Annotated in this window: 54 protein-coding genes and 1 riboswitch (2 of these 55 running past the window's edge); of the genes, 33 read left to right on the top strand and 21 right to left on the bottom strand. The window is 61.2% G+C overall.

Annotation, left to right across the window (positions count from 1 at the left end; translation table 11 throughout):
- Positions 1-281, top strand: the 3' end of a protein-coding gene (locus NT26_RS18140) for a heparinase II/III family protein (RefSeq protein WP_052642349.1). It extends 1,402 nt beyond the left edge of the window; the window shows 281 of its 1,683 coding nt (coding positions 1,403-1,683); its start codon lies beyond the left edge, outside the window; it ends in the stop codon at positions 279-281.
- A 79-nt stretch (positions 282-360) separates the two neighbouring features.
- Positions 361-1,977 (top strand): bifunctional phosphoribosylaminoimidazolecarboxamide formyltransferase/IMP cyclohydrolase, encoded by a 1,617-nt coding sequence (purH, locus tag NT26_RS18135; protein ID WP_052640771.1) that lies wholly within the window; start codon positions 361-363, stop codon positions 1,975-1,977.
- 3 nt (positions 1,978-1,980) lie between these two features.
- Here purH and NT26_RS18130 read toward each other — a convergent pair whose 3' ends face one another.
- Both NT26_RS18130 and NT26_RS18125 read right to left on the bottom strand, forming a co-directional pair.
- The gene (locus NT26_RS18130; RefSeq protein ID WP_052640769.1) at positions 1,981-3,375 is read right to left on the bottom strand and encodes an MFS transporter; all 1,395 of its coding nucleotides are present in this window, start codon (positions 3,373-3,375) and stop codon (positions 1,981-1,983) included.
- A gap of 28 nt (positions 3,376-3,403) precedes the next feature.
- A complete protein-coding gene (locus NT26_RS18125; protein WP_052640767.1) occupies positions 3,404-8,176 on the bottom strand; it encodes an NAD-glutamate dehydrogenase in 4,773 nt (1,590 codons plus the stop codon).
- Between the two features lie 173 nt (positions 8,177-8,349).
- Here NT26_RS18125 and pdxY point away from each other — a divergent pair, with 173 nt between their 5' ends.
- Entirely contained in the window at positions 8,350-9,219 is an 870-nt protein-coding gene (gene pdxY, locus NT26_RS18120; protein ID WP_052640765.1) for a pyridoxal kinase PdxY, read from the top strand.
- A gap of 47 nt (positions 9,220-9,266) precedes the next feature.
- A complete protein-coding gene (locus NT26_RS18115) occupies positions 9,267-9,947 on the top strand; it encodes a carbonic anhydrase (RefSeq protein WP_052640763.1) in 681 nt (226 codons plus the stop codon).
- Between the two features lie 10 nt (positions 9,948-9,957).
- Here NT26_RS18115 and NT26_RS18110 read toward each other — a convergent pair whose 3' ends face one another.
- The 6 genes from NT26_RS18110 to NT26_RS18080 form a co-directional block, all read right to left on the bottom strand.
- Positions 9,958-10,728: a lytic murein transglycosylase gene (locus tag NT26_RS18110; protein ID WP_425287741.1), complete on the bottom strand. Its 771-nt coding sequence runs from the start codon at positions 10,726-10,728 to the stop codon at positions 9,958-9,960.
- A 198-nt stretch (positions 10,729-10,926) separates the two neighbouring features.
- Positions 10,927-11,961 carry an aspartate-semialdehyde dehydrogenase gene (locus NT26_RS18105; RefSeq protein ID WP_052640759.1) on the bottom strand — a complete coding sequence of 345 codons (1,035 nt, stop codon included), beginning with the start codon at positions 11,959-11,961 and terminating at the stop codon, positions 10,927-10,929.
- 371 nt (positions 11,962-12,332) lie between these two features.
- Positions 12,333-13,442 (bottom strand): 3-isopropylmalate dehydrogenase, encoded by a 1,110-nt coding sequence (gene leuB / locus NT26_RS18095; RefSeq protein WP_052640755.1) that lies wholly within the window; start codon positions 13,440-13,442, stop codon positions 12,333-12,335.
- Positions 13,443-13,538: 96 nt separating this feature from the next.
- The gene (locus NT26_RS18090) at positions 13,539-13,928 is read right to left on the bottom strand and encodes a RidA family protein (protein ID WP_052640753.1); all 390 of its coding nucleotides are present in this window, start codon (positions 13,926-13,928) and stop codon (positions 13,539-13,541) included.
- Between the two features lie 15 nt (positions 13,929-13,943).
- A complete protein-coding gene (leuD, locus tag NT26_RS18085) occupies positions 13,944-14,549 on the bottom strand; it encodes a 3-isopropylmalate dehydratase small subunit (protein ID WP_052640751.1) in 606 nt (201 codons plus the stop codon).
- A gap of 131 nt (positions 14,550-14,680) precedes the next feature.
- Positions 14,681-14,908: a hypothetical protein gene (locus tag NT26_RS18080; protein WP_052640749.1), complete on the bottom strand. Its 228-nt coding sequence runs from the start codon at positions 14,906-14,908 to the stop codon at positions 14,681-14,683.
- Positions 14,909-15,016: 108 nt separating this feature from the next.
- Here NT26_RS18080 and NT26_RS18075 point away from each other — a divergent pair, with 108 nt between their 5' ends.
- A complete protein-coding gene (locus tag NT26_RS18075) occupies positions 15,017-15,901 on the top strand; it encodes an HpcH/HpaI aldolase/citrate lyase family protein (protein WP_152338640.1) in 885 nt (294 codons plus the stop codon).
- On the top strand, positions 15,898-16,104 hold the full coding sequence (locus NT26_RS18070) for a DUF1737 domain-containing protein (protein ID WP_052640746.1): 207 nt from the start codon (positions 15,898-15,900) through the stop codon (positions 16,102-16,104). The genes NT26_RS18075 and NT26_RS18070 overlap by 4 nt, the downstream gene beginning before the upstream one ends.
- 23 nt (positions 16,105-16,127) lie before the next feature.
- On the opposite strand, the gene NT26_RS18065 is transcribed toward NT26_RS18070, so the two are convergent.
- Complete coding sequence (locus NT26_RS18065) at positions 16,128-16,565, bottom strand: metallopeptidase family protein (RefSeq protein WP_052640745.1); 438 nt, start codon at positions 16,563-16,565, stop codon at positions 16,128-16,130.
- Between the two features lie 165 nt (positions 16,566-16,730).
- Here NT26_RS18065 and NT26_RS18060 point away from each other — a divergent pair, with 165 nt between their 5' ends.
- The 5 genes from NT26_RS18060 (at position 16,731) to bfr (ending at position 23,454) form a co-directional block, all read left to right on the top strand.
- The gene (locus tag NT26_RS18060) at positions 16,731-17,654 is read left to right on the top strand and encodes an ImuA family protein (RefSeq protein ID WP_052640743.1); all 924 of its coding nucleotides are present in this window, start codon (positions 16,731-16,733) and stop codon (positions 17,652-17,654) included.
- 40 nt (positions 17,655-17,694) lie between these two features.
- A complete protein-coding gene (locus NT26_RS18055; RefSeq protein WP_052642347.1) occupies positions 17,695-19,110 on the top strand; it encodes a Y-family DNA polymerase in 1,416 nt (471 codons plus the stop codon).
- Positions 19,110-22,541 (top strand): error-prone DNA polymerase, encoded by a 3,432-nt coding sequence (locus NT26_RS18050; protein WP_244467640.1) that lies wholly within the window; start codon positions 19,110-19,112, stop codon positions 22,539-22,541. Before NT26_RS18055 ends, NT26_RS18050 begins: the two co-directional genes overlap by 1 nt.
- Before the next feature lie 150 nt (positions 22,542-22,691).
- Positions 22,692-23,003 carry a (2Fe-2S)-binding protein gene (locus tag NT26_RS22480; RefSeq protein WP_082077764.1) on the top strand — a complete coding sequence of 104 codons (312 nt, stop codon included), beginning with the start codon at positions 22,692-22,694 and terminating at the stop codon, positions 23,001-23,003.
- Entirely contained in the window at positions 22,969-23,454 is a 486-nt protein-coding gene (bfr, locus tag NT26_RS18040; protein ID WP_052640738.1) for a bacterioferritin, read from the top strand. Before NT26_RS22480 ends, bfr begins: the two co-directional genes overlap by 35 nt.
- A 99-nt stretch (positions 23,455-23,553) precedes the next feature.
- Here bfr and NT26_RS18035 read toward each other — a convergent pair whose 3' ends face one another.
- The gene (locus NT26_RS18035; RefSeq protein ID WP_052640737.1) at positions 23,554-24,219 is read right to left on the bottom strand and encodes a GntR family transcriptional regulator; all 666 of its coding nucleotides are present in this window, start codon (positions 24,217-24,219) and stop codon (positions 23,554-23,556) included.
- Positions 24,220-24,334: 115 nt separating this feature from the next.
- Between NT26_RS18035 and NT26_RS18030 the strand changes: the two genes are divergently transcribed.
- From NT26_RS18030 to NT26_RS17975, 12 genes are all read left to right on the top strand, one after another.
- On the top strand, positions 24,335-25,339 hold the full coding sequence (locus NT26_RS18030) for a TRAP transporter substrate-binding protein (protein WP_052640735.1): 1,005 nt from the start codon (positions 24,335-24,337) through the stop codon (positions 25,337-25,339).
- 52 nt (positions 25,340-25,391) lie between these two features.
- Positions 25,392-25,967, top strand: a complete 576-nt coding sequence (locus tag NT26_RS18025; protein WP_082077763.1) for a TRAP transporter small permease subunit — start codon at positions 25,392-25,394, stop codon at positions 25,965-25,967.
- Positions 25,964-27,280 (top strand): TRAP transporter large permease, encoded by a 1,317-nt coding sequence (locus NT26_RS18020; protein ID WP_052640734.1) that lies wholly within the window; start codon positions 25,964-25,966, stop codon positions 27,278-27,280. Before NT26_RS18025 ends, NT26_RS18020 begins: the two co-directional genes overlap by 4 nt.
- Complete coding sequence (locus tag NT26_RS18015) at positions 27,277-28,704, top strand: malonyl-CoA decarboxylase (protein WP_052640732.1); 1,428 nt, start codon at positions 27,277-27,279, stop codon at positions 28,702-28,704. The genes NT26_RS18020 and NT26_RS18015 overlap by 4 nt, the downstream gene beginning before the upstream one ends.
- Positions 28,701-30,218, top strand: a complete 1,518-nt coding sequence (locus NT26_RS18010; protein WP_052640730.1) for a malonate--CoA ligase — start codon at positions 28,701-28,703, stop codon at positions 30,216-30,218. The genes NT26_RS18015 and NT26_RS18010 overlap by 4 nt, the downstream gene beginning before the upstream one ends.
- 534 nt (positions 30,219-30,752) lie before the next feature.
- Positions 30,753-31,925: an ABC transporter substrate-binding protein gene (locus tag NT26_RS18005; RefSeq protein ID WP_052640728.1), complete on the top strand. Its 1,173-nt coding sequence runs from the start codon at positions 30,753-30,755 to the stop codon at positions 31,923-31,925.
- Between the two features lie 49 nt (positions 31,926-31,974).
- Entirely contained in the window at positions 31,975-32,835 is an 861-nt protein-coding gene (locus tag NT26_RS18000) for a branched-chain amino acid ABC transporter permease (RefSeq protein WP_052640726.1), read from the top strand.
- Positions 32,836-32,906: 71 nt separating this feature from the next.
- Positions 32,907-33,872, top strand: a complete 966-nt coding sequence (locus NT26_RS17995; protein ID WP_244467710.1) for a branched-chain amino acid ABC transporter permease — start codon at positions 32,907-32,909, stop codon at positions 33,870-33,872.
- Positions 33,869-34,615: an ABC transporter ATP-binding protein gene (locus NT26_RS17990; protein WP_052640724.1), complete on the top strand. Its 747-nt coding sequence runs from the start codon at positions 33,869-33,871 to the stop codon at positions 34,613-34,615. The genes NT26_RS17995 and NT26_RS17990 overlap by 4 nt, the downstream gene beginning before the upstream one ends.
- The gene (locus NT26_RS17985) at positions 34,612-35,334 is read left to right on the top strand and encodes an ABC transporter ATP-binding protein (RefSeq protein ID WP_052640722.1); all 723 of its coding nucleotides are present in this window, start codon (positions 34,612-34,614) and stop codon (positions 35,332-35,334) included. Before NT26_RS17990 ends, NT26_RS17985 begins: the two co-directional genes overlap by 4 nt.
- Before the next feature lie 224 nt (positions 35,335-35,558).
- Positions 35,559-37,829 carry an FdhF/YdeP family oxidoreductase gene (locus NT26_RS17980; protein WP_052640720.1) on the top strand — a complete coding sequence of 757 codons (2,271 nt, stop codon included), beginning with the start codon at positions 35,559-35,561 and terminating at the stop codon, positions 37,827-37,829.
- Between the two features lie 221 nt (positions 37,830-38,050).
- The gene (locus NT26_RS17975) at positions 38,051-39,544 is read left to right on the top strand and encodes a succinyl-CoA:acetate CoA-transferase ScpC (RefSeq protein WP_052640719.1); all 1,494 of its coding nucleotides are present in this window, start codon (positions 38,051-38,053) and stop codon (positions 39,542-39,544) included.
- 57 nt (positions 39,545-39,601) lie between these two features.
- On the opposite strand, the gene thiD is transcribed toward NT26_RS17975, so the two are convergent.
- The 4 genes from thiD to NT26_RS17955 all read right to left on the bottom strand — a co-directional run bounded on the left by thiD (position 39,602) and on the right by NT26_RS17955 (position 43,761).
- The gene (thiD, locus tag NT26_RS17970; RefSeq protein ID WP_052640718.1) at positions 39,602-40,399 is read right to left on the bottom strand and encodes a bifunctional hydroxymethylpyrimidine kinase/phosphomethylpyrimidine kinase; all 798 of its coding nucleotides are present in this window, start codon (positions 40,397-40,399) and stop codon (positions 39,602-39,604) included.
- Positions 40,396-41,031: a thiamine phosphate synthase gene (thiE, locus tag NT26_RS17965; RefSeq protein ID WP_052640717.1), complete on the bottom strand. Its 636-nt coding sequence runs from the start codon at positions 41,029-41,031 to the stop codon at positions 40,396-40,398. The genes thiD and thiE overlap by 4 nt, the downstream gene beginning before the upstream one ends.
- Positions 41,028-41,834 carry a hydroxyethylthiazole kinase gene (gene thiM, locus NT26_RS17960; protein ID WP_052640716.1) on the bottom strand — a complete coding sequence of 269 codons (807 nt, stop codon included), beginning with the start codon at positions 41,832-41,834 and terminating at the stop codon, positions 41,028-41,030. The genes thiE and thiM overlap by 4 nt, the downstream gene beginning before the upstream one ends.
- 38 nt (positions 41,835-41,872) lie before the next feature.
- A riboswitch (TPP riboswitch) is annotated at positions 41,873-41,967 on the bottom strand.
- Between the two features lie 108 nt (positions 41,968-42,075).
- Positions 42,076-43,761, bottom strand: coding sequence for a glycoside hydrolase family 13 protein (locus NT26_RS17955; protein WP_052640715.1), 1,686 nt, complete (start codon positions 43,759-43,761; stop codon positions 42,076-42,078).
- Positions 43,762-43,882: 121 nt separating this feature from the next.
- Here NT26_RS17955 and NT26_RS17950 point away from each other — a divergent pair, with 121 nt between their 5' ends.
- Positions 43,883-44,068: a hypothetical protein gene (locus tag NT26_RS17950; RefSeq protein ID WP_052640714.1), complete on the top strand. Its 186-nt coding sequence runs from the start codon at positions 43,883-43,885 to the stop codon at positions 44,066-44,068.
- 9 nt (positions 44,069-44,077) lie between these two features.
- Positions 44,078-44,281 carry a hypothetical protein gene (locus NT26_RS22475; protein ID WP_082077760.1) on the top strand — a complete coding sequence of 68 codons (204 nt, stop codon included), beginning with the start codon at positions 44,078-44,080 and terminating at the stop codon, positions 44,279-44,281.
- Between the two features lie 81 nt (positions 44,282-44,362).
- Here NT26_RS22475 and NT26_RS17945 read toward each other — a convergent pair whose 3' ends face one another.
- From NT26_RS17945 to NT26_RS17935, 3 genes are read right to left on the bottom strand one after another with little or no spacing between them, the layout of a single operon-like run.
- Positions 44,363-45,145 carry an SDR family oxidoreductase gene (locus NT26_RS17945; RefSeq protein ID WP_052640713.1) on the bottom strand — a complete coding sequence of 261 codons (783 nt, stop codon included), beginning with the start codon at positions 45,143-45,145 and terminating at the stop codon, positions 44,363-44,365.
- Positions 45,146-45,191: 46 nt separating this feature from the next.
- A complete protein-coding gene (locus tag NT26_RS17940) occupies positions 45,192-45,599 on the bottom strand; it encodes an HD domain-containing protein (RefSeq protein WP_052640711.1) in 408 nt (135 codons plus the stop codon).
- Entirely contained in the window at positions 45,596-45,970 is a 375-nt protein-coding gene (locus NT26_RS17935) for a GFA family protein (protein ID WP_052642343.1), read from the bottom strand. The genes NT26_RS17940 and NT26_RS17935 overlap by 4 nt, the downstream gene beginning before the upstream one ends.
- Before the next feature lie 207 nt (positions 45,971-46,177).
- Here NT26_RS17935 and NT26_RS17930 point away from each other — a divergent pair, with 207 nt between their 5' ends.
- From NT26_RS17930 to NT26_RS17925, 3 genes are all read left to right on the top strand, one after another.
- On the top strand, positions 46,178-47,158 hold the full coding sequence (locus NT26_RS17930; RefSeq protein ID WP_052640710.1) for a 1-phosphofructokinase family hexose kinase: 981 nt from the start codon (positions 46,178-46,180) through the stop codon (positions 47,156-47,158).
- Between the two features lie 65 nt (positions 47,159-47,223).
- Entirely contained in the window at positions 47,224-47,382 is a 159-nt protein-coding gene (locus tag NT26_RS22210) for a YqaE/Pmp3 family membrane protein (protein WP_065814556.1), read from the top strand.
- A 106-nt stretch (positions 47,383-47,488) separates the two neighbouring features.
- On the top strand, positions 47,489-48,262 hold the full coding sequence (locus tag NT26_RS17925) for a DUF1194 domain-containing protein (RefSeq protein ID WP_052640709.1): 774 nt from the start codon (positions 47,489-47,491) through the stop codon (positions 48,260-48,262).
- 36 nt (positions 48,263-48,298) lie between these two features.
- Here NT26_RS17925 and NT26_RS17920 read toward each other — a convergent pair whose 3' ends face one another.
- Entirely contained in the window at positions 48,299-49,987 is a 1,689-nt protein-coding gene (locus NT26_RS17920) for a sensor histidine kinase (RefSeq protein ID WP_052640708.1), read from the bottom strand.
- 304 nt (positions 49,988-50,291) lie between these two features.
- Here NT26_RS17920 and NT26_RS17915 point away from each other — a divergent pair, with 304 nt between their 5' ends.
- Together NT26_RS17915 and NT26_RS17910 are read left to right on the top strand one after the other, a co-directional pair.
- Positions 50,292-51,107: a TIGR02587 family membrane protein gene (locus tag NT26_RS17915; RefSeq protein WP_082077828.1), complete on the top strand. Its 816-nt coding sequence runs from the start codon at positions 50,292-50,294 to the stop codon at positions 51,105-51,107.
- A 7-nt stretch (positions 51,108-51,114) separates the two neighbouring features.
- Positions 51,115-51,525, top strand: a complete 411-nt coding sequence (locus tag NT26_RS17910; RefSeq protein WP_052640706.1) for a TIGR02588 family protein — start codon at positions 51,115-51,117, stop codon at positions 51,523-51,525.
- 6 nt (positions 51,526-51,531) lie between these two features.
- Here NT26_RS17910 and pobA read toward each other — a convergent pair whose 3' ends face one another.
- Positions 51,532-52,701, bottom strand: a complete 1,170-nt coding sequence (pobA, locus tag NT26_RS17905) for a 4-hydroxybenzoate 3-monooxygenase (RefSeq protein WP_052640705.1) — start codon at positions 52,699-52,701, stop codon at positions 51,532-51,534.
- A gap of 120 nt (positions 52,702-52,821) precedes the next feature.
- Here pobA and NT26_RS17900 point away from each other — a divergent pair, with 120 nt between their 5' ends.
- A complete protein-coding gene (locus NT26_RS17900; RefSeq protein ID WP_052640704.1) occupies positions 52,822-53,694 on the top strand; it encodes a helix-turn-helix domain-containing protein in 873 nt (290 codons plus the stop codon).
- Here NT26_RS17900 and NT26_RS17895 read toward each other — a convergent pair.
- Positions 53,691-54,947: a glycerate kinase type-2 family protein gene (locus NT26_RS17895; RefSeq protein WP_052640703.1), complete on the bottom strand. Its 1,257-nt coding sequence runs from the start codon at positions 54,945-54,947 to the stop codon at positions 53,691-53,693. The genes NT26_RS17900 and NT26_RS17895 overlap by 4 nt on opposite strands.
- A 130-nt stretch (positions 54,948-55,077) precedes the next feature.
- Here NT26_RS17895 and NT26_RS17890 point away from each other — a divergent pair, with 130 nt between their 5' ends.
- Positions 55,078-55,416 carry a hypothetical protein gene (locus NT26_RS17890; protein ID WP_052640702.1) on the top strand — a complete coding sequence of 113 codons (339 nt, stop codon included), beginning with the start codon at positions 55,078-55,080 and terminating at the stop codon, positions 55,414-55,416.
- A 5-nt stretch (positions 55,417-55,421) separates the two neighbouring features.
- Here NT26_RS17890 and NT26_RS17885 read toward each other — a convergent pair whose 3' ends face one another.
- Positions 55,422-55,859 carry an Lrp/AsnC family transcriptional regulator gene (locus NT26_RS17885; protein ID WP_052640701.1) on the bottom strand — a complete coding sequence of 146 codons (438 nt, stop codon included), beginning with the start codon at positions 55,857-55,859 and terminating at the stop codon, positions 55,422-55,424.
- 113 nt (positions 55,860-55,972) lie between these two features.
- Here NT26_RS17885 and rocF point away from each other — a divergent pair, with 113 nt between their 5' ends.
- Positions 55,973-56,418: the 5' portion of an arginase gene (gene rocF, locus NT26_RS17880; protein ID WP_052640700.1), read on the top strand. The gene runs 475 nt beyond the window's last position; only the first 446 of its 921 coding nucleotides appear in the window; it begins with the start codon at positions 55,973-55,975; its stop codon lies beyond the right edge, outside the window.

Below are 56,418 nucleotides of genomic sequence, written 5' to 3'. Positions count from 1 at the left end.
CGCCGGAGGACGCGAAGCCGCCTCGCGCACCCGTATCGGCCGCCGCCCGGTTCCACATTCACCCGGCCATCACTATGTCCAGGGAAGACCGAGAAAGGGTGCTGTTGGTAGCACCGGATGGCGAGGCGTGGGAGTTCAATGCGCCGGGTCATGCGGTGGAGATCGAGGACGACCTCTTCTTTGCCGATGTCTCAGGCATGCGTGCCAGCCGGCAGCTCGTTATCCACTTCGCGTTGCCCGAAACTTCAGAAGTCCGATGGATGCTGAAGCGGGTCGAATAGGCGTTTCCTCTCTGGCGAAGCTGTGCTAACGGGCCGCATCCGCCCCAGCGCCTGAAGCGCGCGTTCGCAGGAGAGCCCGATGGCCGTCGTTTCCAAGAAGATTCCCGCTCCCGACAACGTCAAGATCCGCACGGCGCTTCTCTCGGTCTCAGACAAGACCGGCATCGTCGAACTCGCAGGCGCTCTTGCGTCGCAGGGCGTCCGGCTCCTTTCGACCGGTGGCACGCACAAGGCGCTCTCCGCCGCCGGGCTCAAGGTGACGGATGTTTCCGACATCACGGGGTTTCCGGAGATCATGGACGGACGGGTCAAGACCCTGCATCCGAACGTCCACGGCGGTCTCCTGGCCATTCGCGACGATCAGGAGCATGTTGAGGCGATGAAGGCGCATGGGATCGAGGCGATCGACCTGGCGGTTATCAACCTCTACCCGTTCGAGGAGGTAAGGTCTGCCGGCGGAGATTATCCCACGACCGTCGAGAACATTGATATCGGCGGACCGGCGATGATACGCGCCTCGGCCAAGAACCATGCTTACGTCACCATCGTCGTCGACCCGTCCGACTACCCTGCCCTGATAGAGGCCTTGCGCACCAATAATGGCCAGACCAGCTATTCCTTCCGCCAGAAACTGGCAGCCAAGGCCTATGCACGGACCGCCGCATATGATGCAGCAATCTCCAATTGGTTCGCCGAAGCGCTCGATATCGAGATCCCGCGCTACCGGACGATCGGCGGCGTCCTGAGGGAAGAGATGCGATATGGCGAGAACCCGCACCAAAGTGCGGGATTCTACGTGGCCGGCGAGAGCCGCCCGGGTGTTGCCACCGCAAGGCTCCTGCAGGGCAAGCAGCTCTCCTACAACAACATCAATGACACGGACGGCGCGTTCGAACTCATCGGCGAGTTTGCACCGGAGCAGGGTCCTGCCTGTGCGATCATCAAGCATGCCAATCCCTGCGGCGTCGCCACAGGAGCCTCGCTAAAGGAAGCATATCTTCGCGCGCTTGCCTGCGATTCCACCTCCGCCTTCGGCGGGATCATAGCCCTCAACCAGTTGCTGGACGGTGAGACGGCCGAGGAAATCGTGAAGCTGTTCACGGAAGTGATCATTGCACCTGAAGTCTCCGAAGAGGCGAAGGCGGTGATCGCCAAGAAGCCGAACCTGCGGCTTCTCGAAACCGGCGGTCTGCCCGATCCCCGCTCCCGCGGCATCACGGCGAAGACCGTGGCCGGCGGCCTGCTGGTCCAGACACGCGACAACGGGATGATCGAGGACATCGATCTTCGCGTCGTCACGACCCGGGCTCCTACCGACCGGGAGCTTGAAGACATGAAGTTTGCCTACAAGGTGGCCAAGCATGTCAAATCCAACGCGATCGTCTATGCGAAGGACGGCCAGACGGCCGGTATCGGGGCAGGGCAGATGAGCCGCATCGACTCCGCTCGCATTGCAGCGATCAAAGCGGAGGAAGCGGCCAAGGCAATGGGATGGTCCGAGCCGATGACGAAGGGATCTGCGGTCGCCTCCGAAGCCTTCTTCCCCTTCGCGGACGGCCTCCTGTCCGCAATTGCGGCCGGGGCTACCGCAGTCATCCAGCCCGGTGGCTCCATGCGCGACCAGGAAGTGATTGATGCAGCGAACGAGCATGGCGTCGCCATGGTCTTCACCGGCATGCGCCACTTCCGCCACTAGGTTTCATCTAGCCGTTCGGTTGGCTGGATAGGGCGTCCGCAAGAGAAGCACGAGCCCAGCCGCCAGGAACAGGATGAGCGTCGCCATCCCGATGCGTGAAGAGTCGGTGGCATAGGTAACCAGCGAAAACAGCAGCGTTGCCATGAAGCTGGTTGCGCGTCCAGAAAGTGCGTAGATTCCGAAGTAGCGTCCGGCATCGGCAATGTCGACGCTGCGGGCGAGATAGGCGCGTGACGACGCCTGTACAGGGCCGAAGGCGAGGCCGACCAAGAGGCCAAAGAGCACGTAGGCCTTTTCCGCCTCCGTCCCGAAAAGTCCGCCGCTGTCTTCGATGGCAAGAGGCACGAGACCAAAGAAGACGAAGCCGGGACCGGTGGAGATGATCCCTGCCGTTGCAGCTATGAGCAGGACCAGTCCCACCAGGACGACGATCTTTGAGCCCAGCCTCAGATCGAGGCGGCCGGCGACGAGGCAGCCGAATATGGCGACGACATTCAGGAGGATGCCGTAGACGCCGATCTCGATGGTCGCCCACCCGAACATGCCGGCCGCGAAGGCGCCACCCAGGATCAGCAGGCCATTTACGCCATCCTGATAGAGCATCCGCGCAATGAGAAATCGGGTGATGCCGGGTCTTTGCCTAAGTTCCCTGATCGTCCCCCGTAACTCCCCCAGACCGAATCGGATTGCCGCTCTCATTGGAAGGCCTCGGGCAGCATCCGGCGTGAAAAGGAACATCGGCAGGATAAAGACCAGGTACCAGCCCGCTGCTATCGGCCCTGTAATACGGGCATCTTCTCCGAGAGAAGGGTCGAGGCCGAAGAGCGGGTCGATGCCGATCAGGGTCAGCCCGGTCTGCGGGCTGCCGGCAAGAAAGGCGACGACGAGGATCAGCACCAGCATGCCGCCGAGATAGCCGAGACCCCAAGCGGTGTTGGACACTCTGCCGACCTCCTCCTGTCTCACCAGCCGGGGCATCATCGAGTCGTTGAAGACGATGGAAAACTCCGCCGAGATCATCGCGAAGATCATCAGCAGAAGGGGCCAGACCATGGCTGTCCCCGGGGCTGCAAACCAGAGCAGCGAGAGGCACAGGATCTTCACGGCGGCGAAGGCTGCGATCCATGGCTTGCGCGGGCCCGACTGGTCGGCGATCGAGCCGAGCACCGGTGACAGGACCGCAATGACGATCGATGCAACCGTTGCCATGCTGCCCCAGGCCGCTTGCGCCGAAACCGGGTCCTCCGTCAGCCGGGCGACGAAATAGGGGCCGAATACGAAGGTCACGATGACGGTGAAGAAAGGTTGTGCCGCCCAGTCAAAGAGCATCCAACCGCGGACGCCAAGCCGAGACGCGCCGGGTTGGTGCAGGACCTCGGACGGCGCGCGATCGGTCACTGGGACTCTCCCGGAATGAACCCGGCACTCAACTCGTCGGCCTCGAAGCTGCAAGATCTCCAAGCAGGCCTGCGACCACCGTCAGTTTTGCCAGGTTGAAGTCGCTCGCCTCGCTCAAGGCCAGGATTTCGTTGACCAGCCTGTTCACCTGCTGACGCCTGTCGCCGTACCAAAGCTCCAGGGGTTTCTTGTCACGGGGATGCGAGGTGAGTGCGGAGCAGACGATGTCACGACGGGCTGAAGAGATCTGCGCAAGGCTTCGCCCAAGCGCGACGCTTTCATAATGGTCTCCAGGCCTGACCGCCTCCCCGAGCCTCAGCAGAGGATCTATCCTGAACGTGTCGGTTGCCGCGAAGTATGTCTGAGCAACACGGCCGAGATCACTCTCCGTACGGCTGCCGATCAACAGGATCTCCGGGACGAGGGAAAGCGTCGGCAGGCGGCTGATGTCCCTCGCAAGAGCGGTAGGCACACCTTCTGTCTCCATCTCCGCTGCCCGTTCACGAAGTTCGGACGCGAGTCCCAGCGTATCCATCGCTCCGCGCAGCTTGTTTGCGCCCGCCTTGAGGCTGGAGATCGCCGTGTCCATTGACCCCAGACCCGATCGCGTGATCAGGATGAGGTGCGTCGCGTCCGTAAATATCTCCCCGATCCGGGCATAAAGTTTGTTCTGGGTCTCGCCTGGGAGCTTTCCGTCCAAGGAATCAGTGGCAGCCCAAAGGCGGGACAGTTCAAACCCTTCACGAGCGAGATAGGCCGCCTTGACTACTTCCGATGGAGAGGCTCCCGTCGCGTCGATCATCGCCTGGATGAAGCCCGGCCCACCCCGGTTGATGACCTCGTTTGCCAGGACGGTCGAAATGATCTCGCGGTGCAGACGATGGCCCTCGATGTCGGCGGCGAACCCTTTCTGCATCTTCGACGGGAAATAGTTCCGGAGGACCTCCGCAAAGTAGGGGTCGTCCGGAAGTGCGCTCTCGAGGATCTCGTCGAAGAGGGTCAGCTTAGCATAGGAAAGCAGGACGCCGATCTCCGGCCGAGTAAGCGGCTTCCCGGCGAGATAGCGTTCTGCGAGTTCGGTATCGGAAGGGAGCGTTTCGACCGTACGGTTTAGATGCCCCTGCGTCTCCAGAACCGACATTAGCCGCGACAGCTCTTCTCGGTTATCGGTGCCCTTCCGCTCCGTCAGGGAAATGGCGAGCGATTGCAGATAGTTGTTGCGTAGGACGAGTTCCGCCACCTCGTCGGTCATCGAAGACAGGATCTGGTTGCGCTTGTCGCGCGTCAGGCGGCCGGAGCGCATGGCGGAACTGAAAGCGATCTTGATGTTGACCTCGACGTCGGAAGAATTCACTCCGGCGGAGTTGTCGATCGCATCCGAATTCAGCCGGCCACCATGCATGGCATAGGCGATGCGTCCCTTCTGGGTCACGCCGAGGTTGGCGCCTTCGCCGATGACCCGGGCCCGCACATCGGCGGCGACCACACGAATGGGGTCGTTAGACCGGTCCCCAACCTCGGCATCGGTCTCGGAAGCGGCCTTGATGTAGGTGCCGATGCCGCCGAACCAGAGCAAATCGACCGGGCTCTTCAGGATGGCGGTCATAATCTCAAAGGGGGTTGCGATATCCCTGTCTAGACCAATGGCTGCCCTCGCCTGTGGCGTGAGCTTCACCGACTTTTCGGTGCGGGAGATGATCAGGCCACCTTCGGAAAGGCAGGTACGATCGTAGTCCTGCCAGCTTGATCGCGGCAGTGCGAAGAGGCGCTGGCGCTCGGCGAAGCTGCGCGCCGTATCCGGATCGGGATCGACGAAAATATCCCGATGGTCGAAAGCAGCAACGAGCCGGATGTGCTTCGACAGCAGCATGCCGTTGCCGAAGACGTCGCCCGACATGTCGCCAACTCCCGCCACTATGAAGGGCGTCGTCTGGATGTCGATGTCCAGTTCACGGAAGTGTCGCTTGACGGTTTCCCAGGCGCCGCGTGCGGTGATGCCCATCTTCTTGTGGTCGTAGCCAGCCGACCCGCCGGAAGCAAAGGCATCATCAAGCCAGAAGTCCGCTTCCTGGGCCAGCGCATTGGCGGTATCGGAGAAAGTTGCCGTCCCCTTGTCCGCAGCGACCACGAAGTAGGGGTCGTCGCCATCGGGGCGGGCGGTGCTCTGCGGCCCAACGACCTCCCCATCGATGATATTGTCGGTGATGGAGAGCAGCGTGCGGATGAAGGTCTTGTAGGCCTCCCGGCCTGCAGCGAAGATCTCGTCGCGCGAACCGCCAGACGGAAGCGCCTTGGGCACGAACCCGCCCTTGGCCCCGACAGGGACGATGACGGCATTCTTGACCTGTTGCGCCTTCACCAGGCCAAGCACCTCCGTCCGGTAGTCCTCGGCGCGATCGGACCAACGCAGTCCGCCACGCGCCACCTTGCCGAAGCGCAGGTGCACGCCCTCGACCTCGGTGCCGTAGACGAAGATTTCCCGGAATGGACGTGGCTGCGGCAGGCCGTCGAGCAGCTTGGGGTCGAACTTGAACGCAAGTGTCGCGCGAGGCTGGCCCTCTTCATCGCGCTGGAAATAATTGGTGCGAAGCGTCGCATCCACCGCGTTGATGTAGCGGCGGAAGATCCGGTCGTCGTCGAGGCTGGGAACGCCTGCAAGGGCCTCTTCCAGTGCGGCGTGGTGAGCCGAGAGGCGTTTCACCCGAGTCCTCTCGCCGAATTCGGGATCCAGGCTATCTTGGAAGAGCCGCCAGATCGCCTGGGAAATCGCCGGGTAACGGGCAAGCGTATCGGCGATCAGCGCCTGAGAGTAGACGATGCCGGCCTGCCGGAGATAGCGTGCATAGGCCCGTAATACCGTCGTTTCCCGGACGCTCAAGCCCGACAAGAGCACGAGCCGGTTGAAGCTGTCATTATCCGACGCGCCATGGAAGGCGGCGAGGAAGGCCTCCTCCAAACGATCGGCATCACGCTCGAGATTAAAGGGCGTCCCGGGATGGAGTTCGAGTTCCATGTCGTGCAACACGACAGGCCTAGTGTGGTCGTCGGTTCGGATATCAATGTCGAAGGTCTGTTCACTGACGACGTGAAAGCCGAGATTTTCCAGAAGCGGTACGCGGCGTGACAGCGACAGGTGTTCCGGCTGATGGAAGATCTTCAGGCGGAGGGTCTCAGCCGAATCTTCCGGCCGGGTGTAGAACGTGATGCGGATCGGGGCACCTTCCGCACAGGCCGAGATGTCATGAAAATCCGCGTAGGCTTCCGCGGGCGCAAAAGCCTCCTGAAAGGCCTTGTTGACCGTAAGGCCGGTCTGCCTGTCAGCAAGTGCTGCGAAGCTCTGCTCCCAAGGCGTAGAGATGGCCCGGATGGCCTCCTCCAACTTCGGCTGGGGAATGCGTGGGGTACGCCCACCGCGGCGTCCGATGATGACATGGACGCGGGCAACGCCCCCTTCGGGGAAGGCGGGGTAATACGCCGATACATGACCCTCATATACGCGCGCAAGATAGTCGCTCACCTTCTCTCGCACCTGCGAATCATAATCCTCGCGTGGGACGTAGACGATTACGGAAACGAAACGATCGAAGTGGTCGATGCGTGGAAGAGCCCGCACCCGTGGGCGCTCGCTCAGCTCCATGATCTGTTCGCAGAAGCGCGCAAGTGTCGGCACGTCGATCTGGAAGAGGTCGTCGCGCGGGTAGGATTCCAGCGTGTTGGCCAGCATCCGGCCCGAATGGCTGTTCGGGTCGAAGGCCAGTTGTTCCTCGACCCGCTGAGCCTTGGCGCGAAGCAGCGGTATATCGCGTACCGAATGGGTATAGGCCGTCGCGGTGAAAAGGCCGACGACGCGCAGCTCCCCGGTTACCCTGCCGTCCGCATCGAAGCGCTTGATCCCGACATAATCCATGTAGGCGCGGCGATGAACGACCGACTTCACATTCGCCTTCGTGACGATCAGAAAGTCAGGACCGTCCAGAAATTCGAGGATTTCCGGGGTGGTGGTCACCGCGTCCTTGCCCTGGCGGAGGACGAGGACATCCGGGTCCGACAGGATGCCCAGCCCCCGCCCCTTGCTGCGCTCCACCTTGGCGCCGGCTCCCTTGCCGGAATAGACATACTCCCGCATGCCGAGGAAGGTAAAGTTGTCATCCCGGAGCCAGTCGAGGAAGGCGAGTGATTCATCCCTGTCTGCTTTTTTCCGGCTTGCGGAGTAGGTGCGCAACTGGTCTGCCGCACCTTCAAGGAGATCGAGCATCGGTCGCCAGTCGGCGATTGCGAGATGGACCTGGTCCAGAACATAGCGGATGCGCGCGACAAGGGCCTCTGCATCGGCGTCGGGAAGCGGAGGGAGGTGAACCTGGATCAGGCTGACATGGTGCGCAGGATTGCTCGGCTGGTCCGCCGAGCGGAGGGCCGGATCCTTCCCGGGCTCCAGAAGCAGGATCGGGTGGACGGCGAGGTAGAGCTCCCGATGGGAGGCTGTGACCTCTCCCATGACTGAATCGAAGAGGAACGGCATGTTCCGGTCGATAACCGTCAACACATGCGCTGTCGCACCCTGCGGGTCGACGCCTTCCACCGGCTGGAGAGTTATGGAGGGACGGACCCTGATCCAGTTCTTGAGGCATTCTGCCGCGTGAACCGCAGAGGCTGCGAGCATGCGGGGCGTGTAGGGCTCGAGATCGTCGGAGCTGGCGCGGCCGAACAGGATGGCCGGGTCCAGGAAGGCGCCCTTGCCTTCGGCTGCCACCTTGTGCGCCATCTCGATCTGCTTGTCCCGCTTCGGATTCTGCCTGCCCATGTCACTCTCCATATGATGCCGCCACCATGCTGTCGCCAAACCCGATCCGTCAACAGTGCGCGACCGTGCCGACTCAAGGTGGCAACCAGTTTTGCATCGACGCCTCCAAAGCCGGTTATTGACAAGCAGGCGCGAAGAAACCATCAAGCTAGGCAAAACGGAAACGCAAGAACATGCAAAATTCCGGCGCCGTCATTGTCATCTCCAGCCATGTCGTACGCGGTTCCGTCGGGAATCGCGCCGCTGTCTTCGCGTTTGAAACGTTGGGATTCCCGGTCTGGGCGCTACCAACGGTTGTCTTGCCCTGGCATCCCGGCCATGGTCCTTCGACCCGCCTGACATTTGCTGCCGACGAGTTCGACAAGGCAATCGATGATCTCATCAACGCGCGCTGGCTCGGAGAGGTCAGTGCTGTCCTGACAGGCTATTTCGCAAACGAGCGGCAGCCGAAGGCGGTTGCGAGGCTCGTCCGCGCGCTACAGGAAAGAAATCCAAGCCTTCTCTATGTCTGCGATCCCGTCATAGGTGACGTCGGTGGGCTCTACATCCCGCAGTCGACTGCGGAGGCAATCCGCGACGAGCTCCTGCCACTGGCCAGTGTCGCAACCCCGAACCGCTACGAGCTTGCATGGCTCGCCGGAAGCGAGCTCGACAGCAATGCCGCGATCATGGAGGCGGCGCTGGCGCTCGGTCCATCGCGGATGTTGGTGACCTCCGCCATACCGATGATGGCCGGTGGGACCGGCAATCTTTATCTTACCGGCACGCATGCACTTCTTGCCGAGCACCGCCTGATCGACAATCCGCCGAACGGGCTGGGTGATCTTCTTTCGGCGCTTTTCCTCGCCCGCCTGATGACGGGAGCAGACGAGGAGAGGGCATTGCGGCTGGCGACGGCGAGCGTCTATGAGATCCTCGCCCGGACGGCCAAGCGCGGCAGCGACGAGCTTACGCTTGAGACCGATGCCGCCAGTTTGACCAGTCCCATGGCAATGGTGCACATGCGCCGGCTGATCCATCCGCTTCAGCGGGTAAGACGATGACATCCGCGGTAACAGATCCCGCAGCACTTTCAGGAGAACCCCAAGCCATGCAGCAGTTTCCCGAGCACCTCCTGAGCGGCTACCGCAACTTCATGAGCGGCCGTTACAACGATGAACGTGATCGCTACCGGACCTTGGCGGAAGCCGGGCAGAATCCGCACACCCTGGTGGTCGCCTGTTGCGATTCACGAGCGGCGCCAGAGACGATTTTCGACTGCGGGCCCGGCGAACTCTTCGTCGTGCGCAATGTCGCCAACATGGTCCCGCCCTATGAACCGGATGGCCAGTATCATGCGACCTCCGCAGCGATCGAGTTTGCCGTGCAGGCGTTGAAGATCCCGAACATCGTCATCATGGGTCACGGGCGGTGCGGCGGCATCAAGGCGGCGCTCGACCCCGATATGGAGCCGCTGTCGCCCGGCGACTTCATCGGAAAATGGATGGGGCTGGTTCGCCCCGCTGCGGATCAGATCCAGAGCAATGACCTGATGACCGCGAGCGAACGTCAGACGGCACTGGAGCGGGTGTCGATCCGCAATTCCATCAGCAACCTTCGGACTTTTCCCTATGTCCGTGCACTGGAAGAGCAGGGGAAGGTGCTTCTTCACGGCGCGTGGTTCGATATCTCGACCGGCGAACTCTGGATCATGGACGCAAAGACCGGAGATTTCGGCCGGCCAAGCGATCGATCGGCTGCGCCGCTGGAAGATTCCGAACCTGCCGCTTGAGGGATGACGTCTATTGGCCGTCGATTGCCGCGCCTATATGGGCGATCGCCCGCTGATAGACGGTTGCTGCGTTCCAGCCTTGGATCGCCACATAGTTCGGTTCACCCGGCTGATAACCGGCGCCGGGTCGCCAACCATGGCCGACGAGGAAGTTGGCCGTGGAGGCGAGCGCATCGGCGCGTGAACCCACCAGGTCGACATGCCCGTCACGGTCGCCATCCACGCCATAGCGCACGACGTTGACCGGAAGGAACTGCGTCTGCCCGATCTCGCCATGGGCGGCACCCTTCGCGGCAGGGCTCAGGTCTCCCCTTTGCACAAGCGTGAGCGCAGCGTAGAGCTGCTCGGTGAAGTAGGCGGAGCGGCGGCAGTCGTAGGCGAGCGTGGCGACAGCCGATAGTGTGTGCTGGTTGCCCAAGAAGTTGCCGAAGCCCGTTTCCATTCCCCAGATCGCGAGGAGCGGCCCGGCCGGTACTCCATAGCGGCGCTCGATCGCGGCGAAGAGCTGGCCATTGCCAGCTTTCATCTTCTTGCCGCGCGCAATGATCGTTGCGCCGCCGCGCTTCTCCATGAATTGCTCGAAGGAGAGCTTGAAGCTCTTCTGGCCTCGGTCGGCTCTAATGGTCTCGCGGTTGTAGGAAATGTTCGAGAACGCCGTTTCCACGACCTGCGGGCTTATGCCATTGGCGACCGCCTGAGGCTTGAACGCCTGGACCCAGTTCGAGAAGCCGGAACTGTCGTTGCCGCACTGAGCTGCCGCAACAGGCATGGCCAGGGACATGAAGGCAGTCGCAAAAGTGGCGAGACGCAAGGTGTTGAGCATGGTTGATCCGGTTCCGAGGGGCTGGTTGCCCTATTTCCATTGAGTGGAGCTTTATGGGACTCTTGCCGCCCGCTTCAACTCGTCCTCACTAAAATTCTTCGTGAAGGTCGAAGCTGGCTACCGGCGCGATCTGCGCCGGTAGTGCTGTCATTCTCTTCAGGCCGCGAGCTTGCGCGGCTTGATCAGGCCGCGGTTGATGAGAAGTTCTGCAATCTGCACGGCATTCAACGCCGCGCCCTTGCGCAGGTTGTCCGAGACGACCCACATGTTCAGCCCGTTCTCTACGGTCGCGTCCTCGCGGATGCGCGAGATGTAGGTCGCGTCTTCGCCGGCGCATTCGACAGGGGTGACGTAGCCGCCGTTTTCGTGCTTGTCGACGACGAGGCAGCCCGGCGCCTCGCGCAGGATATCTCGTGCCTGGTCGGCGGTGATCTCGTTTTCAAACTCGATGTTGACCGATTCGGAGTGACCGATGAAGACGGGAACCCGGACGGCGGTGCAGGTCACCTTGATCTTCGGATCGAGCATCTTCTTCGTTTCGGCCAGCACCTTCCACTCTTCCTTCGTGTAGCCGTCTTCCATGAAGCTATCGATATGGGGGATGACGTTGAAAGCGATGCGCTTTGTGAACTTCTTCGACTCGACCGGGTCTGCGACGAAGACGGCGCGGGTCTGGGTGAAGAGCTCATCCATCCCTTCCTTGCCGGCACCGGAAACGGACTGATAGGTCGACACGACGACGCGCTTGATCTTTGCGACGTCGTGAAGCGGCTTCAGCGCAACGACGAGCTGGGCGGTCGAGCAGTTGGGGTTGGCGATGATGTTCTTCTTGCGGAAGCCCTCGACAGCATCCGCATTCACTTCAGGAACGATCAGCGGAACTTCGGCGTCATAGCGCCAAGCCGATGAGTTGTCGATGACGACGCAGCCCTGCGCGCCGATCTTCGGAGACCACTTCTTCGAGATCTCGCCGCCCGCCGACATCAGGCAGAGATCGGTATCGGAGAAGTCGTAGTTTTCGAGGTTCTGGACCTTCAGAACCTTGTCTCCAAAGGAGACCTCCGTGCCTTGCGACCGGGCGGAGGCAAGCGCCACCACTTCGTCAGCCGGGAAGCCCCGCTCCGACAAGATGTTGAGCATCTCGCGCCCGACATTGCCGGTAGCACCGACGACTGCAATCTTGAAACCCATGATTTTTGCTCTCTTTCTGCCTCTCCTCGATCCGTTGAGGGGGAAGCCGCGACGGATCGCGGGTTTCCTTGTCCCCGGCCTAACCGGGGAGAGAGCGGCGGGCCAGAGACGTCAGACGGTTTTCGTCGTCGTTTTGGCCGTGGTTTTGCTGGAGGCGGAAAAGCATGAATGCAGCCCAGCACCATGTGCCGGCTGGAGGTCTGCAGCGATGTGATACTCGCGGCGGTTCATAGGATGCTTTCCCGTTCGACGTGGTGTTTAGAAGATTCTGATGTGGAGTCAAGCGCCGACCGCTGTTGAGGCCGTGCCTGTGTCGGAAGCCGGAGTCCTCAAATCAGTGGCGCTCCGTTTGAAGCGCCACTGAGATCTTTTCAGGCAGAAAGGCCGGAGAATTCCTTGAGGATGGCATCGCCCATCTCGGACGTCCCGACCTGTCGGCAACCGTCGGCCATGATGTCGCCGGTGCGGATGCCCTGGTCGAGGACATTGGCGATCGCCTTCTCCAGTCGGTCGGCTTCTGCGACCAGGTTGAAGGAATAGCGCAGGCACATGGCGAAGGAGGCGATCATGGCGATCGGGTTGGCGATGCCCTTGCCGGCAATGTCCGGTGCGGAGCCATGGACAGGTTCGTAGAGCGCCTTGCGCTTGCCGGTCTTGGCGTCGGGAGCACCAAGGGAGGCGGAGGGCAGCATGCCAAGCGAGCCGGTAAGCATGGCGGCCACGTCGGACAGCATGTCGCCGAAGAGGTTGTCGGTGACGATGACGTCGAACTGCTTAGGCGCCCGCACAAGCTGCATGCCGCCGGCGTCCGCCAGCATGTGCTCGAGTTGGACATCGGAGAAGGCGCGCTTGTGCGTTTCCGTCACCACCTGGTTCCAGAGCACGCCGGATTTCATGACGTTGCGCTTTTCCATGGAGCAGACACGGTTCTTGCGGGTGCGCGCGAGTTCGAAGGCGACGCTTGCGATCCGCTCGATTTCGTAGGTGTCGTAGACCTGGGTGTCGATGCCGCGCTTCTGGCCGTTGCCGAGATCGATGATTTCCTTCGGCTCGCCGAAATAGACGCCGCCGGTCAGTTCGCGGACGATCAGGATGTCGAGGCCTTCGACAAGCTCGGGCTTGAGCGAGGAGGCGTTGGCCAGTGCCGGATAGCAGATTGCCGGGCGAAGGTTGGCGAAGAGCTCGAGATCCTTGCGCAGGCGCAGAAGACCGGCTTCAGGACGGACCTCGTAAGGAACGTCGTCCCACGTCGGGCCGCCGACGGCACCGAATAGCACAGCATCGGCGTTCATGGCCTTGGCCATGTCCTCTTCCGAGATTGCCGCGCCGTGGGCGTCGTAGGCGCAACCGCCGACAAGCCCCTCATCGGTTTCGAAGCCTGCACCCTGCTCGGCATTCATATAGGCGATGATCTTGCGGACCTCGCCCATGGCCTCCGGGCCGATGCCGTCGCCAGGAAGCAGGAAGAGAGACTTCGTCATTCGTTATTCCTCTCGGTGGCGGGCTCACCTTTGCACGACCATCGTGCTACGAGACCTCCTCCGAGCCTGCCGAGAGGAGAAGGCCGCCAATTTTTGTCAGGATGTACCGGCGCCGATCCGTGCCGTTACCTCGATCTCGACCTTCATTTCAGGCGCGATCAAGCCGAAAACCACCATGGTGGCCGCTGGCCTGATTTCACCGAACGCCGCCCCAAGAACCGGAACGATCTGCTCGTAGTCGGCCATGTCGGTCAGGTAGTAACGGACACGAAGAATGTCGTTCAGCCCGCTTCCCGCCTCCCTCAAGGCCTGGTCGATCGTCGCCAGAGCGTTGCGCGTTTGGTCGGCCACATTCTCGGGCATTTCCATCCGCGCATAGTCGTAACCAGTGGTCCCGGAGACATAGACCATGTCGCCATCCACGACGGCGCGGGAATAGCCGATGCTGGCTTCGAAAGGGGACCCGGACGAGATGCGCCTGACCATCAGTGGCGGGCCCGATCAGAGCCAGGGCCGCTCGGCGCTGACCTTCTGCTCGAAGCTGCCGATGACGGATTCGTTCTTCAACGTGCTGGCGATGTCGTCCAGGCCTTCAAGAAGGATATGACGCCGTGCAGGGTCGATGTCGAAGCGGATCGAGCCGCCATCGGGGCCGGTTATCTCCTGAGCCTCGAGATCGACGGTCAGGACGGCATTCGAACCCCGCGAAGCATCGTCCATCAGCTTGTCGAGATCGTCCTGGCTGACGACGATCGGCAGGATGCCGTTCTTGAAGCAGTTGTTGTAGAAGATGTCGGCAAAGCTCGTGGAGATGACGCAGCGGATGCCGAAATCAAGGAGTGCCCAAGGCGCGTGCTCGCGGGAGGAGCCGCAGCCGAAATTGTCGCCAGCCACGAGGATCTTGGCGTTGCGGTAGGCTAGCTTGTTCAGCACGAAAGCCGGATTTTCCGATCCGTCTTCCTTGTAGCGGGCTTCCGCGAAAAGCCCCTTGCCGAGGCCCGTGCGCTTGATCGTCTTCAGGTAATCTTTCGGAATGATCATGTCCGTGTCGACATTGATGACCGGAAGCGGCGCTGCGACGCCGGTGAGCTTGGTGAACTTTTCCATGATCTGCCTCCGCACGGATTATCTGCGGAAGCCCTTAGCGCAAATCCAGGCGGATTTGAAGAACCGTTTGGCTTTGCGCGGTACGGCAGGCGCCCGAAAATCAGGCGCTTGCGCCGATGGAGATGGAAGGTTCAGAGATCGATGATCGTGCCGCGACCGTCGTTCCAGACCCGCATGTCATCCTTGCGGGCTCTCGTCTTCACCGGGATCGGCTTCAGACGTGCCGACAGGAGACGTCCAGCTGCCAGCACGCCGAGAATACCCGCGAAGGCCACCGTCAGGGACGCAGTGAGCAATGCAGCCAAGGCGAAAAGAGCAACGCCGCTGGTGAAAAGGACGAATGAACGGATGTTTCGCATGGTCCAAACCTTTCTCTAATGGAAATGTGGCCCCTCATGATCAGGCTTGCAAGGCTTTTGCGTGGTTGATCTATTGCGGCGCATGCAAAAGCTTGTCACAAAATCGCGATGAGCACTTCCCCGAAGCATTCCCCGCCGAGACGTTCCCTTCTGAGTGTCCCTGCCATCAACCAGCGGGCTCTCGACAAGGTTCATGACCTCAACTGCGACGGGGTGATCTTCGACCTGGAGGATTCGGTGTTCCCGGAGAAGAAGGCGGAAGCGCGGGAAAACCTGCGCCGCCATTTTCAGGAGACGCCACTTGAGGGGCGGGAGACCATAATCCGCATCAATTCCCTAGGCTCCGATTTTTGGAGGGGGGATCTAGACCTGATCCTTGAGCTCAAGCCGGATGCACTGCTTCTTCCCAAGGTGGAGGGTCCGCAGGATATCCATGAGGCTGCGAGTGTTCTTGCCGCAACCTCGCCGGGCGTAAGGCTTTGGGCAATGATGGAAACGGCAGGGGGCGTGCTGAACGCTGCGGCCATCGCCGGGGCCGATGCGCGGCTGGACTGTCTCGTGCTTGGCCTCAACGACCTGCGCAAGGAAACAGCCGTTTTACCGCAGTCTGGGCGAGCCTATCTGGTGCCGTGGATGATGCAGGTGGTGTTGGCCGCTCGGGCCCACGGCCTTGATGTGATCGACAGCGTCTTCAACGATTTCCGCGATACCGAGGAGTTTGCGGTCGAATGCGCGCAAGGCCGCGCGATGGGTTTCGATGGCAAGATGCTGATCCATCCCGCCCAGATAGAGGCCGCCAACCATGCGTTCGGACCGTCGGATGAGGAGGTCACGGAGGCCGAAGCAATCATCAACGCCTTTGCCGATCCGGCCGCGGAGGGCCTCAACGTCATCAACATGAACGGGAAAATGGTCGAGCGGCTTCACCTGGAACAGGCCGAACGGCTCATGGCCAAGGCACGACAGATCACTGAAAGAAAGATGAAAGCATGAAACTCTACCGCTTCCTGACGGGCCCCGACGACGCCTCCTTCTGCCACCGCGTCACCGATGCCTTGAACAAGGGCTGGGATCTGCATGGATCACCCAGCCACAGCTTCAATGCGGCCGAAAACAGGATGTATTGCGGGCAGGCGGTCACGAAGACCGTCGAAGGGAAGGATTATCATCCGGACATGAAGCTCGGCGAGCAGTAAGCTGGTTCAAGAAGAGGGGCGGATCAGCGATCCGTCGCCTCTTCGGCGCTCGCCTCGATCCGCTCCATATCGTCATCGCTCAGACCGAAATGGTGACCGATCTCGTGGATCAGCACATGGGTGATGATATCGCCCAGCGTTTCCTCGTTCTCGGCCCAATAATCCAGGATCGGACGGCGGTAGAGCCGGATGCGGTTCGGCAGCTCGCCGGTCTCCATGGAAAAGCGCTCGGAAATGCCGCGCCCTTCGAAGAGGCCGAGCAGGTCGAAGGGCGTTTCCAGCGCCATGTCCTCGAAGATCTCGTCATCCGGGAAATCCTCGATCTCGATGGTCAAATTGGTCGTCAGCGCCCGAAATTCTTCCGGCAGGTTGCCATAGGCTTCGATGGCCAACGATTCAAAAGCGCTGAGTGTCGGCGCGTGGCGATCCCGCCAATCGTCGGTTTGGTCTATACGGGCCATAGATGCTCCTTGTTGGAGCTCATATAATCTATTTCCGGAAATTTTCGAGAGGATTCATAGAGCTCCCGAGGAAGCCGGCTCTTCTCTTAAAATGGCTGTTGACTCTTCTGGAGAGCTCTGGAATCCATTAGAACATAAAGTGAACATCGGAATGGAGCTGACGCCATGGCCAAGCATGCCACGGCGCAGGAGAGACTTTTTGCCCTGCGTAAGACGATTGCCAAACTGGAAGGCAAGGCTCCCACGCTGGTAAGCGAGGAGCAGCCGCAGGGTGAACAGAAAACCAAACGTATCAGATTTCCCCATCGCGTTGCGATGGGGCTTCCGGACATGGATGCAGCACTGGATGGTGGCTTGCCCCTGGATGGCATAACGGAGATCCGGACATCTGCCATGCGCAATGCCGGAGCAGGCAGTGGTTTTGTTCTGGCGCTGGCGGCTCTTATCCAGCGGCAGGCTGAAGCCTCTGCCCTTTTGTGGATCGGCGACAGATTCTCCAATAGCGAGGCGGGACTGCCTTATCCGGTGGGGCTTGCGCAATATGGTCTCAAGATAAAGCACTTCCTCCAGGCCACACCTCGAAAGCTGGAGGAGGCGTTGTGGCTGGCGGAAACTGCAGCAGCGAGCGGTGCGCTGGCCGCGACCATTCTCGAAATCAGAGGCAATCCTTCTGCATTCGGCCTCTCCGAGAGCCGGAGGCTCAGCTTGCGGGCAAAGGCGGCGAGGCGGCCGATCCTGCTCTTGCGGCATGCGGGCGAGGAGGAGGCGAGCAGCGCCGTCTTCCGCTTCCGTGCCGAACCGGGTCCCGCTTCGGAGCGGGTCCTTCCCAATGGAGCCATGCTTGGCGGCAGCATCGGATTTCCAGCCTTCCGTTTGACGCTTGAGAAGAGCCGCAACCCGGCTCCGCTCTCTTTTACCCTGGAGTGGAATTCCCGTGACCGCCTATTCATACTTGCCCAGCCACCAGAGTCGTCTTGCCTTTCCATCAGCGGGTCAACGCATTCTGGCACTGGTCTTCCCGCACCTGCCGACGGACCGGATCGCACGCCGGCGCTGGGGCGGCTCGTGGCGTTTGGCCGGGCGTCCTGACCATCCTCCGCTGCTCTGCTCGGGCCGGCGCGACAATGCCGTGCGCCTCACGGCGCTGGATGAATTGGCGGTGGAAATGGGCTTGCGTCAGGGTCAGGGTCTTGCCGAGGCGCGAGCCATACATCCGGCAATCGATGTCGCCGAGGAAGATTCCGCCGCCGACGGGGCACTCCTGGAGGCAATTGCGGACTGGTGCGATCGCTATACGCCGCTGGTGGCCCTTGACGGGAGTGACGGCCTGTTCCTGGACATCACCGGTTGCGCGCATCTGTTCGGCGGGGAGCAGGTTCTGCTCGACGATATCCTGCTGCGCCTCTTCCAGATGGGATTCAAGGTTCAGGGAGCGATTTCGGGATCCCCAGGCCTCTCCTGGGCTGCATCCCGTTTCGGGGCCGGCGGGGTGATTGCTGATAGTGCGGCGCAGGAAGTGCTTGAGGCGCTGTCCGTTGCCTGCCTGCGCATCGAGGCAGACACCATAGCCGCATTGAACAAGCTCGGATTGAAGCGGGTGGGAGATCTCATCTCGATGCCACGGGCGCCACTGGCCCGCCGGTTCGGCAGCCATGTCCTGCTTCGCCTTGACCAGGCGCTCGGGCATGAGGAGGAGCCCATCTCCCCCCGGCGTCCGGTCGCTTTCCTGTCGGTCGAGCGTAAGCTGGCGGAAGCGATCCAGGCGGAAGAGGACATACTGGAACTGGCTTCACGGATTGCCCAGTCGCTCTGCTCCAGCCTGGAGGCGCGCGGGGCGGGAGGACGGGTCTTCGAACTGGTACTCTTTCGGGTGGATGGCCGCGTGTTCCGCATCGTCGCCGGCGCATCCCGCCCTCTGCGGAATCCGCAGAGGATTGCCAGACTGTTCGCGGAGAGACTGAAATCCGTTCATGACGAGCTGGATGCAGGCTTTGGCTTCGAGCTTCTGCGGCTCAACGTCCTTCAGCATGATTCTTACGAGGCGAGCCAGGACAATCTTTTGGAAAAAGCGTCTGGAGAAGCGCCCCTGGCAGATCTGATCGACCGGGTATCGGCCAGGCTGGGGGACGATGTGCTCCAGGCATTCCAGTTCCGGGAAAGCCATATCCCCGAGCGCGCCGTTTTCGCGTACCCCGCTCTTGGTCATGATGCGGGAAATGAGGGGAGGCAGAACCCAGCTGACACGACGGGACGGGAAAGGCCACTGCGGCTGCTTCCAAGACCGGAGCCCGTGGAGGCTTTTGCCGCAATCGTTCCGGACGGGCCGCCGAGCCGCTTCCGCTGGCGCCGTGTTCTTCACGATGTTGCGCGGGCGGAAGGGCCGGAGCGCATTTCGCCGGAATGGTGGCTTGACCAGGAAGCGGGACAGGAGCGGGACTACTTCAAACTTGAAGTCGCTTCCGGGCACCGGTTCTGGGTCTACCGCCAGGGTCATTACAGTTCCGATTATCGCCCCACATGGCACATGCATGGGATCTTCGCGTGATGGCGGATCCCGCTTTCTTCGAGCTTGGCGCCCGGACCAATTTTTCCTTCCTGGAAGGTGCATCGAAGCCGGAGGAGATGGTGCTGGCAGCGTCCCTGCTCGGGCTGGGGGGGCTTGGTATTGCCGACCGGAATTCGGTGGCCGGAGTGGTGCGTGCCCACAGCCATGTCCGGGATCTTGCCGAACGGCATCAGCGAGGAAAGGAAGCGCCTGACGACAGCAAGGAGCTTCCGTCTCCTTGCCGCATGCAGCCTGGCGCGCGGCTCGTTTTCTCCGACGCGACGCCTGACGTCCTGGCCTATCCGATGAACCGAAAGGGATGGGGCAATCTCTGCCGCCTCCTCAGCCGCGGCAACCTCCGTACGGAAAAGGGCAACTGCATCCTGGAGGAATGGGATCTCGTGGAATGGGGGCATGAGATGATGCTGGCGGTGACGCCTGATCCCGCTTGCGCCTCCGATCATGCCTATCTGCAAAAGCTCGGGGAGGTCCTGAAGCTGCTTCGCCAGACGTTCGGCAAGACCGTCTATCTGACACTGTCTCCCAGCTATGACGGGCAAGACAGGTTTGTCTTCGCCACATTTGCAGCCGTCGCCGCCACGCATCGCATCCCGCTTCTGGCTAGTAACCAGCCGCTTTTCCACCTCCCGGAAAGACGTTCCCTCTCCGATGTGGTGACTGCAATCCGTGAACATGTAGCCATTGCCGAAGCGGGCTTCAGACTGGCGCCAAACGGTGAGCGGCACCTGAAGACGGGACGGGAGATGGCACGCCTCTTCAACGATTATCCCGAGGCTATGGCCAATACAGGGAAATTCTTTAGCCGGCTTCTATTTTCCCTGGACGAGTTGCAGCACAACTATCCGGACGAGAGTGTGCCGGGTGAGACCATGGCGGAAACGCTGGAGCGACTGACCTGGGAGGGAGCCGAGAAGCGATATTCCCACGAGGTGCCGGAGAAGGTTGCCGATCTGATCCGCTACGAGCTCGATCTCATCAAGGAGATGCAGTACGAGCCTTATTTCCTCACCGTGCGCCACATCGTCTGGCATGCCCGCCACAAGCTGAACATCCTCTGCCAGGGGAGGGGCTCGGCGGCCAATTCCGCTGTCTGCTACTGCCTAGGAATTACCGAGGTCGACCCCCAGCACAGCACGCTTCTGTTCGAGCGCTTCATTTCGACCGAGAGAAACGAGCCACCGGATATCGATGTCGATTTCGAGCACGAGCGGCGCGAAGAGATCATTCAGTATATATACGCACATTACGGCTTCCGCCATGCGGGGCTGACGGCAGCGGTGACGAGCTACCGCACCCGCATGGCGGGTCGGGAAGTGGCCAAGGCCTTCGGTCTTTCCGAAGACGTGCAGGCGGCGCTGGCAAGCACCGTCTGGGGCTGGTCTGAAGAAGGGCTTTCGGAGCGGGAAGCAAAGGTGGCCGGCCTCGACCTTGCCCATCCCGCTACCCAGAAGGTCATTGCCCATGCCAGGGAGCTGATGGGCTTTCCCCGCCACCTGACCCAGCATGTCGGCGGCTTCCTGATCACGCGCGACAGGCTTGACGAGGTGGTCCCGATCATGAAGACCGCCATGCCCGGTCGCTACATGATCGAATGGGACAAGGATGATCTCGATACCCTGAAGCTCCTCAAGATCGACGTGCTGGCGCTCGGGATGCTGAGCTGCCTGAGGAGAGGCCTGGCGCTCCTGCAGGATCATTACGGGCAGGAGGAAACGCTGGCGAGCCTGCTGACCAAGGGAGACGACCCGAATGTCTTCGACATGATCTGCCGCGCCGACACGATCGGCGTCTTCCAGATCGAGAGCCGGGCACAGATGAGCATGCTGCCGCGGCTGAGGCCGCGTCGCTTCTACGATCTCGTCATCGAAGTGGCGATCGTCCGGCCTGGACCGATCCAGGGGAACATGGTGCATCCCTATCTGAAGCGCCGTGAGAAGGCGCTCAGGGGCGAGGAGATCCATTACGAGAAGCCGGAGCTCAGGGCGGTTCTGGAGCGGACGCTCGGCGTTCCGCTCTTCCAGGAGCAGGTGATGCAGATTGCGATCACTGCGGCAGGATTCAAGCCATCGGAAGCCGACAAGCTGCGCCGGTCCATGGCGACCTTCAAGCGATCGGGCCGGGTGGTGGAGTTCAAGAGGGCCCTGGTGTCCGGAATGACCGGAAACGGTTATAGCCGGGAATTTGCCGAGCGCTGCTTCAGCCAGATCGAAGGCTTTGCCGAATACGGCTTTCCGGAAAGCCATGCCGCATCCTTTGCGCTGCTGGTCTACGCCTCCTCATGGATCAAGACCTATTATCCGGATGTCTTTTGTGCTGCCCTTCTGAACTCCCAGCCCATGGGGTTTTATGCGCCGGCCCAACTCGTCCGCGATGCCAGGGAACATGGAGTCGAGGTCCGGCCGGTGGACGTCAACCTGTCCGACTGGGACAGCAGCCTGGAGAAGGCGCCGTTCTGGCCGCAGGATATCGACCCGAGGCATAGCGAGATGCGCCGGGTGATCCGCACCCGCAAGGCTGTGAGACTGGGGTTTCGCCAGATCAAGGGCCTGTCGGAGCGGTCCATTCGCGACCGGCTGCTCGAGAACCGCGGCAGCGGCTATGCTTCCGTTCGCGATCTGTGGCTACGCTCCGGCCTCGACAAGGCGGATCTCGAGCGGCTTGCGGATGCCGATGCCTTCGGCTCCATCGGCCTTTCGCGTCGCGCAGCCCTCTGGCAGGTGCGAGGCCTCGATGCACGAAAGGCTGCCGACAAGCTGCCATTGTTCGATCAGGTGAAGCAGGGAGAACTCCAGGTGGAGCCGGTAGCAAGGCTGCCCGACATGCTGCCGGGAGAAGAGGTTATCGAAGACTACCGCCATCTGACGCTTTCCCTGAAGGCTCATCCAACGTCCTTCCTTCGCGAGGATTTCGTCCGGATGGGTGTCAGCCGCAGCGTGGACCTTCTTTCGGTGCCGAACGGGCGGAAGGTCATCATTGCCGGGCTGGTCCTGGTGCGCCAGCGCCCGGGATCGGCGCAAGGCGTGATCTTCATGACGCTGGAAGACGAAACGGGGGTGGCCAACGCCATCGTTTGGCCGAAGGTGTTCGAGCAATATCGCCCCGTGGTGATGGGTGCGCGCATGGTGAAGATCCGTGGCCGGCTGCAGAGCGCCCAAGGTGTCATTCATACGGTCGTGGAGCAGATCGAGGATATTACGCATATGCTTGGTCTGCTCCAGAAGGAGGTCCGGCGGTTCGGCGGCCCTCGCCCAGGCTCGGACGAGACATTGGGTTCAGGCTGCGGCAGCTATCGCAAATCAAGGGGACCTGAGCGGGACGGACGCGATATCACGAAAGGAAAAGGGAGCAGCCTTTTCTCCGAGGAGCCACGCCCACAGGATGTCATGCCAAAGGGACGCAACTTCCACTAACCGGGTGGTCGCAGGAGGTGTGGCAAGTCGGCGCAGTCGGGGTCGCGAGCGCAAGCGAATGCTAATAGGCAGATGATTCTATCTTGACAGAAGCCATCCTGTTTCGCAAAAAGCGGACGTTACTGGTCATGTTTGACGGGTCGACCGAGAATGCTAGTCTGCAGCTGCAATTACATCACCGACAAGGAAATCCGCGAAGTCATCGTCGAGCTTCTCAATGAGGATTGCTGGCAGCTGATCGTTCCCGCGAAAGTCTATCATGCCATGGGCAAGCGCGGTCGCTGCTGTGGCTGCTTCCCCAACGTCGTCGACATCATCATCAAGACCACCGAGGATTATCACGCCGAGCGGCACTCGACGGCGGCTGAGGTAATCGATTATATGTCCCGCCTGAAACAGTTCCACGAAGAAAACAGGAGAGCGGACATTGAAAGGCGACAGCAGCGTCATAGAGCGGCTTAACGAGGCATTGTTCCTCGAACTCGGCGCCGTCAACCAGTACTGGCTCCACTACCGTCTTCTATCGGACTGGGGCTACACCAAGCTTGCCAACAAAGAGCGGGAAGAATCCATCGAGGAGATGCATCACGCCGACAAGCTGATCGATCGGATCATCTTCCTCGAAGGCCACCCCAATCTCCAGACCGTCGCCCCCTTGCGCATCGGCCAGAACGTCAAGGAAGTGCTCGAGGCAGATCTTGCCGGAGAATACGACGCTCGCACCGCCTACAAGGCGTCCCGCGATGTCTGTCACGCCGCCGGAGACTATGTCTCCATGAAACTCTTCGAAGAACTGCTGGCCGACGAGGAAGGTCATATCGACTTCCTCGAGACCCAGCTTGATCTGCTTGGCAAGATCGGCGAGGAGCGCTATGGCCTCCTCAATGCCGAGTCCGCGGACTCCGCCGAGTAAAGCAATCCGGCGCCCGGAGCCCCATGGCATTCCGGGCGACGCCTCCTTCCGAGGGCGCGCCGGTGCTTCGATGGGAGTGGCTCGTTTGAGTGGGTTCGATCAGGCCCGTCTACGCTCCATCTTCTGAAGTCCGGAGACCAGGTCCCCGAACCTGTCGCCCTGCACCGCAACATGCTGGCGCAGGCTCATGCGGGCAGCATCCGCATCCCCTGCCAAGACGGTTTCAACGATCTCCCTGTGTTCGGCAAGCGACACGGTCATCCGGTTGCGAACCCTCAACTGCAGGCGGCGGTAGGGCCGCAGGCGCCGGTGCAGGCTTGTGCATTGCTCCTCAAGGAAGTCGCTGTGACTGGCCGCGTAGATGGCCCGGTGGAAGACCTCGTTCTCGTAATAATACCGATCGGTATCGTCGCTTTCTGCCGCTTCCTGACAGCGTTGAAGCGCCTCCAGAATTGCGATCCGGTCCTGCTCCTGATGTCGACGAGCCGCAAGAGCACCGGCCATGGCTTCCAGCTCGGCCATGACCTCGAACATCTCGAACACCCGCTCCGGTCCCGGATCGACGACGATGGCGCCGCGCCGCGGGCGGATCTCCACGAGGCCGATCGCACTCAACTGCAGCAGTGCCTCGCGAATGGGTGTCCGCGAAACGTTGAACCGACCAGCCAACTGAACCTCGTCAAGACGTTCGCCGGGATGAAACTCCCCGGTCAGGATGCAGTTCTCGATTTCATCCCTCAGCTTCTGATGCGTATTGGCACTCACGGCCCACCTCATGCACAATCATCATTCTTGTATACAAAACAGTTGACATTGTGCGCAAGCTGATTCCATCATTCCAAGGCTTCGGCAGGAGGGTCGAGGCAAAGGGAGGAATGAAATGATTAGGTTCACCAGAGCTCTGAGGTTCTCAGCTGCAGTGCTGATCGGCGGCTTGGTCGCATCGACCGCATCGGCACAGACTGTCCTGAAGGCATCGCACCAGTTCCCCGGCGGCAAGGGAGACATCCGTGACGAGATGGTCCAGATCATCGCCCGCGAAGTGGCTGCCGCAAACGTTGGGCTGGAAATCCAGGTCTATCCCGGATCGTCGCTCTACAAGCCGAACGATCAGTGGAACGCTGTGACGCGCGGGATTCTCGACATGACGTCCTTCCCTTTGGACTATGCGTCGGGGCGGCATCCGGAGTTCTCGGCGACCTTGATGCCCGGACTCGTCGGCAATTTCGACCGCGCCAAGCGGCTGAACGATTCCGAGTTCATGACTGATATCAAGAAGGTGATCGAGGATGCCGGCGCCATGGTGATCGCCGATGCCTGGCTGTCGGGCGCGTTTGCCTCCAAGAAGGGCTGCATCACTTCGCCTGAGACGGTCAAGGGGCAGGTCATCCGCGCCGCCGGCCCGGCGTTCGAGGAAATGCTGGTTGCCGCGGGGGCGTCAATTTCCTCGATGCCTTCATCCGAGATTTATAGCGGAATGCAGACAGGGGTTCTCGACGCCGCCAACACATCTTCGGCTAGCTTTGTCTCCTACCGGCTCTTCGAGCATGCCAAGTGCCTCACCGCCCCCGGGGAGAATGCGCTCTGGTTCATGTATGAACCGGTCCTGATGTCCAAGAAGGTCTTTGAGGGGCTGAACGAGGAACAACAGAAGGCCATTATCGCTGCAGGCGAGAAATCGGAAGCCTTCTTCGATGCCGAGGTCCGCAAGGGCGACCAGCTTATGATCGACACCTACAAGAAGGCGGGTGTGGAAGTGGTTGAGATGTCGAAGGAAGACTATGACGCCTGGCTCGCCCTCGCCAAGGAGTCTTCCTACAAGAACTTTGCGGAGAAGGTTTCTGGAGGCGACAAGCTGATCGAGAAGGCGCTCGCAGTCGAATGAGCAAGAGACGGCGCGCAATGGCGCGCCGTCCGTCTCCACTGGAATTCTTTCGATGCTGAACTCCTATATCCTTTGGGTGGGCAGGGTGTCCCGCCTGTTCGCGGTGACCGCCACCGCGTTGATCGTTATCGCCATGCTGGTCGTCTGCCAGATGATCCTCATGCGATACGTCTTTCGCCTGCCGACCATCTGGCAGACGGACTTCGTCGTCTTCTCCGCGACCGCCGCCATATTTCTGGGTGCTCCTTACGTGCTCCTCAAGGGCGGTCATGTCGGTGTCGACGTCATCGAGCTGCTGCTCGGCCAGCAAAACCGCAAGAGGCTGCGGATCCTGGGAGCCATGTTGGGCCTCGTCTTCTGCATCGTCATGCTGGCGGCGACCTGGGTGCAATTCGAGGAGGCTTGGACCGGTAATTGGAAGCACTCCAGCGTATGGGCTCCACCGCTCTGGATACCGTTGTCTGCTCTCCCAGTGGGCTTCTTCCTGCTGTGCCTTCAATACACAGCCAACATCCTGATCCTGCTGGGATTGGCTGAGCAGCCGGTCGACACAAGCAGCATCCCCGGTCCCGAACTTCCCCTTCCGGCCACAAGCGCTGGAGCCAACGAGAAGGGACACCTTCCATGAGCGCTACCGGTGCCGGTCTCCTGATCATCGCATTGCTGTTCGTTCTTCTCGCGACAGGCATGCCTATCGCCTTTGCGCTTGGCCTTGCCGCCTTCGTGGCGCTCTTCCTGCAGGACGGTTTCAATATCTTCTACATTCTCGGGGACACGATGTTTTCCGGGATCGCCAACCTTGCCTATGTTTCGATTCCCATGTTCGTCCTCATGGGTGCAGCCGTGGCCTCCTCGCCAGCCGGGTCTGATCTCTACACCTCGCTGGACCGCTGGCTGAACCGGATTCCCGGAGGCCTCGTCCTGTCGAACATCGGCTCCTGCGCGATCTTTTCCGGAATGACGGGATCCTCGCCGGCAACCTGCGCCGCGATCGGGAAAATGGGCATCCCGGAAATGCTGCGGCGGGGCTATCCGAATTCCGTCGCTACCGGATCGATCGCTGCGGGCGGCACGCTCGGGATCCTCATTCCGCCGTCCGTCACCCTGATCGTCTATGGCATCGCCACGGAGACCTCGATCGGGCGGCTGTTCATGGCCGGCGTGATTCCCGGGATCATGCTGACGGCGATGTTCATGGTCTGGGCAATCATCGACTGCAAGCGCAAGGGCTACGAATTCGCAGCCCGCTCGGTCCGCTACACCCTGAAGGAGCGGCTGTCGGCGATGCCGCGCATCCTGCCGTTCCTGCTGATCATCGCGGGCACGCTCTATGTGCTCTACGGGGGCATCGCTACGCCATCGGAAGCCGCGGGTGCGGGCGCCCTTCTTACTCTCCTCGTGGTGATCATCGCCTACCGGCTCTTCCGATTCCGCGCCGTAAGCGGCATCTTCGCCTCGGCCATGCGGGAGAGCGTCATGATCATGATGATCATGGCAGCCGCCGAGCTCTTCGCCTTTGCGCTCTCGTCGCTTTTCATCACCCAGACGATCGCGACGGTGATTGCGGACATGGAGGTCAACCGCTGGGTGCTGATGGCGATCATCAACGTCTTCCTGCTCGTGTGCGGCATGTTCCTGCCGCCGGTGGCGGTCATCGTCATGACCGCGCCCATGCTGTTTCCGATCGTCACCCAGGCCGGCTTTGACCCTTACTGGTTCGCCATCGTCCTGACCATCAACATGGAAGTAGGGCTGATTACCCCGCCGATCGGGCTGAACCTGTTCGTCATCAACGCAATTGCGCCGACAGTGCCGACCAGGGACATCCTGTGGGGGTCGCTCCCCTATGTCCTCGTGATGTTCCTCGCCATCCTCATCCTGTGCCTCTTCCCCGATATCGCGACTTGGCTTCCCAACCAGATGCTTGGAGTGGTGGAATGACCGGAACATTCCAGTTCGCCGACATGCTGCAGACGATTGCCGACAGGGGGCGGCGCTTCCTGTCGCTCGCCCCCCGCGATGACGAGAACCCGGTGACGGGCACAACAAGCCTTTGCAAGACGCTTTTGTCGAGCCGAGGAGAAGCCTCCGGCATGGCACTGGCGCAGAACATCCTGCGACGCTGGCAGGGATTTTCGCAGGAAGAGCAGCGCGCATTCATGTTGCTGCTGCTGCAGGACTTCGGCCCCGACCTGGGAAGACTGGAACGGGCAATCGAGGGGTATCAAAGAGACCAGGGACCGGAGGCCCTGCTCGAACTCCACCTCGCAGCGGAGCCCCGCCGGCAGGAACTGATCCGCCGGCTGAACCTCGCACCTGACGGTATTCGGACACTCGTGCAGATGCGTGAAGCCCTCCTCAAGCTCAAGCAGGATGCTCCGGAGCTCGCTGCCGTCGATGCGGACTTCGCCCACTTGTTCAGCTCCTGGTTCAATCGCGGCTTCCTGCTCTTGCGGCCGATCGACTGGTCGACGCCGGCCAACGTCCTGGAAAAGATCATCCGTTACGAAGCAGTCCACGACATTGGTGGTTGGGATGAACTGCGGCGGCGGCTGGAGCCGGAAGATCGGCGCTGCTTCGCCTTCTTCCATCCGCAACTCTCGGATGATCCGCTGATCTTCGTCGAGGTAGCCCTGACCCGCGACATGCCCTCAAGCATCGATTCGCTTCTGCGCGAGGATCGGACGGTTCTTCGCGCTGGAGAGGCGACGACCGCAGTGTTCTATTCAATCTCCAACTGCCAGGCGGGCCTTCGCGGCGTGTCCTTCGGCAACTTCCTAATTAAGCAGGTCGTGGAGGACCTGAGGCGGGATTATCCCAGACTCCAGACCTTCGTCACGCTTTCACCCGTTCCGGGCTTTGCGAGATGGCTCTCCGGAGAGCTTCGCAATGAAGTGTCCGACGCGCTGCCGGATGCCGCTAGGGAGGTTCTCCGCCAGACTGAGGAGCCCGGATGGGAAGAGCGAGAGCAGGGGGCAGATGTCCTGGAGGCGGCACTCACCACGGCCGCGGCCTCTTACTTCCTGCGTGCCCGTGATCCCCAGGGAAGAGTCATTGATCCTGTTGCCCGCTTCCACCTCGGCAATGGCGCCAGACTGGAGCGCATCAACTATCTGGCGGACCGGTCCCCACGCGCCATGCGCCAGGCCCGCGGCCTCATGGTGAACTATCTCTACAAGCTCGACGAGATCGAGACCAACCACGAGGCGTTCGCCGCCAGAGGCGAGGTCGTCACGACGCCTGCGATACGGCGGATGATCCCGGCTGATCGCGGATCCCGCGGCCTCCTTCCAGCCCCGGGGGCTTCTTCCAACCCGCACGAGCATGAAAAACAGCACAAGGCCCCGACGGAGTCCGCATCATGACCAATCACCTCTTCGACGCCATCCGTTCAGCCGCTGATCCCGATGCCCTCTTCCTGGAAGCGCTCGATGGTCGGACATGGAGCTATGGAGATATGCTTGAGGAGTCAGACCGTATCGCGTCCGCCCTCGACAAGCTCGGCGTGCGCCCGGGAGACCGGGTGGCCGTTCAGGTGGAGAAGAGCCCACAGGCACTGATGCTCTACCTCGCCTGCGTGCGCGCGGGAGCCATCTACCTTCCGCTCAACACGGCATATACCCTGGCTGAAATCGATTACTTCGTGGGCGATGCGGAGCCGCGGCTCGTCGTGTGCGATCCACGGACACGGGAGGGCATGGCGAAGGTCGCCGGGGCGCATGGAGCGCTGGTAGAGACGCTGGATGACAAGGGGAATGGAAGCCTGATGGAACGCGCCAAGGCGGAAAGCAGTGCGTTCAGCGATGCCGAAAGGGGACCGGACGATCTGGCTGCGATCCTTTACACATCCGGGACGACCGGCCGCTCAAAGGGCGCCATGCTTACCCATGACAATCTCCTGTCGAATGCACGAACCCTCTGCGACTACTGGCGCTTCACCTCATCCGACCGCCTGATCCATGCGCTGCCCATCTTCCACACTCATGGGCTCTTCGTGGCGTCGAACGTCGTTCTCCTTTCGGGCGCCTCCATGGATTTCCTGCCGAAGTTCGACCCCGACGAGGTGCTGCGGCGCATGCCGCGGGCCACCGTGATGATGGGCGTGCCGACCTTTTATGTCCGCATCCTGCAGCACGAGGGCCTGACAAAGGAGGCGACGGCCGGCATGCGTCTTTTCATTTCCGGCTCGGCGCCACTTCTTGCCGAGACTCATCGTAGCTTTTTCGAGCGCACCGGCCATGCCATCCTCGAGCGCTACGGCATGACCGAGACCAATATGAACACCTCGAACCCGTACGACGGAGAGCGGATAGCAGGGACGGTCGGCTTCCCGCTTCCTGGTGTCGAGCTGCGGATCACCGAGCCGGAAACGGGCAGTATCCTTCCTGACGGTGATACGGGAATGATCGAGGTGAAGGGCCCGAACGTTTTCCAAGGCTACTGGCGGATGCCGGAGAAGACGGCAGCGGAATTTCGCAGCGACGGATTCTTCATCACCGGCGACCTCGGCAGGATCGACGAGAAAGGCTATGTCCACATCGTCGGCCGGGGGAAGGATCTCGTCATCTCCGGCGGATACAACATCTATCCCAAGGAGGTCGAAACCGAGATCGACCAGTTGGACGGGGTCCTTGAGAGTGCGGTCATCGGCGTGGCTCATCCCGATTTCGGCGAGGGCGTAACGGCCATCGTGGTACGGAAGCCTCATGCAAACATAACCGAGCGAGGTATTCTGGACGGGCTCGGGGATCGGCTAGCGCGGTACAAGCAGCCAAAGCGGGTCATCTTCGTCGATGAGCTTCCGCGAAACACGATGGGTAAGGTCCAGAAGAACGTGTTGAGAGATACCTACGCGGGCCTATACACCTCTCGCAACTGATCCCTCGCCCAATCGCTGCCGACGACTTGCCGTCAAGGAAATCGAACTTGCACCCAACAGACCTGCCTGGGACCCGGCTCCTGTTCTGGCGGGAAGGCCGCTAGGCTGCCTGCCCCGATGGCAGATGGCGGCTGGAGCCGTTGACGCCTCCGTCTACACCTTAAGATGAACGATGCCTGATGCAGCTCCATATTGACAGCAGCTGTATACAGAAACTACGTTTGAATCCTTCCCTGACAGATCCGGCCCGGGAGGTCGGGCATTGCTGGGGATGGCGAAATGGCAGCTGGCTGGGAGGTAAGGCTGACAGAATGACGGCGGACCGCTGTTCGCTCGACGAAAATCCTGACAGCACCTATTGTATACATCCGGCCCCCGCCGCAAAGTTGAGGAAGGGCTGGCAGCCTGATCGGCCGCAGTTGGAGGACGTGCATCGCCTTGTGCAGGAGGAGTGTGCATGGCAGATGGATATAGACAGGTGAACCGCTCGCAGCAGCCGCACCGGCGCGCGCATGATCCAGAGGAGGAGAAGGCATGATCACGAGAAGAACATTCGTTGTCGCAGCCGGCGTCGCTTTAGGCGCAATGGCCGTGCTGCCGGCCTATGCGCAGGAGGTCGTCAAGATCGGCCTCGTCCTGCCGATGACTGGGCCCTTCGCCTCGACCGGGCGGCAGGTTGAAGCCGGTGTGAAGGCTTACATGGCCATCAACGGCGATACGGCCGGCGGCAAGAAAGTGGAGGTCGTTCTGCGGGATGATGCCGGAACTGCCGACCAGACGCGCCGGATCGCGCAGGAACTCGTGGTCAATGAAGGCGTGAGTATGCTGATGGGCTTCGGCCTGACGCCGCTTGCCATGTCCGTGGCTCCTGTCCTGAACCAGGCGAAGATCCCGGCAATCATCACATCCGCAACGACCTCGGCGATCATGACGCAGTCCGACTACTTCGTCCGGACCAGCATGGGCGGCCCGCAGTCCGCACTGCCAGTGGCAACCTGGGCCGTTGAGAATGGGCTGAAGCGCGTCGTCACCCTCGTCACCGATTACGGCCCCGGCCACGACATCGAGAAGGGCTTCGTCGACCAGTACAAGAAGGAAGGTGGCGAGATCGTCGAGTCCGTTCGAGTACCGCTCCAGAACCCCGACTTCGCGCCGTTCCTACAGCGCGTCCGGGATGCCAAGCCGGATGCCGTCTTCGTGTTCGTGCCTTCGGGCGTCGGTTCGCTGTTCATGAAACAGTTTGTCGAACGCGGCCTGGCGGATGCGGGGATCAAGCTGATCGCGACCGGCGACGTGACCGATGACGACCTCCTGAACGGAATCGGCGACGCGGCCAAGGGCGTCATCACCGGCCACTTCTATTCCGCCAACCACGATAGCCCCGAAAACAAGGCTTTCGTGGAGGAGGTCCGCAAGTCGAACAACAACATGCGCCCGAACTTCATGTCGGTCGGCGGCTATGACGCCATGCATCTCGCTTACATGGCACTGGAAAAGACGGGTGGCGACACGGATGGCGACAAACTCATCGAAGCCATGAAGGGCGCCGAATGGACCAGCCCGCGCGGCCCGATCATGATCGACCCGCAGACCCGTGACATCGTCCAGGACATCTACATCCGCGAGGTGAAGGAAGTCGACGGCGAACTCTATAATGTCGAGTTCACCAAGTACGAGAAGATCCGCGATCCCAACTCGGCACAGTGAGTTACAGCGAGGGGCTGGCTGGCCGGCTCCTCCAATCGCGTGAGGGCCAATGCTGACCATCCTGTTCGACGGCATCGCCTATGGCATGCTCCTGTTCATCCTCGCTTGCGGACTGACGATCACGCTCGGATTGATGAATTTCATCAATCTTGCCCATGGCGCCTTTGCCATGACCGGTGGGTATGTGACCGTCGTGATGATGAACCGATACGGTCTGTCGTTCTATTGGTGCCTGCCGGCGGCCTTTCTCGTCAGTGCCGCTCTGGGAGCAATCCTGGAGCGGACGCTGTACCGGCGCCTCTATACGGCGAGCCACCTCGATCAGGTTCTCTTCTCGGTCGGACTCGTCTTCATGGCCGTTGCCGCGGCCGACTACATCATGGGAGGACAGCAACAGCTGATACAGTTGCCGCCTGAGCTTTCGGGACGGACCGAAGTGCTCGGCGTCGGCATTGGCCGCTATCGTCTCTTCACCATCGTCATCTGCGCGATCCTCGCGATCGCGCTTCAACTGATCCTGTCTAAGACGCGGTTCGGCAGCCGGCTTCGTGCCGCCGTGGATGATCGTCGTGTGGCAATGGGCCTCGGCATCAATGTCTCGGCGGTGTTCGCGCTCACCTTCGCCTTCGGCTCCGGCCTTGCCGGGCTTGGCGGCGCCATGGGAGCGGAGATCCTAGGTCTCGACCCGAACTTTCCCCTCAAGTTCATGATCTACTTCCTGATCGTCGTTGCCGTTGGCGGCACCTCCACGGTCAGTGGGCCGTTTCTTGCTGCCATCCTGCTCGGTATCGCCGACGTGGCTGGCAAGTATTACGTCCCGGCAATCGGGCCCTTCGTGATCTACGGCCTGATGATCATCATGCTGATCGTAAGACCGAGCGGATTGTTTGCTCGGGGCGGTGCGCGATGAGCATGCTGGCAGAACAGCATTCCAAGCCGATGCCGGAACCGGTATTCGGTTCGGAGCAGGCGCAATCCTTGATGCGCCAGCGCAGCCGCCTCCGCTTCTATGAGGTGGTCGTCTGGCTTGCGGCGGTCATCGCCATCTTCGTGCTGCCCTCGAAGATGCTTATCCTGACCGAGATCGCCATACTGGCGCTATTCGCCGTGTCGTTGGATCTTGTACTGGGCTTTGCCGGAATCGTCTCCCTCGGGCACACGGCGTTCTTCGGCGTTGGAGCCTATGTCGCGGGTCTCGTTGCGCGTCATTACTACGCGGAGCCCGTCGTCGGCTTGATCGTCGCGGGGCTTGCCAGCGGGCTGCTCGGTTATGCGACGAGCTTCCTCATCCTGCGCGGCTCCGACCTCACCCGGTTGATGACGACGCTCGGCATCGCCCTGATGCTGGCGGAGGCTGCAAATCAGCTCGGCTGGCTGACAGGCGGTGCGGATGGGCTCAGCGGCTTCAGCCTGGGACCTATCCTCGGCATGTTCGAGTTCGATCTCTGGGGCCGTAACGGCTACATCTATTGCCTGGTGGTGCTGTTCATCTCGACCATGATCGCGCGGCGGATTGCGTTCTCACCGTTCGGCCTGTCCCTCAAGGCGATCAAGGCAAACCCGGTCCGTGCGGCTATGGTCGGCGTTCCCGCCCGCCGCCGCATAATCCTCGTCTACACGATCGCCGCGATCATGGCCGGCTTTGCTGGCGCTCTCCTGACGCAGACAACCTCCTTCGTCTCCCCGGATGTGCTGGCATTCCACCGGTCTGCGGATGTCCTTCTCGTGTTGGTCATCGGTGGTACCGGCTATCTATACGGCGGCATTTTCGGCGCAATCGCCTTCACGCTTCTGCGTGACTGGCTTTCCGTGGTCACGCCACAATACTGGATGTTCTGGATCGGGCTGTTGTTGATCATCCTGGTTCTTGTAGGACGCAATCGGCTGTCCGACTGGATCAGCTTCCTTCCGGAGCGGCTATCGCGGCTGAAAGGGATGAAGCCATGACCATCGCACTGGAAACCAGGGGATTGAAATGCCGGTTCGGGGCATTCGTAGTCACCAATGATGTGAACCTGCAGGTGGAACAGGGTGCCCGCCACGCGCTGATCGGGCCGAACGGCGCCGGCAAGACCACTCTTATCAACCTGCTGACCGGGGTACTCAAGCCGGCCGGAGGCCAGGTTCTGCTGGGAGGCGAAGACATCACCGATCTGCCTGCTCATCAGCGGGTGAAGAAGGGATTGACGCGTACGTTCCAGATCAACCAGCTGTTTGTCGATTACACCCCGCTGGAGACGGTGGCGCTGGCGATCAGTGAGCGGGACGGTGTCGGAGGCAATCTCTTTCGCGGTATTGCCAGCTACAGGCAGGCAGTCGACGAGGCGGCGGAATTGCTCGGACGGTTCGGCCTCGATGCCGTCATGGGCAGCCGGACGGCGACGCTTCCTTACGGCAAACAGCGGCTTCTCGAGATCGCTCTCGCATTCGCGTCGAAGCCGAAGGTGCTGCTGCTCGACGAACCTGCTGCCGGTGTTCCCGAAGACGAGCGTCACGAAGTGCTGAGGATCGTCTCGGACCTGCCGGGCGACGTGACCGTCCTGCTGATCGAGCACGACATGGACCTCGTCTTTTCCTTTGCGAGCCGGATTACCGTCCTTGTCGCAGGAGCGGTCTTTGCCGAAGGTTCAGTAGCAGACATCTCCAGCGACACCCGGGTGAAGGCGGTCTACCTCGGAGAGAATGCATGAACCGGCCGCTGCTTGTCATCGATCGCCTCGTCGCCGGCTACGGCGAAGCGAGCGTCCTGGCCGGGATCAGTCTAACGATGGACGAAGGCCGGACGCTGGCCTTGCTCGGCAGGAACGGTACCGGAAAGACGACCCTAGTGGACACCATCGCCGGTCTGACCACCCACCACTCGGGTAGCATCAAGCTGTTGGAGCGCGACATCACCCGTCTTCGCGCCGATCGCCGCGTGGCGGCAGGAATCGGCTGGGTGCCGCAGGAGCGCAACATCTTCAAATCGCTTACGGTGGAAGAGAACCTGACCGCCATCGCGCGGTCCGGCCCCTGGACGCTGCCGCGCGTCTTTTCCATGTTTCCCCGCCTAGAAGAGAGGCGCCGTAACCTCGGCAGCCAGCTGTCCGGGGGTGAGCAGCAGATGCTCGCCGTGGCCCGCGCGCTCATGGTCAATCCCCGGCTTCTCCTGCTGGACGAGCCTCTCGAAGGACTTGCCCCGATCATCGTCGACGAGCTTCTTGCCGCACTTCGCCAGATCGTCGAGGGAGAAGGGATGTCGGCCATCATCATCGAACAGAAGGCACGCAAGATCCTGCCCCTGACCGATGACGCCATCATCCTGGACCGTGGCGTGGTGGTCTATTCCGGAACGAGCGCCGAACTGCTCGACAATGATGAGGTCATGGCGCAGCACCTGGGCGTAGGGCGGGCAGCGACGCCGGCGTGACAGCGCGAGGATTATCTCCTCGACTTGCCGCCGGACCATGAACCGCCTTGCTCCGAGCGAGCACCCTTTCTTCCAGATCCGTTGATCACGAATGTCTGACCTGCATCTCCGGCGCCAGTCCGCTGACATGCGGAACCTTGGGCTCTTCTTCGGGTTGCCCCCTCAGCCTGTCGACACTGGTCGGCGGGGTGGATTCTGTTCCATCTGTTCACCTGGGGACGCCAATGTCGAAGAACGAGACCGTACACTATGATGGCCCGGCTGGAGGCTGGGGTTCGGTGCGAGGGATCGCGCGCATCTTCGCCAAGGAGCTGAACTCGCCGGCGGTTGCCGATACGCTGCGTCGCCAGAACAAACCAGGAGGCTTCATGTGCGTCTCCTGCGCCTGGACGAAGCCGGCCGATCATCATCCGCTCGAGTTTTGCGAGAATGGTGCGAAGGCCACCCTGTGGGAGCTGACGACGCGCCGTTGCACCCCGGATTTCTTCGCCAAGCATACGGTCACCGAACTGCGCGGCTGGAAGGATCACGACCTCGAACAGGAAGGGCGCCTAACGCATCCGATGCGCTATGACCGCAATAGCGACCACTATGTCCCCTGTTCGTGGGAAGAAGCCTTTTCGGCGATCGGCCAGGAGCTGAAGGCGCTCGATCCCAAATCGGTGGTCTTCTACACATCCGGTCGGGCAAGTCTGGAGACTTCTTATCTCTACGCGCTCTTTGCCCGGCTTTACGGCAACAACAATCTGCCGGACAGCTCCAACATGTGCCACGAGACAACCTCCGTCGGCCTTAAGAAGGTCATCGGCGCGTCTGTCGGCACGGCTGTCTTCCAGGACTTTTCTACCTGCGACGCGATCTTCTTCTTCGGCCAGAACACCGGCTCCAACAGCCCGCGCTTTCTCCATCCCCTGCAGGAGGCGGTCAAGCGCGGCTGCAAGATCGTCACCTTCAATCCGGTCCGCGAAAAAGGGCTGGAGACGATGATCAATCCGCAGAGCCCGACGGAGATGCTGACCGGCAAGGAAACGCAGATCTCCTGCCAGTATCACCAGGTCAAGACAGGCGGCGACATCGCGGCAATCATGGGCATGTGCAAGCATGTCTTTGCCAAGGAGGATGAGGCCAGGCAGCAGGGCCGTAAGGTGATCGATCGCGATTTCGTCGAGCAGCACACCAACAGTTTCGACGCGTTTGAAGAGAAGGTTCGCGCCACCAGCTGGGAAGAGATCGAGCGGGAGTCCGGGCTTGATCGGGCAGCCCTGGAGGCCGCCGGACAGGTTTACGTGGATGCGGAGAAGGTGATCGGCATCTACGGGATGGGGCTGACGCAACAGGTCGGCGGCTTCGAAAGCATCGCCATGCTCGTCAACATGCTCCTACTCAAGGGCAATATAGGTCGAGATGGTACTGGCATCTCCCCCGTCCGCGGTCATTCCAACGTGCAGGGACAGCGCACCGTCGGCATCTCGGAAAAGCCGAAGCTGGTCCCCCTCGACAAGCTGTCGTCCATGTTCGGCTTCGACCCGCCGAAAGAGAAAGGCGTCAATACGGTCGAGGCCTGCGAGGGGATCCTGGATGGCAGCATTCGCGGTTTCGTCAGTCTCGGCGGAAACTTCGTACGAGCGATCCCCGATCACGATGTCATGGAAACAGCCTGGACGAAGATGCGCCTGACGGTGCAGATCGCCACCAAGCTCAACCGCAGCCACCTGATCAACGGCGAAGTGGCCTACCTCCTTCCCTGCCTCGGACGCAGCGAGGAGGACATGCAGGAGGGCGGACCACAGACAGTTTCAATGGAAGACAGCCTGAGCTGCATCCACGGCTCCGTCGGCAAGCACAAGCCCGCCAGCGAGCACCTGTTGTCGGAGCTCGCAATCGTCGCCGGCATGGCGAAAGCCACGCTTCCGCCCAACCCGAAGGTAAAGTGGGACGAATGGACGGGCGACTATGGCAAGGTCCGCGACCTGATTGAGGAGACTTATCCGGACAAGTTCCACGACTTCAACAAGCGCCTGTTCACGCCGGGCGGCTTCTATCGCGGCAATAGCGCACGCGAAAGGATCTGGAAGACGAAGAGCGGCAAAGCGGAATTCACCGTGCCCGAAGCCCTTTCGGCTGCGGGCTTCGAAGATCGCGAAGGGCGCTATCGCCTCATGACGCTGCGCAGCAACGACCAGTTCAACACGACGATCTACGGCTACAGCGATCGTCTGAGGGGGATCGAAGGGACACGCGATGTCCTCCTGATCAATCCGAAGGAGATGGAAAAGCTCGGTCTTCAGGAGGGTCAGGTCGTCGAATTGCAAACCGATGTCGACGATGGCCAGGAACGCAAGGTGGGCGGGCTGAAGGTGCTGCCCTTCCAGCTGCCGGACGGCTGCGTTGCCGGCTACTATCCCGAACTCAACCCGCTGATCCCGCTTTCGCATCACGAGAAGTTTTCGCAGACACCGGCGGCGAAGGCTGTGCCTGTTCGAATCCTGCCGTGACTGTTGTTGTCAGGATGGCCTGACCTTCCGGGGCCTCGGGACGCCGCGCTTTGCCGGCGCCCTCGGTGGCTCCGGAGGATCAGCTGCAGGTCTTTGATACTTGTCAATGCCAGAGGATCTCCCGGCACTAAGGTGCGCCGCCTGGACAGGCGGTCGTCGCCTGCCTTTGACACGGCTGCCCGGCCCTCGATAAATGGCCGGATGCATCGAAGGATGAGAAGATGATTGCCGACCGTATCCGTCGCCCCGCGCTCCTTGACAAGATCGTTTCGGCGGAGGAGGCGGCAGCCCTGATCAAGGACGGGATGATCATCGGCATGAGCGGGTTCACCCGCGCCGGCGACGCCAAGGCAGTTCCCATCGCCATGGCAGCGCGCGCCCGCACAGAACCCTTCAAGATTACGCTGATCACCGGCGCGTCCCTTGGCCACGATGTCGACCGGATGCTGACTGAGGCAAAGGTGCTTGCCCGCCGCATGCCCTTCCAGGCGGACCGAACCCTGCGCACCGCCATCAACCGCGGCGAAGTGATGTTCATCGATCAGCATCTCTCGGAAACGGTGGAGCACCTGCGCTCCAACCAGCTTGGTCCAATCGATTATGCCATCGTCGAGGCTGCTGCCATCACCGAAGAGGGAAACATCGTTCCTTCGACCTCGGTCGGCAACTCCGCGAGCTTTGCGGTCCTTGCCAAGAAGATCATCGTCGAGATCAATCTCAGCCAGCCAGCCGAACTGGAGGGCCTGCACGACATCTACTTCCCCGGCAAGCGACCAACCCGTGTGCCGATCCCGGTCGTAACCTGCGACAGTCGCGTTGGGTTCCCATTCGTGCCGATTGATCCCGACAAGATCGCCGCGATCGTAGTCACTGACGAAAAGGACAGCGCGTCAACCATAGAGCCGCAGGATGCCGATACCAGCGCGATCGCCTCGCACCTCATTCGTTTCTTCGAGGACGAGGTCGAAAAAGGCAGACTGGACCTGACCCTCCAACCACTGCAGGCAGGAATCGGCACAATCGCCAACTCCGTTCTGACCGGTCTCGCCGATGGCCCGTTTCATCATCTGCGCATGTACAGTGAAGTGCTGCAGGACAGCACTTTCGATCTTTTCGATGCGGGCAAGCTCGCCTTCGCCTCCGGATCCTCCATCACCCTTTCGACTGCCTGCGCGGAGCGGGTCTTTGCCGACTTCCACAAGTACAAGGAGCACCTGGTGCTCCGGCCGCAGGAGATCAGCAACCATCCTGAAGTCATCCGCCGGCTGGGAGTGATCGGCATCAATACGGCGCTGGAGCTCGACATATACGGCAATGTCAACTCGACGCATGTCAACGGCACGCACATGATGAATGGCATCGGCGGATCCGGAGACTTCGCGCGGAATGCCTTCCTGTCGATCTTCGTCACAAAGTCGCTCGCCAAGGACGGTAAGCTGTCGTCGATCGTCCCCATGGTTCCGCATGTCGATCATACCGAGCATGACGTCGACATCATCGTCACGGAGAATGGGCTCGCCGACCTTCGCGAGCTGGCGCCACGGGAGCGGGCAAGGGAAATCCTCCGGAACTGCGTTCACCCCAGTTTCCGGGACGCCCTGATGAGCTATTTCGAACGCGCCTGCGCGCGCGGCGGCCACACGCCACATCTCCTGGAAGAGGCGCTGTCCTGGCACATCCATGCCCAGGCGACGGGGACAATGCACAAGAGCTAGACGGCTATTGTCACGCTGCCAAAGAAATTGATGCCGAGGCTTCGTCCGACTGCGCCTTCAGCTGGTGGCATGGAGATGGTGCACGGGTCCATGACCGGACCCCACATCGAGTTCCCCGGAACGATGGATCGCTAATGCGAGGTACAGCTTGGCCGTTCGGACGGCGGCCACGACATCATTACCCTTGCCTAGTTCGGCAGCAATCGCGCTGGATAGCGTACATCCTGTCCCATGGGTATTGGACGTCTGGAACCGCCGCCCTTCAAGCCATGTCAGGCCGGCGGGATCGGCAAGGACGTCGGGACTTTCATCCTCCGGAAGATGGCCCCCCTTGACTAGCACGGCGCGGGCACCGAGGGCTCTGAGCGCTTCCGCCTGTTCAGCCATCGTTTGGCGATCCCGCGCCTCTGGCTCTCCCAGAAGGGCGGCTGCTTCGGGGAGATTCGGCGTCAGCAACGTGGCAAGCGGCAGGAGGCGATCCCGAAGCGCTGAGACCGCCTGTTCTGCGAGAAGCGAGGCGCCGCCTTTGGCAATCATCACTGGGTCAAGCACGATCGGCACACCGGGCTGCCGGGACAGGATGTCGGCCACGGTCTCGGCGATTTCCGCATTTGCGATCATGCCGATCTTAACGGCATCGACGCGGACGTCGTCGAAAACTGCCCGGATCTGATCAGCAACGAAGCCGGCTGGAATGACCTGGACGCCGTAGACGCCTTTCGTGTTCTGCGCGGTGAGGGCGGTCACGACCGCCATTCCATAGGTGCTGCGAGCCGCGAAGGTCTTCAAATCGGCCTGTATGCCTGCTCCCCCGGACGGGTCGGATCCGGCAATGGAGAGAATGTTCGCAATCATGGCCGCGCCTTTACTATTTCCTGCATCAGGGCACGGGCGGCACCGCGTGGATCGGGCGTGCCGCAGACGGCGGAGACGACCGCAAGGCCGGCGGCTCCAGCGGCCATGACCGAAGCTGCATGCTCCATCTTCAGTCCACCGATCGCGACTGCCGGAACCGGTGAGACGGATATGATATGGCCGAGACCCTCCAGGCCGATCGGTCGCTTGTGATCCGGCTTGGTCCCGGTGGCGAAGACCGGCCCAACGCCGACATAGTCGACGATACTCGGATCCACCTCGTGCGCTAGTTGCGCAGTCTCGACGGAAAGGCCAAGGATCAGTTGATCGCCGATGGCAAGCCGCGCCGCAGCTGCCGACATGTCTTCCTGCCCGATATGCACGCCGTCTGCACCGATCTCGAGTGCGGCCTCTACGTCATCATTGACGATCAGCGCTATTCCGTATCCGGCCAGGGCAGCTTTGAGCGCCTTGCCTGTCTCGATCAGGCTCGTCCGGTCGGCGCGCTTGTCTCGAAGCTGTATCATGGTGGCGCCGCCTTCCGTGGCAAGGCGCGCAGTCTCGACCATGCCCACCGAGCGGCAGAGATCGGGATCGAGGACGACATAAAGCGACAGGTCAAAAATCTTCATTCCGCTCGTATCCTTGCTTCCGATTCCAGCCTCTGCGGGCCGATCGCCGCCAGCGCATCGAGGAACAGGGGCGGGAAAGAGCCAGGGCCCTCGGCCCGGTGGCTGGCATCCTCACCACAAACGGCGAACAACGTCATGGCGGCGACGGTCGCCTCCAGCGGCCGGCCCGGCGCGACGGCGGCGAAGGCTCCGGTAAGGCAGGTCAATGCGCAGCCCAGCGCGGTAACCTTCGGCATGAGCGTGGAGCCTCCCTCGATCCAAACGCGGCGACGTCCATCCGTGACGAGATCGATCTCGCCGGTGACGGCAAAGACGCAGGCGAAGCGTCGGGCAAGATCCACGGCCGCCGTTTCTGCCGCCAGGCTGCTGTCACGGCTGTCGACGCCTTGTCCCCTGCTCTCAAGGCCAGCGAGTGCCATGATTTCCGAAGCATTTCCCCGGACGATGGTCGGCTGGAGCTCAAGGAGTTCGCCTACAACTTGGCGACGAAAGCTCGTGGCATAGTGGGCCACGGGATCGAGGACCCAGGGCTTGCCTGTCTCCTTTGCCGCGCCGGCGGCACCTTTCATGCCTGGGACGTCAGCCGCCCACAATGTGCCGATATTGATCGTGACGGCCGCTGCAACGCGGGCAAACTCGGCAGCCTCCTCCTCGGCGCTGACCATGGCCGGAGACGCGCCGGCAGCGAGAAGGACGTTCGCGGCAATGTTCATCGAGACATCATTGGTGATGCACTGGACGAGAGGATTTTTTGCGCGCAGCGCCTCCAGCAATGTTCCGCAACTGGAAGGAAATTCGGTCAAGAGAAATGCCTTTCTTCGTCCAGCGAGGTAAGGCAACGGTATCTCGACCCGCGACTCCCTCCGCCAGCATGATCTGGTTCAGGTTCAAAGGGTGCTTCTCAGCCCGCTTCAGCGGACGCCCCCGTCTGTTCGCAACTTAGGAAGAATTGGGCCAGTTGTCACTCTCGAAAGCGTCCCGAACTGCACGGGGCAGGGTGCGGCCCATGCTGGCTCGCGTCGCGCGGAGGTCGCTCCGGTGCACCTAGGGCGCGAGGCGGGACGAGAGCAGCGCGAAAGCTTCGTAAGGCGCGAGGCCGAGGGTCTCCCCGACCTCCTCCACCGGGGAGTAATTGCTGATCAAGGGGCGACCGCGCCGATGGAGTTCATCCGGAAGTTCGATCGTAATCGTGCGTGGGGTGAAATTGGCGATCACCAGCAGTTCCTCTTCGTCCAGCGCGCGCGTGTAAACGAAGACGTCGGGATGGTGATCCAGCCAAGCCTGATAGCGACCATAGACAATGACGGGATGCTGCTTGCGAAGCGAAACGAGTTCCCGGTAATGCGCCCAGATCGATCGATCGTCGGATACCTGGCTGGCTGCATTCAGCGTCGCGTAGTTGGGATTAACCTCAATCCACGGGGAGCCGGTCGTGAAACCGCCGTGGGGATCGGCGCTCCACTGCATGGGCGTTCGCGCATTGTCGCGGCCGCTCTCATTGGCACCGCGGATGAAGTCCTCTGTCGAAAGGCCGGCCTCGACGTGCAGACGGTGTATGTTGAGGGTTTCGATGTCCTTGTATTGGTCGAGGGACGTGAAGGAGACGTTCGTCATGCCGATCTCTTCCCCCTGATAGATGAACGGCGTGCCCTTCATCAGGTGCAGCACGGTCGCCAGCATCTTGGCCGATTCAACATGATATCCCGAGGCATCCCCATATCGTGACACGGCGCGCGGCAGGTCATGATTGCCCCAGAACAGGGAGTTCCAACCGTCTTCTGCCAAAGCATGTTGCCACTTGCCCAGGACGGCCTTCAGCTTCACCAGATCGACGGGCTTTGGTCGCCACTTGCCGTGGGTCTCGTCCCAACTCTGGGTGACGTGTTCGAACTGGAAGACCATGGAGAGTTCCCTGCGGTCCCGCCCTGAGTAGAGCAGGGCGGAATCGGGCGTCGCGCTCCAGGCCTCGCCGACTGTCAAAACGTCCCACTCTCCGAATGTCTCGCGGTTCATTTCCTGCAGGTAATCATGGAGGTGCGGGCCGTCTGCGGTGATGCCGGCATCGACCTCCTTGCCGATCAGGTCGATCACGTCCATCCGAAAACCGGCAATACCTCGATCAAGCCACCAGTTCATCATGCGGTAGATTTCGGATCTGACCTCCGGGTTCTTCCAGTTGAGGTCCGGCTGCCGCTTCGAAAACAGGTGAAGGTAATATTCGCCGGTGCCGGGATCGAGCGTCCAGGCTGAACCTCCGAAGGACGAGGTCAGATCACTGGGAGGCCCGCCATCGGCCGACGGCGGCCGCCATATATAGAAATTGCGCAGGCGGCTTTCGCGCGAACTGCGGGACTCGACGAACCATGGGTGTTCGTCGGAGGTATGATTGACCACCAGATCCAGAAGGATCCCGATGCCGCGCTGGCGCGCCTCGGCGACCAATTTGTCGAAATCAGCGAGGGTACCGAATTCATCAGCGATGTTCTGATAATCGGATATGTCGTAGCCGTTGTCGTCCATCGGCGACTTGTAGATGGGCGACAGCCACAAAACCGTGACGCCAAGGGACTGTAGATAGTCCAGCCGACCGATGATGCCGGGAAGGTCGCCAATCCCATCGCCGTTGCTGTCGCAGAAGCTGCGCGGATAGATCTGGTAAACGGTTGCCGCGTGCCACCATTTTCGCTCGATGATCGAGAGGGACTTTGGCTTGTTGACAAGCTCTTTCATGGGCGGCTCCGATATCGACATCACGATCCGCAACGCAGGATTGGCGGGCCGGTTCCCGTTTGCCGGAACATTGAGCCATCCTGTCTGTTAGCCAAACGACTTACTTACACAGGAGGTCGTCATGAACAGCAAACTCCCACCCGTCCCTGACGAGAACCGCAGCGACAAAGGCACCGGCGAGCGTTCCGCCGCCAGCCTTTCCAAGGGCAGCCCCGTCGACCCGCGCGAAAAGAATTTCGACAAGCAGGGTCAACAAGGCAACAGCAAGGTGAACACCACGCATCAGGGTTACCAGCAGGACCGTTAGGAGCGTTGCATGTCTACATCGCAGAAGACGCCGGCCAGCATCCGGCAAGGAGGACCCGGCTCCTCGCACGAAAACGCCAAGGCGCCACTCGACTTGAAGAAGCCGCCGGCTGATCCAGACAATCGTTCCCGCAGCAAGGTGTCGGGCGGAGGTGGCGAACATGACAGCCATCATACCCATGACTCAGTACGTAAAGGCGGCGGCAGCCACTAGACGACATGGGGACAACCGGCACCACGGATCGGTGCCGGTTTCTCCTGGACCATGCTATATGCCGCTCGCGGCTGACTGATGTTATCGCAACAGACCTTGGCCGCCATCGACGTAGATCGGAACGCCGGTCACATGTCTCGCCCTGTGCGAGGCGAGGAACAGGATCACGTCAGCAACATCCATGGAGGCGCCCGGTTTGCCCTCGGTCAGAGGGATGTCGCCCTCCGGCCATTCTACGGGAACGGCCGTCCTGCCGGGATTACGAATGCTGGTGTTGTCATCGATCTCGGTGTCGATCTTGCCGGGGCAGACCGCATTGATCCGTATCTTGTGCCTGCCCAGTTCGAGCGCCAGCTGCTTCGTCATGGCGACCTGTGCGGCCTTGGTGGCCGAATAGGCGGTGGCGCCCGGCGAACTGAACGTCCGGTTGCCATTGATGGAGGAGACGATGATGATCGACCCGCCGCCGTGCGCCTTCATGATGGGAACGGTGGTGTGGAGCGTGAGATACGTGCCCCGCAGATTTACAGCGATAGTCTGATCCCATTCATCGGGCTGAAGAGTGTCGATGGGTGCCCACACCCCGTTGATGCCGGCATTGGCGACAACAATGTCGAGACGGTCGAAAGCATCGATCAACCTTTTTGCCGCGCTTCTCATCTGCGCCTCGTCGGAAACATCGGCCTCGAGCACGAGGGCCTGCCCGCCCTGACTGGTGATTTCAGTTGCAGTGTCTTCCAGATCCTTCCGCGTGTGTCCGAGAAGGCCGACCTTCGCCCCCTGAGCGGCAAGGGTAATGGCTGACGCACGACCTATTCCTGATCCGGCACCCGTCACCAGGGCCACGCGAGATTGCAGGTCCATGTTGGCTCTCCCATTTGCGTCCCATCGCTGAGGTGCTAGCTGGTTGTCACGCTTCCAGAAGCCGAAGCCCGTTTCGATATTTTTCGCCGTCGCCTCCGGTGCGCTCGGCAGTTGCCAGATTGTCCCTCAGGTCCGCGAGCTTAACCTTCCGAGCCAGAGGATTTGCCGCTGCCCTTCTTACCAAGTCAGCGTGGGACTCTCCCTCCCTCCGGGTCAGAGCGTCCACTGCCGCCAGAACGGCTGGCGCGAATCCCTCCTGATGCAGACGCTCGAGTGTCCATTCCGGGGCGTTCTCAGGGACGTCGTGGAGCCAGGCAATGATCTGCTCGATTTCGTCGGCGACGGATGCAGCAACACGGGCGACATGCTCAAGCAGAGGTTCGCCGCCCTTCTTCACCCGGCCGGCAAGAGCCGCTTCCGCAATCTCGCGTGCATGTGCGACATCGGAGTTCATCGCCGGTCCTCGACAAATTGTTCTGCGGTACCGATGGGGGGTAGCCAGTGCTCACGGCGCTTGATCCAGATCTCATAGGTCGGCTCAAGATCCGTAGGGGCCATATCAAGCGATCCAACTCGGATCTCGACTTCTCCCGCGCCCGGATTGAATAGTCGCGAGCCGCAGGTTCGACAGAAGCCCCGGCCCTCAAAAACGGCCAGGTCGCCGCTGCTTTCGAACGCGTGCCCCGGCCATACGGCAAATGTCACGAAACTGGAGCCGCTCTCCTTCCGGCAGTCGCTACAGTGGCAGAGGCCGACCCTCAACGGCGGACCTTTCACTGAGTAGGTGACTTCGCCGCAGAGGCAGCGTCCGGAACGGATAATCATCCAAGCCTCTCCCTTGATCATCACTGTGGATCAAGCCAGTTACGCTGATTTTGCCACCGTGAACGGCCTCATTGACCTATTCGTTCCGCACCGCTTGCTCTTGGAAACGGGATGACCCTTGGCTGCACGCGGCGGACCTTCTAAATGGCTAGGGCCACATAACTTCGACAGGTGCCGCCCCTTGGAACTGCGAAAGGCTTCGGAACAATGACATCGATCCTCTGCGTGGCGCTCAACCCGTCCATCGACATCGCCAATGAGGCATCGAGAATACTTCCCACCAAGAAGGTCAGGACGCGCAACCAACGGCAGAACATAGGGGGCGGTGGCGTGAACGTCGCGCGCGTCCTCGCAGAGATGGGAGACACTTGCGATCTGCTGGTCATGGCGGGTGGCGCGACCGGCGAAGTCTTCCTCGACGCCGTCAAGAAGCTGCCCGTCAACCTCCACACCGTCAGAATTGCCGGCTCGACCCGGATCGCTTTCATGGTCAAGGACATGGAGACGGGGGAGGAGTTCCGTTTCGTTCCGGAGGGACCTGTGGTCTCCCCGGCGGAATGCGAAGAGGTTCGTCGGTTCCTGGAAACTGGTGCCTGGGATTACGTGGTGCTCAGCGGAAGCGTGCCGCGGGGGATGCCGAAGGATGAGTACGCGTCCATGGTGCGGCAGTTGGCCGGCCGCAATTGCAGGATCATCCTCGATACTTCTGGTCCGGCATTGAAGGCAGCGCTAGACGTGGGGGGGCTTTTCCTGATCAAGCCAAGCCTCGACGAACTCGAAGGAATCGTCGGGCGCAGCCTGAGCCTAGAGGAAGCAGTCAAGGTCTGCCAGGAATTCATCGCGAGAGGTTCTGTGCAACATGTCGCCGTGTCTCTGGCGCGAGAGGGCGCCGTGCTGGTCAGTGCGCAAGATCATCTCAAGCTACCCTCGTTCCAGGTGAAGGTGGGTTCGACGGTTGGTGCGGGCGACAGCTTCGTTGGTGGAATGCTCTGGGCGCTTATCCACGATTATCCGGTGCGGGAGGCTTTCCGGGTGGGTGTAGCCGCAGGAGCCGCGACCGTTATGAGCGAGGGCACGGACCTATGCCGCCGGGAGGACGTCCTCATGCTCTACCAGCATGGCGAAGACGCTCTCGACTCAGCTGGGCTAACCTCGCCAAGAAGCGTGCAGAAGAGCCGCCAGCCCTGACATCACGTGAACCCCCGCCGGCCTGGTGCGTTGTGGGAGCAACGGACAACATCAGGAGCCGACCCGTGGACATCATTCGCATCTTGCTTGCCTTCCTGCTGCCGCCGCTCGGGGTGTTCCTCCAGGTCGGACTCGGGCTGCATTTCTGGCTGAACATCCTGTTGACGTTGCTGGGGTGGCTGCCGGGCGTTATTCACGCCCTCTGGGTCATCCTCAAGAAATAGGGCCCTTTCTTCCGTCATCACCCATTTTTGAACCGCCGCTGACGTCGCAGCGTCGCGGGCAGCCCATCCTGTGCTAGTATTTGCGAAACGCAGGAACGGAGCCGCCATGCTTGCCACGCTTGCGATGCTTTTTTCCCTCTCGGGCGCAGCGGCCGGGGCGACTGCTGCAGAGAACGGCGGAGAGGTCGATGTGGAGCTGTTGCTGGCCGTCGACGTATCCCGGTCCATGGACTACGAAGAAGTCCGCATGCAGCGCGAAGGCTATATCGCGGCGATCCAGCACCCGGACTTCATCAACGCGGTCCGCGGCGGCCTGCTCGGGCGGATTGCGGTCAGCTATTTCGAATGGGCAGGCGTAGTCGATCCATCTTCCCGGCTCGATTGGCAGACCATTGAGACTGCTGAAGACGCCAAGGCCTTTGCGGCCCGGCTTCAGGAGAGGCCGATCATCACCAACCGGAGAACATCGATCTCCGCCGCTATCGAGGAAGGCGCGATCGCCCTCCTATCCAACGGCTATGCCGGAATGCGCCGTGTCATCGATGTTTCCGGGGACGGCGCCAATAACGTGGGGCAGCCGGTGGCGCTCGCCCGTGACAAGGCTGTCGCGGCAGGCATCGTCATCAACGGACTGGCGATCATGCTGCGTCCCTCGACCACCGTCGCTCTCGATCAATATTATGCTGACTGTGTCATCGGTGGACCTGGCTCTTTCGTGCTGCCTGTCCGTCGTGTCGAGGATTTCACAACTGCCATCAGGCGAAAGCTGGTCCTGGAAATCAGTGGTCTTGGGGCTTCCTCCGACCCTATCCGCATTGATGACCCACAGACGGATTGCCTGGTTGGCGAGCGGCAGTGGCAGAACCTGTTCGACCGGTAGCAAGCTGCCGCCGTTCGAACTTGTTCGGCAGGGGGCCTAGATCTCCGCGGCTTCCTCCTCCTCCGACGAGGCACCCAAGAGATCCCTCATTCGAGAGCGCACATCGCAACGCAATCCGTCAGGGCGATACTCGAGGGTAACCTCCGCATCCAGCTGCTGCGACAGCACGCGCTCGATCATAACAGTGCCGAAACCCTCGCGCGACGGTTGATCGACTGTTGGACCGCCCTGCTCAGTCCAGGTAAAGGTGAAGGGTGCGTCGCCTTCTCCGAAGCACCAGCGAATGTCTATCCGCCCAGCGTCCGTCGACAAGGCTCCGTATTTGGCGGCGTTGGTGCAAAGCTCGTGCAGCGCCATGGAAAGCGACAAGGCTATTTTCGAGGCGACCTCCAGATCGGGCCCATCGATCGAGAAACGCGGATGCGCCGGATCCTCGAAAGGCTGTATCGCCGTCTCCACGGTGGCTTTCAGTGACGCGCTCTGCCAGTTCTTCGTCAGCAACTGATGGGCTCCCGCCATGGCATGCAGTCGGCGGAAGAACGCTTCGGAGGCCTCCTCCATGGATTGAGAAGACCGAAATGTCTGCCGAGCGACCGCCTGGACCATGCTCAAGATGTTCTTGATGCGATGGTCGAGCTCGCGGATCAGCATCTGCCGCATCCGGTCGTCCTTCTGCTGCTGCTCCCTGCGGAGGGCCAGTTCGTCCATGAAGGCGTCGATGGCGCCGCCAATTGTCTCAAAGGTCCCGTCGCCGCTCATGCCGGTACGGGCAGACTCGTTGCCAGCGCGCCAGGCATTGATGGATCTAACGAGTTGGCGTGCGGGCCGGCGGATCAGCGCATGGCCTGCCCACCAGACGACGAGGAAGGGCCCGACGATCGCAAGCGCGATAACGGCCAAACCGAAGCGCGTGACTTTCCCCACCTGCTGGAGCCCGCTTTCCACCGACGTGCCGGCGCTGACGTAGAGGCTGTCCTGATCCGGATAGTAGCCGATTACGCGTCGCGTGCCGTCCTGGCTTGTCAGTTCGAGCGTGCCTGGGACCGGGGCCCGCACCAGCCGCTGATACTCCTCGGGAATGGGAGTGCCTACGAACCGCTCGGGAAATGGTTCGCGCGCCAGGATAATCCCATTGCGATCGGCGATGGTAAGCGCATTGCCGCCAAAGAGCTCCCGCTCACGAACGCGAGCCCCCAGCCAGTTCAGGTCGAGGTAGGCGACGACCACTCTCGCAGTCCGCTCACCCTCCAGCACCGGCAGGGCGAGCGGTAGCGCGGGCTCCCCGGTGATCCGGTCTATGATGTACGTCCCGACGATGAATTCCTTACGGTCAACGGCGTCGCGAAAATAGTCACGGTCGGAAAAGTCGGTAGCCATCGTCGGCTGGGACGCGCACTGGAGCGTGCCGCTGCTGTCCAGGACGGTAATGCTCTCGATCATGTCGAGCTTTTCGTCGACGATCCGCAGATAGTCGCTGCATGGTCGGCCTGGTCCGGTTCGGGTAATGGGGACGGTCGACAGGACCTCAAGCGTGCTCCGCACTGACGAAACGATGCGACGCACCTCAAGCGACGCCACATGGCCGGCGGTCAGCGCGTTGATGTGAATCTCGCGATAGGCAGCCTGCCGTGCTGATATCAGGTTGTAAATCAACACCAGCATTGCCGGCATCAGGGCAAGAAGCGTCAGGAGTAGCAGCCGCGCCGTGACCGACCTTCTTTTCATCGCGTCCCCCGTTAGGCCGCCGCGCCCTCTGCATCTTCACCTGTAGCTCCAGCGGCCCGCCAAGTCCGCGAGAGCTCTGAAAACACAGAGGCAGTCTGCTTCAAGCGGCGCAGTATAACTAGTGGCCGCTTGATCTCAAGCCGCGTCGTTCTAGCTATGTCACGGTGGTCTTGCTGCGCAGCTCACCTCATCCCTGCGCGGGACGCATCCGGGCCATGCTCGCGATCGACAGACGGGGAGCAAGGAATTGGCGACGGGAGTGAATACCGAGTTGGATCACGACCAGCATCGGACGCAACGGTTCATGATCGGACTCGGGCGCGGCGGCGCCGGAGCCTTGATTTTCGGGCTCCCGATGCTGATGACGATGGAGCTCTGGCACCTGGGGTTCTACATCGAGCGGTATCGTCTGCTTCTCCTCCTCCTCATCAATATTCCGCTGCTGCTCGTACTCGCCCATCGGATAGGATTCGAGGAGACTTTCACCTGGCGGGAGGCTGCCCGTGACGCCGTGATTGCCTATGCCATCGCCATCGTGATGAGCGTCCTCGTTCTGCTGCTCTTCGGCAACATCAAGCCGGGAATGCCGGATAGCGAAATACTCGGAAAGATAGCCATCCAAGCAGTGCCGGCGAGTATCGGCGCACTGCTTGGAAGATCGCAATTCGGCGGCCAGAATGACGAGGAGGCCGAGCAGCAGGACGAGAAAGAGGATAGCGAAATCAGTACCAGCTATGGACGGGAACTGTTCATGATGGCGATCGGTGCTCTGTTTCTCAGCCTCAACGTGGCGCCGACCGAGGAGATCATCCTCATCTCCTTCAAGATGACTGCATGGCATGCACTTGTGATGATCGTTGCATCCATCCTGATCATGCACGGCTTCGTCTATGCCGTCGCCTTTCGCGGTACGCATGAACTGACGGAAGATACACCGGGGTCACACGCTTTCATCCGCTTCACGCTGCCGGGATACATGGTGGCGCTCGGCATCAGCTTCTATGTCCTGTGGACATTCGGCCGACTGGACGACACCGCCGGCATGCAGGTCTTGTTGTCTGCGGTCGTCCTCAGCTTCCCGGGTGCGGTCGGCGCGGCCGCTGCACGCCTTATTCTGTAGAGCCTTGATGACAAAGAGCTTCAAGAACCGTCACGTCGAATCTGGCAAAGCCCACTGGGTAGAATGGGCCACGGGAGTGGTTTCCCTCCTGCTCGTCCTGTCGATGATCGTCTGGATCGCCTTTGATGCCCTGGTGCGGGACGATGTCCCACCGAGCTTTGAACTGACGGTGACCCGGACCGCTGCGGCCGCGGGTGGGTTCCGGCTGGAATTCGACATCCTCAATCAGGGTACATCGACTGCGGCAGCCGTGCTGGTGCGGGCGGATGTCGTCGATTCAGGGCAGGTGATCGATACCGCGGAGGTCACCCTGGACTACGTACCGGGGCGCTCCAAGGCGAGCGGTGGCCTCTTCCTCCTGCAGGATCCGGCAGGACGAGAGGTCCGGCTGCGGGCGCTCGGATACACCGATCCCTGATCAGGCTCAGTAGGGCAGGCCTACATAATTTTCTGCCAGCGCCGTTGAGGCGGCGTTCGAGTGAACCAGATAGTCGAGCTCCGCCTCCTGAACCCGCTGCTCGAAACCGCCGGTTCCCGGAAACCGGTGAAGCATCATCGTCATGGACCAGGAGAAACGTTCCGCTTTCCAGACCCGCTTCAGGGCACGGTGGGAGTAGGCATCTAGGCCCGAAGAAGACCGGTCGAGGTAGAACTCCCGCAAACCTTCGAAGAGGTAATGGACGTCACTAGCGGCGAGATTGAGTCCCTTAGCCCCGGTAGGGGGAACGATATGGGCCGCATCACCCACCAGGAACAGCCGGCCGAAACGCATGGGCTCGGCGACAAAGGAACGCAATGGAGCGATAGACTTCTCGAAGGAGGGGCCTGTGATCATAGCCTCCGCATGCCGGGCGGGCAGGCGGGCGCGCAATTCGTCAAAGAACCGCTCATCGCTCCAGTCCTCCGGCCGCTCATCGAGCGAGCACTGGATGTAATAACGGCTGCGGGTAGGGGAGCGCATGGAACAGAGGGCGAAGCCTCGAGGATGGTTCGCATAGATTAGTTCATGGCTGACCGGCGGCACATCGGCGAGGATGCCGAGCCAGCCGAAGGGATAGACCTTCTCGAAGGTCTGGAGTGCGGCTTCCGGGACTGATTTGCGGCTGATCCCATGGAAGCCGTCGCATCCGGCTATGAAATCGCAATCGAGGCGATGCGTGACCCCATCCTTCTCATAGGTGACATGGGGATGCTCGCCGTCGAACGCATGGGGCAGGACGTTCGCCGCTTCGTAGATCGAGACTGCACCGCTGGCCTCGCGTTTCTGCATGAGATCCTGGGTGACCTCTGTCTGGCCGTAGACCATCACGCGCTTTCCGGTCAGCGCGTGCAGATCGATCCTGTGATCCTGCCCATCAAAGGCGAGCGATATGCCATCGTGAGGCAGGCCTTCTGCATGCATTCGCGCACCGGCACCGGCCCGATCGAGCAGCTCGACCATGCCCTCCTCCAGAACGCCGGCACGCACCCGCCCCAGCACATAGTCCTTAGTGACGCGCTCCAGGATGACGTTGTCAATGCCGGCATCGGTAAGCAGTTGGCCGAGGAGCAGCCCTGACGGCCCGGATCCGATAATGACGACCTGTGTACGCATGATGCCCTCCCTCGCCTGGAACTGACAAAAGCTAACCCGCCGCGCATGCTGCAGAAATGGACATTTCCACCAACTTATGGGACAAAACCAACATCCTCGGCCCATGCAGCAGTCAAGACGATGTTCGTACCAACTTACGATCTTTACGGCGAGAAGAGGCCTCAGGAAGCTGATTTCTGGGTGCATTGCGAAACGATTGCGGCGCGAAGCAGTGCGTATCGGTGGGAGATCAGGCCTCACCGGCACGACAGTTTCTTTCAATTCCTGTACATCCGGAACGGATCGGGTGATGCTGACGTCGCGGGCGAAGGGATCCTGCTCACCCCACCGTGCGTGGTCCTCATGCCGCCTGGCGTGAGCCACGGTTATCGCTTTTCCAAGGATATCGAGGGCTTCGTGATAACGGTGGTCGCCGACAGGTTGCCGATCACGGCACGTGTTCCGCAGAACCGGGGAGATTGGCTCTCCCGGCCGCGAATGGCAGTCATCGAAGCTAAGGAAGCGCCCTATCTGGATGCGACCGTCCAGCGCATTGCCGAGGAGTTTGAGAAACATCGCGGTGAACGCCGCAGCCTGATGGGGTCTCTTCTGACCACCGCTATCCTTATAACCGGCAGCTCGGCTGCCCCGCCCGACAACGGGGGCCGTCACGACGCAAAGCAAGCGCGGGTGGAGGCACTCACTACCCTCATTGCGGAACGGTTTCGCGATCAGTTAACCGCAGAAGACTACGCGCGCCTGCTCAACCTGTCGGTAACACACCTCAATCGCGTGGTTCGCGAGGTCACGGGACAAACCCTTCACGACTTCATCATGACGCGCGTGGTGGACGAGGCCAGCAGGGCGCTCCTATTCACGCCGGCAAGCATCAAGCAGATTGCCGTCAGCCTCGGATTTGCGGATCCCGCCTACTTCTCGCGCTGGTTCCGCAAGCGGACCGGTCGGACGCCTGGCCGGTTCAGATCCGATGAACGCGAAAGCCTTGAGCGCTAACGGACCAGGATTGCCCGGAAATCGTTCACGTTCGTACCGGTGGGGCCGGTCACGAAGAGATCATCTATGGCCTCGAACGCGGTGAAGCTGTCGTGGCCTGCAAGGACTAAGCGGGCATCGAGATCGCGGGCGCGCAATCGACGGACCGAGCTGCCGTCGGCAAAGGCGCCGGCATTCGCTTCGGAGCCGTCTATTCCGTCCGTATCGGCTGCGAGTGCGACGACCGGATAGCCATCGATCGACAGCGCCAGGGACAGTGCGAACTCGCCGTTCCGACCACCGCGCCCGCCTCTCCCGTCGAGGGTTACGGTCGTTTCTCCGCCGGAGAGGAGAATGGCAGGCCGTTGGAAGGGGCGATTGCGGTCGCAGATCTCCCGAGCAATGGCAGCATGAACCCGCGCCACATCCTGAGCCTCCCCCTCAATGGAGTCGGAGAGGATGTGCGCATGGATGCCGTGGCGGCGAGCAACTTCGGCCGCGGCCTCGAGCGAAACCGCGGCCGAAGCGATTACGTGATGTTCGTTGCGGCTGAAGACCGCGTCGTCGGGACGGGGTGCATCCGCTGCGGGAGATTGCAGATGGGCCAGCATGCGTTCTGGAAGACGCAGTCCGTACTGGACGACGATATCAAGCGCATCCTGCCGCGTCGTCGAGTCCGGGACAGTTGGCCCAGACGCGACGAATGCCGGATTGTCCCCCGGAATGTCCGAAACGATCAGGCTCACGACCCGTGCCTGGGTTGCTGCTGCAAGCCGCCCGCCTTTGATGGTTGAGAGGTGCTTGCGCACCACGTTCATTGCGGAAATGGGGGCACCGCTGGCGAGCAATTCCTCGTTGAGCGCCACCTCATCCGCGAGCGTCAGGCCTGCTGGCGGCGCAGGAAGCAGTGCCGACCCTCCCCCACAGATCAGGGCGATCACCAGGTCGTCTTCCGCCAGATCGGAAACGACGTCGAACAGCCGTTGAGACGCGACCAGGCCTGCAGCATCGGGGACGGGGTGAGCCGCTTCGAGGATCGCGACATTTCGGGTGGCGCATCCATAGCCGTAGCGTGTGACCACCACGCCCGAGAGCGGGCCGTCCCATAGGTCTTCCAGCGCAGCCGCCATCTGTGCTGCGCCCTTTCCCGCTCCGACAACGACCGTTCGGCCGCTCTTGCCGGGAGTGGGCAGGTGACGGCGAATGCCTTCCGTCGGATCGGCGGCCGCGACGGCGGCCTTGAAGAGATCAGCCAGCAGCTCCCGGTCATTCATTACTCACCCCTCCAACATCGATCATCGTTCTTGCACCACGCCGGGCCGTCACCGTCAACCGCCGCAAACGGAACAAAGCGCGCTTCCAAGGATTGGATTCGCGTAATCGCAGACATAGGGAGTGCAAGGTATGAGCGAGCATCTCACGCAGGCGAGCTATCCAGGTGAGATCGACATCAAAGGCGATCGGGCCCCGGTTACCTACAAGATCAAGGCGATGAAGGAGGACGACGGAGCCATACATGTTGCTTTGAGCCTGACGGCTCCCCGCGACTGGCTGCTGAAGCACGGCTTCCGCCACGAGGCGGTATTACGGCGGACAAAGGGAGAACCCGTCCCCGTTCATTTCGAGGAGACCTTGACCGTCGCCGACAATATCGCCGTGACCCTCCGCGCCGAGGAGTTCGTGTGCAAAAGCATGGATGAGTTGGCGCGAACCTTCCCAGAGCTTGGATCAAAAGCGAACTGACAGCGTCAGAGCTTTGCCCGGGTGCTGCGTGGCGTGGCGAGCAGCAGGCTCGTTTCGCTTGCGGTGATGCCGGGGACAAGGCGGATCTTGCGGAGGACCGCGTCGAAGTCTGCGAGGTTGTCGGCGCCGAGTTCGACAATCAGGTCCCAGCGACCGTTGGTCGTGTGGATCGCCGAGATTTCCGCGAATGCCTGAAGTGCAGATATCACGCGATCGGTGACGCGGCCTTCGATCTCCACCATCATGATTCCACGAACTGCGGAGCCTGTGACATCGGCCGGTAGCACGACGGTATAGCCGATGATGTTGCCGCTCCGTTCCAGCTTGTCGATCCTCGCCCGGACGGTGGCTCGCGAAGCTCCGACCTCGATGGCAAGGTCTGAAATGCTCCTGCGGGCATTGTGCCGCAGAAGGCGGATGAGTTTCTCGTCGAGGGAGTGCATTCCAGTTTGACCTCTTGATCGTTCCAGAACGCTAGCTTCAGCGGCCATTCTTGACAATTCCAACTATTCATTCTGCCATTCGTCTGTGCTCCTTTCCATCAAAGGAGACTTGTATGATCTGTAAACTGATCGGCATTCCACTGCAGGATGGTGCTTCGCAACTTGGTTGCGAGATGGGACCAAGCGCGCTTCGCGTTGCGGGATTGGCGGGCACTATCGAGGGCCTGGGCCATGACGTCCGTGACCTCGGCAATGTCAGCGTAGGGGCCGCGATGGTCATGCCGCATGCGAATCAGGCGATCCGAAACCTGGGACCTGTTGCAGCCTGGACCGAGCTCCTTGCGGAGGTTGCATATCGGGAAAGCGATGAAGGCATGCCGATCTTCATGGGAGGCGATCATGCCTTGTCGGCCGGCACGGTCGCGGGCGTGTCACGTCGTGCGGCTGAGGAAGGAAAACCCCTCTTCGTTCTCTGGCTCGACGCCCATACCGACCTGCACTCGCTCCAGTCGACGCAAAGCGGCAATCTGCACGGGGTGCCGGTGGCCTATTTCACCGG

Source organism: Pseudorhizobium banfieldiae (assembly GCF_000967425.1).
Classification (GTDB): Bacteria; Pseudomonadota; Alphaproteobacteria; order Rhizobiales; family Rhizobiaceae; genus Neorhizobium; species Neorhizobium banfieldiae.
The sequence above is the reverse complement of the archived record's forward strand: the minus strand, read 5'-3'. Positions and strand labels throughout refer to the sequence as shown.

What these genes read in the sequence shown, in the direction of transcription:
- purH (WP_052640771.1), top strand. Translation starts at nt 361, where the DNA reads ATGGCCGTCGTTTCCAAGAAGATTCCCGCTCCCGACAACGTCAAGATC.
- NT26_RS18125 (WP_052640767.1), bottom strand. Translation starts at nt 8,176, where the DNA reads ATGGGCAGGCAGAATCCGAAGCGGGACAAGCAGATCGAGATGGCGCAC.
- pdxY (WP_052640765.1), top strand. Translation starts at nt 8,350, where the DNA reads ATGCAAAATTCCGGCGCCGTCATTGTCATCTCCAGCCATGTCGTACGC.
- NT26_RS18115 (WP_052640763.1), top strand. Translation starts at nt 9,267, where the DNA reads ATGCAGCAGTTTCCCGAGCACCTCCTGAGCGGCTACCGCAACTTCATG.
- NT26_RS18110 (WP_425287741.1), bottom strand. Translation starts at nt 10,728, where the DNA reads ATGTCCCTGGCCATGCCTGTTGCGGCAGCTCAGTGCGGCAACGACAGT.
- NT26_RS18105 (WP_052640759.1), bottom strand. Translation starts at nt 11,961, where the DNA reads ATGGGTTTCAAGATTGCAGTCGTCGGTGCTACCGGCAATGTCGGGCGC.
- leuB (WP_052640755.1), bottom strand. Translation starts at nt 13,442, where the DNA reads ATGACGAAGTCTCTCTTCCTGCTTCCTGGCGACGGCATCGGCCCGGAG.
- NT26_RS18090 (WP_052640753.1), bottom strand. Translation starts at nt 13,928, where the DNA reads ATGGTCAGGCGCATCTCGTCCGGGTCCCCTTTCGAAGCCAGCATCGGC.
- leuD (WP_052640751.1), bottom strand. Translation starts at nt 14,549, where the DNA reads ATGGAAAAGTTCACCAAGCTCACCGGCGTCGCAGCGCCGCTTCCGGTC.
- NT26_RS18080 (WP_052640749.1), bottom strand. Translation starts at nt 14,908, where the DNA reads ATGCGAAACATCCGTTCATTCGTCCTTTTCACCAGCGGCGTTGCTCTT.
- NT26_RS18075 (WP_152338640.1), top strand. Translation starts at nt 15,017, where the DNA reads ATGAGCACTTCCCCGAAGCATTCCCCGCCGAGACGTTCCCTTCTGAGT.
- NT26_RS18070 (WP_052640746.1), top strand. Translation starts at nt 15,898, where the DNA reads ATGAAACTCTACCGCTTCCTGACGGGCCCCGACGACGCCTCCTTCTGC.
- NT26_RS18065 (WP_052640745.1), bottom strand. Translation starts at nt 16,565, where the DNA reads ATGGCCCGTATAGACCAAACCGACGATTGGCGGGATCGCCACGCGCCG.
- NT26_RS18060 (WP_052640743.1), top strand. Translation starts at nt 16,731, where the DNA reads ATGGCCAAGCATGCCACGGCGCAGGAGAGACTTTTTGCCCTGCGTAAG.
- NT26_RS18050 (WP_244467640.1), top strand. Translation starts at nt 19,110, where the DNA reads ATGGCGGATCCCGCTTTCTTCGAGCTTGGCGCCCGGACCAATTTTTCC.
- NT26_RS22480 (WP_082077764.1), top strand. Translation starts at nt 22,692, where the DNA reads ATGCTAGTCTGCAGCTGCAATTACATCACCGACAAGGAAATCCGCGAA.
- NT26_RS18030 (WP_052640735.1), top strand. Translation starts at nt 24,335, where the DNA reads ATGATTAGGTTCACCAGAGCTCTGAGGTTCTCAGCTGCAGTGCTGATC.
- NT26_RS18025 (WP_082077763.1), top strand. Translation starts at nt 25,392, where the DNA reads ATGCTGAACTCCTATATCCTTTGGGTGGGCAGGGTGTCCCGCCTGTTC.
- NT26_RS18020 (WP_052640734.1), top strand. Translation starts at nt 25,964, where the DNA reads ATGAGCGCTACCGGTGCCGGTCTCCTGATCATCGCATTGCTGTTCGTT.
- NT26_RS18015 (WP_052640732.1), top strand. Translation starts at nt 27,277, where the DNA reads ATGACCGGAACATTCCAGTTCGCCGACATGCTGCAGACGATTGCCGAC.
- NT26_RS18010 (WP_052640730.1), top strand. Translation starts at nt 28,701, where the DNA reads ATGACCAATCACCTCTTCGACGCCATCCGTTCAGCCGCTGATCCCGAT.
- NT26_RS18005 (WP_052640728.1), top strand. Translation starts at nt 30,753, where the DNA reads ATGATCACGAGAAGAACATTCGTTGTCGCAGCCGGCGTCGCTTTAGGC.
- NT26_RS18000 (WP_052640726.1), top strand. Translation starts at nt 31,975, where the DNA reads ATGCTGACCATCCTGTTCGACGGCATCGCCTATGGCATGCTCCTGTTC.
- NT26_RS17995 (WP_244467710.1), top strand. Translation starts at nt 32,907, where the DNA reads ATGCGCCAGCGCAGCCGCCTCCGCTTCTATGAGGTGGTCGTCTGGCTT.
- NT26_RS17990 (WP_052640724.1), top strand. Translation starts at nt 33,869, where the DNA reads ATGACCATCGCACTGGAAACCAGGGGATTGAAATGCCGGTTCGGGGCA.
- NT26_RS17985 (WP_052640722.1), top strand. Translation starts at nt 34,612, where the DNA reads ATGAACCGGCCGCTGCTTGTCATCGATCGCCTCGTCGCCGGCTACGGC.
- NT26_RS17980 (WP_052640720.1), top strand. Translation starts at nt 35,559, where the DNA reads ATGTCGAAGAACGAGACCGTACACTATGATGGCCCGGCTGGAGGCTGG.
- NT26_RS17975 (WP_052640719.1), top strand. Translation starts at nt 38,051, where the DNA reads ATGATTGCCGACCGTATCCGTCGCCCCGCGCTCCTTGACAAGATCGTT.
- thiD (WP_052640718.1), bottom strand. Translation starts at nt 40,399, where the DNA reads ATGATTGCGAACATTCTCTCCATTGCCGGATCCGACCCGTCCGGGGGA.
- thiE (WP_052640717.1), bottom strand. Translation starts at nt 41,031, where the DNA reads ATGAAGATTTTTGACCTGTCGCTTTATGTCGTCCTCGATCCCGATCTC.
- NT26_RS17955 (WP_052640715.1), bottom strand. Translation starts at nt 43,761, where the DNA reads ATGAAAGAGCTTGTCAACAAGCCAAAGTCCCTCTCGATCATCGAGCGA.
- NT26_RS17950 (WP_052640714.1), top strand. Translation starts at nt 43,883, where the DNA reads ATGAACAGCAAACTCCCACCCGTCCCTGACGAGAACCGCAGCGACAAA.
- NT26_RS22475 (WP_082077760.1), top strand. Translation starts at nt 44,078, where the DNA reads ATGTCTACATCGCAGAAGACGCCGGCCAGCATCCGGCAAGGAGGACCC.
- NT26_RS17945 (WP_052640713.1), bottom strand. Translation starts at nt 45,145, where the DNA reads ATGGACCTGCAATCTCGCGTGGCCCTGGTGACGGGTGCCGGATCAGGA.
- NT26_RS17940 (WP_052640711.1), bottom strand. Translation starts at nt 45,599, where the DNA reads ATGAACTCCGATGTCGCACATGCACGCGAGATTGCGGAAGCGGCTCTT.
- NT26_RS17935 (WP_052642343.1), bottom strand. Translation starts at nt 45,970, where the DNA reads ATGATTATCCGTTCCGGACGCTGCCTCTGCGGCGAAGTCACCTACTCA.
- NT26_RS17930 (WP_052640710.1), top strand. Translation starts at nt 46,178, where the DNA reads ATGACATCGATCCTCTGCGTGGCGCTCAACCCGTCCATCGACATCGCC.
- NT26_RS17925 (WP_052640709.1), top strand. Translation starts at nt 47,489, where the DNA reads ATGCTTGCCACGCTTGCGATGCTTTTTTCCCTCTCGGGCGCAGCGGCC.
- NT26_RS17920 (WP_052640708.1), bottom strand. Translation starts at nt 49,987, where the DNA reads ATGAAAAGAAGGTCGGTCACGGCGCGGCTGCTACTCCTGACGCTTCTT.
- NT26_RS17915 (WP_082077828.1), top strand. Translation starts at nt 50,292, where the DNA reads ATGATCGGACTCGGGCGCGGCGGCGCCGGAGCCTTGATTTTCGGGCTC.
- NT26_RS17910 (WP_052640706.1), top strand. Translation starts at nt 51,115, where the DNA reads ATGACAAAGAGCTTCAAGAACCGTCACGTCGAATCTGGCAAAGCCCAC.
- pobA (WP_052640705.1), bottom strand. Translation starts at nt 52,701, where the DNA reads ATGCGTACACAGGTCGTCATTATCGGATCCGGGCCGTCAGGGCTGCTC.
- NT26_RS17900 (WP_052640704.1), top strand. Translation starts at nt 52,822, where the DNA reads ATGTTCGTACCAACTTACGATCTTTACGGCGAGAAGAGGCCTCAGGAA.
- NT26_RS17895 (WP_052640703.1), bottom strand. Translation starts at nt 54,947, where the DNA reads ATGAATGACCGGGAGCTGCTGGCTGATCTCTTCAAGGCCGCCGTCGCG.
- NT26_RS17890 (WP_052640702.1), top strand. Translation starts at nt 55,078, where the DNA reads ATGAGCGAGCATCTCACGCAGGCGAGCTATCCAGGTGAGATCGACATC.
- NT26_RS17885 (WP_052640701.1), bottom strand. Translation starts at nt 55,859, where the DNA reads ATGCACTCCCTCGACGAGAAACTCATCCGCCTTCTGCGGCACAATGCC.